49 protein-coding genes and 1 other annotated feature (1 of these 50 running past the window's edge) are annotated in these 57,671 nt (G+C 53.8%); of the genes, 17 read left to right on the forward strand and 32 right to left on the reverse strand.

Annotation, left to right across the window (positions count from 1 at the left end):
- Positions 1-154 precede the first annotated feature (154 nt).
- On the forward strand, positions 155-1,189 hold the full coding sequence (locus tag WGC32_RS10665; protein ID WP_342681868.1) for an SPOR domain-containing protein: 1,035 nt from the start codon (positions 155-157) through the stop codon (positions 1,187-1,189).
- Between the two features lie 12 nt (positions 1,190-1,201).
- Positions 1,202-1,465: a hypothetical protein gene (locus tag WGC32_RS10670; protein WP_342681870.1), complete on the forward strand. Its 264-nt coding sequence runs from the start codon at positions 1,202-1,204 to the stop codon at positions 1,463-1,465.
- Positions 1,466-2,237: 772 nt separating this feature from the next.
- On the opposite strand, the gene WGC32_RS10675 is transcribed toward WGC32_RS10670, so the two are convergent.
- The 7 genes from WGC32_RS10675 to WGC32_RS10705 form a co-directional block, all read right to left on the reverse strand.
- Positions 2,238-3,182 carry a M14 family metallopeptidase gene (locus tag WGC32_RS10675; RefSeq protein ID WP_342681872.1) on the reverse strand — a complete coding sequence of 315 codons (945 nt, stop codon included), beginning with the start codon at positions 3,180-3,182 and terminating at the stop codon, positions 2,238-2,240.
- A gap of 91 nt (positions 3,183-3,273) precedes the next feature.
- Positions 3,274-4,275: an oligopeptide/dipeptide ABC transporter ATP-binding protein gene (locus WGC32_RS10680; RefSeq protein WP_191510551.1), complete on the reverse strand. Its 1,002-nt coding sequence runs from the start codon at positions 4,273-4,275 to the stop codon at positions 3,274-3,276.
- A gap of 6 nt (positions 4,276-4,281) precedes the next feature.
- Positions 4,282-5,277 (reverse strand): oligopeptide/dipeptide ABC transporter ATP-binding protein, encoded by a 996-nt coding sequence (locus WGC32_RS10685; protein ID WP_191481417.1) that lies wholly within the window; start codon positions 5,275-5,277, stop codon positions 4,282-4,284.
- 19 nt (positions 5,278-5,296) lie between these two features.
- The gene (locus WGC32_RS10690) at positions 5,297-6,196 is read right to left on the reverse strand and encodes an ABC transporter permease (RefSeq protein ID WP_342681875.1); all 900 of its coding nucleotides are present in this window, start codon (positions 6,194-6,196) and stop codon (positions 5,297-5,299) included.
- A gap of 79 nt (positions 6,197-6,275) precedes the next feature.
- Positions 6,276-7,217, reverse strand: a complete 942-nt coding sequence (locus tag WGC32_RS10695) for an ABC transporter permease (protein ID WP_342681877.1) — start codon at positions 7,215-7,217, stop codon at positions 6,276-6,278.
- A 135-nt stretch (positions 7,218-7,352) separates the two neighbouring features.
- Positions 7,353-8,915: an ABC transporter substrate-binding protein gene (locus tag WGC32_RS10700; protein ID WP_342681879.1), complete on the reverse strand. Its 1,563-nt coding sequence runs from the start codon at positions 8,913-8,915 to the stop codon at positions 7,353-7,355.
- Between the two features lie 516 nt (positions 8,916-9,431).
- Positions 9,432-14,378 (reverse strand): cadherin-like beta sandwich domain-containing protein, encoded by a 4,947-nt coding sequence (locus WGC32_RS10705; RefSeq protein WP_342681881.1) that lies wholly within the window; start codon positions 14,376-14,378, stop codon positions 9,432-9,434.
- Between the two features lie 334 nt (positions 14,379-14,712).
- Between WGC32_RS10705 and WGC32_RS10710 the strand changes: the two genes are divergently transcribed.
- The 4 genes from WGC32_RS10710 to gatB all read left to right on the forward strand — a co-directional run bounded on the left by WGC32_RS10710 (position 14,713) and on the right by gatB (position 21,560).
- A complete protein-coding gene (locus tag WGC32_RS10710) occupies positions 14,713-16,131 on the forward strand; it encodes an MATE family efflux transporter (RefSeq protein ID WP_342681883.1) in 1,419 nt (472 codons plus the stop codon).
- Between the two features lie 67 nt (positions 16,132-16,198).
- Positions 16,199-16,452, forward strand: a binding site (T-box leader).
- A 135-nt stretch (positions 16,453-16,587) separates the two neighbouring features.
- Positions 16,588-18,681, forward strand: a complete 2,094-nt coding sequence (gene aspS, locus WGC32_RS10715; protein WP_342681885.1) for an aspartate--tRNA ligase — start codon at positions 16,588-16,590, stop codon at positions 18,679-18,681.
- Positions 18,682-18,693: 12 nt separating this feature from the next.
- Positions 18,694-20,142: an Asp-tRNA(Asn)/Glu-tRNA(Gln) amidotransferase subunit GatA gene (gatA, locus tag WGC32_RS10720; protein ID WP_342681887.1), complete on the forward strand. Its 1,449-nt coding sequence runs from the start codon at positions 18,694-18,696 to the stop codon at positions 20,140-20,142.
- A complete protein-coding gene (gene gatB / locus WGC32_RS10725; protein WP_342681889.1) occupies positions 20,139-21,560 on the forward strand; it encodes an Asp-tRNA(Asn)/Glu-tRNA(Gln) amidotransferase subunit GatB in 1,422 nt (473 codons plus the stop codon). Before gatA ends, gatB begins: the two co-directional genes overlap by 4 nt.
- A 98-nt stretch (positions 21,561-21,658) precedes the next feature.
- On the opposite strand, the gene tig is transcribed toward gatB, so the two are convergent.
- Together tig and abc-f are read right to left on the reverse strand one after the other, a co-directional pair.
- Positions 21,659-22,702: a trigger factor gene (tig, locus tag WGC32_RS10730; RefSeq protein ID WP_342681891.1), complete on the reverse strand. Its 1,044-nt coding sequence runs from the start codon at positions 22,700-22,702 to the stop codon at positions 21,659-21,661.
- 196 nt (positions 22,703-22,898) lie between these two features.
- Positions 22,899-24,365, reverse strand: coding sequence for a ribosomal protection-like ABC-F family protein (abc-f, locus tag WGC32_RS10735; protein WP_342681892.1), 1,467 nt, complete (start codon positions 24,363-24,365; stop codon positions 22,899-22,901).
- A gap of 93 nt (positions 24,366-24,458) precedes the next feature.
- Here abc-f and WGC32_RS10740 point away from each other — a divergent pair, with 93 nt between their 5' ends.
- On the forward strand, positions 24,459-24,707 hold the full coding sequence (locus WGC32_RS10740) for a hypothetical protein (protein ID WP_342681894.1): 249 nt from the start codon (positions 24,459-24,461) through the stop codon (positions 24,705-24,707).
- A gap of 71 nt (positions 24,708-24,778) precedes the next feature.
- On the forward strand, positions 24,779-25,036 hold the full coding sequence (locus WGC32_RS10745) for a DUF6514 family protein (RefSeq protein ID WP_191510053.1): 258 nt from the start codon (positions 24,779-24,781) through the stop codon (positions 25,034-25,036).
- 101 nt (positions 25,037-25,137) lie between these two features.
- Here the strand turns inward: WGC32_RS10745 and WGC32_RS10750 are convergent, their stop codons facing one another.
- Positions 25,138-27,669: an AMP-binding protein gene (locus WGC32_RS10750; RefSeq protein WP_342681897.1), complete on the reverse strand. Its 2,532-nt coding sequence runs from the start codon at positions 27,667-27,669 to the stop codon at positions 25,138-25,140.
- Positions 27,670-27,940: 271 nt separating this feature from the next.
- Between WGC32_RS10750 and WGC32_RS10755 the strand changes: the two genes are divergently transcribed.
- From WGC32_RS10755 to WGC32_RS10770, 4 genes are all read left to right on the forward strand, one after another.
- Entirely contained in the window at positions 27,941-28,711 is a 771-nt protein-coding gene (locus WGC32_RS10755) for a DeoR family transcriptional regulator (protein ID WP_191510051.1), read from the forward strand.
- Between the two features lie 225 nt (positions 28,712-28,936).
- Entirely contained in the window at positions 28,937-29,224 is a 288-nt protein-coding gene (locus WGC32_RS10760) for a DUF1905 domain-containing protein (RefSeq protein WP_342681899.1), read from the forward strand.
- The gene (locus tag WGC32_RS10765) at positions 29,157-29,543 is read left to right on the forward strand and encodes a DUF5655 domain-containing protein (RefSeq protein WP_342681901.1); all 387 of its coding nucleotides are present in this window, start codon (positions 29,157-29,159) and stop codon (positions 29,541-29,543) included. The genes WGC32_RS10760 and WGC32_RS10765 overlap by 68 nt, the downstream gene beginning before the upstream one ends.
- 222 nt (positions 29,544-29,765) lie before the next feature.
- Positions 29,766-30,182, forward strand: coding sequence for a helix-turn-helix domain-containing protein (locus tag WGC32_RS10770; protein ID WP_191481432.1), 417 nt, complete (start codon positions 29,766-29,768; stop codon positions 30,180-30,182).
- Between the two features lie 62 nt (positions 30,183-30,244).
- On the opposite strand, the gene WGC32_RS10775 is transcribed toward WGC32_RS10770, so the two are convergent.
- The 8 genes from WGC32_RS10775 to speD form a co-directional block, all read right to left on the reverse strand.
- Positions 30,245-30,964 (reverse strand): ABC transporter permease, encoded by a 720-nt coding sequence (locus WGC32_RS10775; protein WP_191481433.1) that lies wholly within the window; start codon positions 30,962-30,964, stop codon positions 30,245-30,247.
- Positions 30,961-31,806, reverse strand: coding sequence for an ABC transporter ATP-binding protein (locus WGC32_RS10780; RefSeq protein ID WP_342681904.1), 846 nt, complete (start codon positions 31,804-31,806; stop codon positions 30,961-30,963). Before WGC32_RS10780 ends, WGC32_RS10775 begins: the two co-directional genes overlap by 4 nt.
- 141 nt (positions 31,807-31,947) lie before the next feature.
- On the reverse strand, positions 31,948-33,075 hold the full coding sequence (nspC, locus tag WGC32_RS10785) for a carboxynorspermidine decarboxylase (protein WP_342681906.1): 1,128 nt from the start codon (positions 33,073-33,075) through the stop codon (positions 31,948-31,950).
- Positions 33,075-34,274 carry a saccharopine dehydrogenase C-terminal domain-containing protein gene (locus tag WGC32_RS10790; RefSeq protein ID WP_191481436.1) on the reverse strand — a complete coding sequence of 400 codons (1,200 nt, stop codon included), beginning with the start codon at positions 34,272-34,274 and terminating at the stop codon, positions 33,075-33,077. The genes nspC and WGC32_RS10790 overlap by 1 nt, the downstream gene beginning before the upstream one ends.
- Before the next feature lie 86 nt (positions 34,275-34,360).
- Positions 34,361-35,209, reverse strand: coding sequence for an agmatinase (speB, locus tag WGC32_RS10795; RefSeq protein WP_342681908.1), 849 nt, complete (start codon positions 35,207-35,209; stop codon positions 34,361-34,363).
- Entirely contained in the window at positions 35,199-36,050 is an 852-nt protein-coding gene (speE, locus tag WGC32_RS10800; protein WP_342681910.1) for a polyamine aminopropyltransferase, read from the reverse strand. Before speE ends, speB begins: the two co-directional genes overlap by 11 nt.
- A 4-nt stretch (positions 36,051-36,054) precedes the next feature.
- The gene (locus tag WGC32_RS10805) at positions 36,055-37,509 is read right to left on the reverse strand and encodes an aminotransferase class I/II-fold pyridoxal phosphate-dependent enzyme (RefSeq protein ID WP_191510356.1); all 1,455 of its coding nucleotides are present in this window, start codon (positions 37,507-37,509) and stop codon (positions 36,055-36,057) included.
- Between the two features lie 92 nt (positions 37,510-37,601).
- Entirely contained in the window at positions 37,602-38,363 is a 762-nt protein-coding gene (speD, locus tag WGC32_RS10810) for an adenosylmethionine decarboxylase (RefSeq protein ID WP_191481440.1), read from the reverse strand.
- A gap of 534 nt (positions 38,364-38,897) precedes the next feature.
- Here speD and WGC32_RS10815 point away from each other — a divergent pair.
- Positions 38,898-39,452 (forward strand): SIS domain-containing protein, encoded by a 555-nt coding sequence (locus WGC32_RS10815; protein WP_342681914.1) that lies wholly within the window; start codon positions 38,898-38,900, stop codon positions 39,450-39,452.
- A 60-nt stretch (positions 39,453-39,512) separates the two neighbouring features.
- On the opposite strand, the gene deoC is transcribed toward WGC32_RS10815, so the two are convergent.
- Positions 39,513-40,226, reverse strand: a complete 714-nt coding sequence (deoC, locus tag WGC32_RS10820) for a deoxyribose-phosphate aldolase (protein WP_191510358.1) — start codon at positions 40,224-40,226, stop codon at positions 39,513-39,515.
- A 140-nt stretch (positions 40,227-40,366) separates the two neighbouring features.
- Here deoC and WGC32_RS10825 point away from each other — a divergent pair, with 140 nt between their 5' ends.
- Positions 40,367-41,536, forward strand: coding sequence for an MFS transporter (locus tag WGC32_RS10825; protein ID WP_342681916.1), 1,170 nt, complete (start codon positions 40,367-40,369; stop codon positions 41,534-41,536).
- 37 nt (positions 41,537-41,573) lie between these two features.
- Here WGC32_RS10825 and WGC32_RS10830 read toward each other — a convergent pair whose 3' ends face one another.
- Positions 41,574-42,392, reverse strand: a complete 819-nt coding sequence (locus WGC32_RS10830) for a UTRA domain-containing protein (RefSeq protein WP_191481444.1) — start codon at positions 42,390-42,392, stop codon at positions 41,574-41,576.
- Positions 42,393-42,639: 247 nt separating this feature from the next.
- On the opposite strand from WGC32_RS10830, the gene cysK reads away from it, so the two are divergent.
- Positions 42,640-43,569, forward strand: coding sequence for a cysteine synthase A (cysK, locus tag WGC32_RS10835; protein WP_191481445.1), 930 nt, complete (start codon positions 42,640-42,642; stop codon positions 43,567-43,569).
- Positions 43,570-43,677: 108 nt separating this feature from the next.
- Here cysK and WGC32_RS10840 read toward each other — a convergent pair whose 3' ends face one another.
- From WGC32_RS10840 to WGC32_RS10865, 6 genes are all read right to left on the reverse strand, one after another.
- Positions 43,678-45,483 carry a carbohydrate-binding domain-containing protein gene (locus WGC32_RS10840; RefSeq protein ID WP_342681919.1) on the reverse strand — a complete coding sequence of 602 codons (1,806 nt, stop codon included), beginning with the start codon at positions 45,481-45,483 and terminating at the stop codon, positions 43,678-43,680.
- Positions 45,480-45,719 carry a hypothetical protein gene (locus tag WGC32_RS10845; protein WP_342681921.1) on the reverse strand — a complete coding sequence of 80 codons (240 nt, stop codon included), beginning with the start codon at positions 45,717-45,719 and terminating at the stop codon, positions 45,480-45,482. The genes WGC32_RS10840 and WGC32_RS10845 overlap by 4 nt, the downstream gene beginning before the upstream one ends.
- Positions 45,716-46,663: a phosphodiester glycosidase family protein gene (locus tag WGC32_RS10850; protein ID WP_342681923.1), complete on the reverse strand. Its 948-nt coding sequence runs from the start codon at positions 46,661-46,663 to the stop codon at positions 45,716-45,718. The genes WGC32_RS10845 and WGC32_RS10850 overlap by 4 nt, the downstream gene beginning before the upstream one ends.
- 10 nt (positions 46,664-46,673) lie before the next feature.
- Positions 46,674-47,735: a bifunctional glycosyltransferase family 2/GtrA family protein gene (locus WGC32_RS10855; RefSeq protein ID WP_342681925.1), complete on the reverse strand. Its 1,062-nt coding sequence runs from the start codon at positions 47,733-47,735 to the stop codon at positions 46,674-46,676.
- A 355-nt stretch (positions 47,736-48,090) separates the two neighbouring features.
- Complete coding sequence (locus WGC32_RS10860; RefSeq protein ID WP_342681926.1) at positions 48,091-49,059, reverse strand: transketolase family protein; 969 nt, start codon at positions 49,057-49,059, stop codon at positions 48,091-48,093.
- Positions 49,060-49,929, reverse strand: coding sequence for a transketolase (locus WGC32_RS10865; RefSeq protein ID WP_342681928.1), 870 nt, complete (start codon positions 49,927-49,929; stop codon positions 49,060-49,062). It abuts the gene before it with no gap.
- Between the two features lie 133 nt (positions 49,930-50,062).
- Here WGC32_RS10865 and WGC32_RS10870 point away from each other — a divergent pair, with 133 nt between their 5' ends.
- A complete protein-coding gene (locus tag WGC32_RS10870; protein WP_342681929.1) occupies positions 50,063-50,992 on the forward strand; it encodes an AraC family transcriptional regulator in 930 nt (309 codons plus the stop codon).
- Between the two features lie 41 nt (positions 50,993-51,033).
- Here the strand turns inward: WGC32_RS10870 and WGC32_RS10875 are convergent, their stop codons facing one another.
- The 5 genes from WGC32_RS10875 to WGC32_RS10895 form a co-directional block, all read right to left on the reverse strand.
- Complete coding sequence (locus WGC32_RS10875) at positions 51,034-52,566, reverse strand: galactose-1-epimerase (protein WP_342681931.1); 1,533 nt, start codon at positions 52,564-52,566, stop codon at positions 51,034-51,036.
- A gap of 21 nt (positions 52,567-52,587) precedes the next feature.
- Entirely contained in the window at positions 52,588-53,595 is a 1,008-nt protein-coding gene (gene galE, locus WGC32_RS10880) for a UDP-glucose 4-epimerase GalE (RefSeq protein ID WP_191481461.1), read from the reverse strand.
- 149 nt (positions 53,596-53,744) lie between these two features.
- Positions 53,745-54,596 (reverse strand): aldo/keto reductase, encoded by an 852-nt coding sequence (locus WGC32_RS10885; RefSeq protein WP_342682002.1) that lies wholly within the window; start codon positions 54,594-54,596, stop codon positions 53,745-53,747.
- Positions 54,597-54,779: 183 nt separating this feature from the next.
- Positions 54,780-55,631 (reverse strand): aldo/keto reductase, encoded by an 852-nt coding sequence (locus WGC32_RS10890; RefSeq protein ID WP_342681933.1) that lies wholly within the window; start codon positions 55,629-55,631, stop codon positions 54,780-54,782.
- Between the two features lie 25 nt (positions 55,632-55,656).
- On the reverse strand, positions 55,657-56,511 hold the full coding sequence (locus tag WGC32_RS10895; protein WP_342681934.1) for an aldo/keto reductase: 855 nt from the start codon (positions 56,509-56,511) through the stop codon (positions 55,657-55,659).
- Positions 56,512-56,758: 247 nt separating this feature from the next.
- On the opposite strand from WGC32_RS10895, the gene WGC32_RS10900 reads away from it, so the two are divergent.
- Positions 56,759-57,574 (forward strand): amidohydrolase family protein, encoded by an 816-nt coding sequence (locus WGC32_RS10900; RefSeq protein ID WP_342681935.1) that lies wholly within the window; start codon positions 56,759-56,761, stop codon positions 57,572-57,574.
- Positions 57,575-57,623: 49 nt separating this feature from the next.
- Here the strand turns inward: WGC32_RS10900 and WGC32_RS10905 are convergent, their stop codons facing one another.
- Positions 57,624-57,671 carry the end of an amidase domain-containing protein gene (locus WGC32_RS10905; RefSeq protein WP_342681936.1) on the reverse strand. Its footprint extends 462 nt past the window's final position, so 48 of the gene's 510 nt are visible here — the last part of the coding sequence; the start codon falls outside the window, past its right edge; it ends in the stop codon at positions 57,624-57,626.

Here is a 57,671-nt window from a genome sequence, read left to right on the forward strand (position 1 = left end):
AGGAAAAGAAAGCTTATGTCATTGACTGGCTGAGAAATCACGGTATTACCGTTGATGAGGAAAAGCTGGACGCCCTCATCGAAGCCGCTGTATATGAGCTGAATCAAGGGGTGATCCCCGTTGAAGGGATCGCCATAAAAGAGGAGGAAGCCAAATGAATCTGCGCACCCTTTATTTAACCAAGAATAACTGCTATAAGTCAGGAAAACGCCATACAGTCAAGGGCATCATGGTCCATTCCACCGGTGCCAATAATCCCAACCTCAAGCGTTACGTAGGCCCAGACGACGGCCTCCTAGGGGAAAACCCGTATGGCAACCACTGGAATCAGCCTACACCAGAAGGCGGAAAGCAAATCTGTTGCCATGCCTTCATCGGAAAACTGAAGGACGGCTCCATCGCTACCTACCAGACCCTGCCTTGGGATATGGTGGGTTGGCACTGTGGCAACGGTAAAAACGGCAGCGCCAATTATATGGGATATGTGGGCTTCGAAATCTGCGAGGATGGACTGACCGACGCCGGATATTTTAACAAGGTGTATCAAGAGGCAGCGGAGCTGTGCGCCTATCTGTGCAAAAAGTATGGACTGACTGAGAAAAATATCATCTGCCACAGTGAAGGGGCGGCGAAAGGGATTGCCTCCAACCACGGCGACGTGATGCACTGGTTTCCGAAGCACGGTAAGAACATGGACACTTTCCGAGCTCAGGTCAAGGCACTGCTGGCAAAGGATGACACGCAGGAAGATACAAAACCGGATGACACCCTCTACCGAGTTCAAACAGGTGCTTTCAGCAAGAAAGCCAATGCCCAGGCTATGGCGAAGCAGCTGGAGGCCAAGGGATACAGCACCTATCTGGTGCAGGTAGACGGTCTCTACAAGGTGCAGACAGGAGCCTTTTCGGTAAAAGCCAATGCGGATAAGCTCTGCTTACAATTGAAGTCCCAAGGCTTCTCCGCCTTTGTCACCACCCAGGGTGGACAAGCTGTGTCTGGTGACTCCATCCAGGTAGGAGACCGGGTGAAGGTGAAATCCGGAGCCAAGACCTACGACGGAAAGAGCCTGGCCAGCTTTGTCTATCAGAATACATACGATGTGCAGCAGCTGTCGGGAAACCGGGCGGTCATCGGTCAGAAGGGCGTAGTAACCGCTGCTGTAAACGTGAAAGACCTGATACCGGTGTAGGAGGTGGGGAAGATGGACGAACAGGACATGATCCAGGAGGCGAGAGAAAAGATCATGGAGATTGAGGCCCGTGCCAGGAGCAACACCCACCGCTTGGACGGCTTAGAAGAGTGGAAAAGCGAGGCGGAGAGGAAGCATGACGAATACGGGCAGAGGATCACCAAGACAGAGACAAATGTAGATAATCTGACCAAGTCCATGTCGGCGCTGACCAAAGCCCTATGGGGTATCGCCAGTGCCATCCTGGTAGCCTGCGTCACTTTCTTTATACGGTAATGAAAAGAGCCCTGTTCCTTCCCTCTATTGCAGAGGTGGAAACAGGGCCTTTTTTACCGCATGTTATACCGCACTTTATTATTTGAAGTATAAAATTGAATTTACAATATAGAAATAAAGATAAAAATAAAGTAAATTTATAACAATAAATAGACTTAAATTTACTTAAGTTTAGGACTAAAAAATCGGCTTAATGGGTTCAAGTCCCACCGCCCGCACCAGCTCGTCGCAAGCGACATATCGCTTGCGACGAGCTTTTTCATTTCATTGCAAAGCTCATCGCGCGCTCATTCTGCTGCTCCTCGCTTCCAAACCGCAACCGCTTTGCGCTGGGCTGCGGTTTGGGCCCGCCTCTGCGTGGCGGCAATTTTTTACACTGAGAAAATATCAATTTTAACCGTTCCGCCTACGTGGGAACGGATTGCGCTCCATCCAAAAGCCCGGTCATAGACCGGGCTTTTCTCATACCACTCCGTCATTCCTCCTTCTCCGCAAAAGGGCTCGCTCGGCTCGCCTGCTCGGCCAAAAGCGCCCTCGCGACGGCTCGCTGTCGCTACCAACCTTTTGCGGGGCCTAGGATCGTGAGCTTCCCGATCTAAGGTGACCGAGCATGTCACCAGGCAAGGGCCTGGAGCCATTTCGCCCTCCGGGCCTTTTGCTTTGTAGGGGATTGTCGCCTGCCTCCGGGAAATCGAAGCTAGCCGAATAAGCTGACAAAAGGGCTGGGAATCATATGATTCCCAGCCCTTTTATCGTAGGAACGTTTTAAATTTTAGCCCAAAGCGATAATGGGATCGCCGGCGTTAATAGCCAGAGAGCTGATAACATAAAGCATCACGCCGTCCTGAGGAGCAAAATACTCACCCAGTACATTGGCAAAGCAGTCCCGGATTTCGCCGACCTTCTGGCCTTTGGTTACCTTATCGCCAATTTTGACACAGGGATACCAGCAGCCAGTCTGTTCAGCATCTAGGCCAGCCATCCGATGCAGATATACTACGTCGCAGAGCTTTTCGGCGCCGCCTTCCAGGACGCCCAGATGCTTGAGGACATTGTAAACGCCTTTCACATAGGTCTGAACCTCTTCCTCGCTCCACAGACCGCACTGGCCAATCTCTGCCAGGAAGCCGGGAACACCCATGGTTGCGGCGCAGCCAAAGGTACCGTTGTCAGAAACAGAACCTACTACGTATTTGACGCCCAGCATAGAAGCGGCTTCTTTGGCGATATTGTTTTGCTCTTCCGAACCCAGCTCCGAATAGATAACAAAAGGAGTCAGGGATTCATGGATATCGCCGCCGTGAAGATCCATATAGAAATCTGCCTGGGCGAACAATTGGCTGGAGATGGTATAGGCGATCCGCTGGGTTACAGTCCCGGTAGCTTTACCCGGATACTCACGGTTGAGGTTTTTGCCATCGTAGGGGCCTACATATTGCATTTTCGCAAAGAAAGCGGGGGTATTGACTGGATGAACGATAGCCACACGGCCAGCTACCTGATCCGGGGTAAGGGAAGCGGCAACCCGGATGGAAGTCTCAACGCCAGGATACTCACCGCCATGGGTACCGCCAGTGATAACAACGGTTTTTCCTGGTTTAGTGCCGCAAATCAGAGTGATAGGCATTTTTACAGGAGTACCAGGAACTTCCAGGTATCCCTGTACCTTCTCGCCAGCTTTGGCGGAAAGGGTTCCAACTTTCAGTTCTTCAGACATGACGCAAAATCTCCTTTAACAGTAGTATTATGACAAAAGGTGCCGGGCGGGCGGCAGCCACACCCGGACGCGCATTTTTGTAGCAGATGTTTTATACCGGCTGGATGGGATGATGGCAAGCCACCCAATGACCGGGACAAACCTCGGCGAAATCAGGCTGTATCTTTTTGCATTCCTCTGTAGCTCTTGGACAACGAGGATGGAACCGGCAGCCGGTAGGCAGCTGGATAGGGCTGGGAGGCTCTCCTTCGATACTGTACTCCCGGGAACGGTGGGTAGGATCCAACACAGGAGCGGCTTTGAGCAAAACCTCTGTGTATGGGTGATAAGGACGTTCATAGAGCTCTTCTGTGGGAGCCAACTCAATAATTTTGCCAAGATACATAACCGCCACACGATGGGTAATCAACCGGACAACCCTCAGGTCATGGGAAATAAAGAGCATCGTCAACTCCAGATCCTTTTGCAGATCCATGAGCAGGTTGATAATCTGTGCCTGGATAGAGACGTCCAGAGCCGAAACCGGTTCGTCGGCAATGATAAAAGCGGGATCCAACGCCAAAGCCCTGGCAATGCCAATTCGCTGCCGCTGTCCACCAGAAAATTCACCGGGATACCGGTCCGCTGTATCTGCGTTCATTCCTACCATTTCCAGCAATTTGAGGACCCTCTGTTCCCTTTGTTCCGGAGGGCAGACTTTATGAACCTTCAGAGCTTCGCCCAGCGTATCCCGGACAGTCATCCGAGGGTTGAGGGAGGAGTAAGGATCTTGGAAGACCATTTGGAAACTGCGGCGCTTTTCGCGAAGCTCTTTTCCTTTGAGGGAACTGATTTCAATCCCATTGAGGACAACCTTACCAGCGTCAGGATCATACAGGCGCATAATAGTCCGAGCCAGGGTAGACTTGCCGCAGCCCGATTCCCCTACCAATCCCAGAGTTTCACCTTTAGCGATGGAAAAACTAACGTCATCTACCGCTTTGAGGGTCTGGATAGGCTTTCGAGCAATAGCGTCTAAAATCGGCCGTTTGAGCCGGAAGTACTTCTTTAAATTGGTGACCGTTAATAACGGCTGTGCTGTACTATTTTCCATGGACGGTCATCTGCCTCCTTCCACAAAGGATTTGACTTCAGAAAGCTTTTCAGGGAAGTGACACCGTGTTAAATGATCCGGTGAGATCTCGCTGAGAGCAGGCAGCTCTTCCCGGCAGCGGTCCTCAGCAAAACGGCACCGGGGCGCGAAGGGACAGCCTTGAGGCGGGTTGGCCAAGTCGGGAGGAGAACCGGGAATGGGAATCAGCCGCTCCTTCTCGTGCCCGGTGGGTAGGGAGGAGAGCAGCCCATAGGTATATGGGTGCCGCGGAGAAGAAAAGAGGGTGAGGGTATCGGCAATTTCTACCACGTGGCCGGCATACATGACGGCAACCCGGTCGCACATTTGGGCAACGACTCCCAGGTCATGGGTGATAAGCAGGATACTCATCCCTAATTTGGCCTTTAAATCATTGAGAAGATTGATGATCTGGTCTTGAATCGTCACGTCCAGAGCGGTGGTAGGCTCGTCAGCCAACAAAAGCTGGGGCTTTGCGGCCAGGGCAATAGCAATCATCGCCCTCTGGCGCATGCCGCCGCTAAATTGATGGGGATATTCCTTAATGCGGGTTTCCGGACGTGGAATTCCCACCATATGAAGTAGTTCAATGGCCCGTTCTGTCTTTTCTTTTTTTGACATCTTCTGGTCACCGAAAGCCTCGAATATCTGCTCACCAATGGTGAGCACGGGATTCAAAGCGGTCATCGGCTCCTGAAAGATCATAGCGATTTCCTTGCCGCGGATCTGGCGCATTTCCTTCTGGGAGAGGGCGGTTAGCTCCTTTCCTTTGTAGAGGATATGCCCGTCCACAATCTTGCCCGGCTTATGGATCAGCCGGAGGATAGAACGGCAGGTGGCGCTTTTCCCGCAGCCTGACTCCCCAACTAGGGCGAAGGTTTCCCCTTGGCGGATGGTAAAGCTGACATTATCCACCGCTTTGACAGTCATTTCTTTGGTAATAAAATATGTTTTTAAATTTTTAACCTCCAGGATATCGGCCATGGTCCGAGCTCCCCCTTTCTTAACGGTTTTTGGTGCGCAGCAAGTCGGCTAAGCCGTCGCCAAACAGGCTGAAGCCGGTGCCGGCAAAGATGAGTGCGAAACCGGGGCAGGCGCAGATCCACCATGCCTGGGAGATAAACGGACGTCCATCTGCGATGAGAGCGCCCCATTCCGGTGTCGGGGGCTGCACGCCTAATCCAAGGAAGGACAGGGAAGCACCGGTGAGCATACACATAACAACGTCAGAAGACGCAAAAGCGATAGCGGAGGAGAACACGTTAGGCAAAATATGCCGGATCAGAATACGCAGATCGGAATATCCAAGAAGACGGGCAGCTTGGACGTATTCACTATGTTTGACCACCATGACCTCGCTTCGGACCAGCCTGGCGTAGTCGCGCCAGCCCACCAGCCAGATGGCGATGTAAAGGTTGTTCATACTCGGCCCCATAATGCTGACGATGGCAATGACCAAGATGATGAAGGGGAAAGCCATAACCACGTCCAGAATGCGCATCAGGACACTGTCCAGCCATCCGCCATAGTAGCCGGCGATGAGGCCGATGATACTGCCGGTGATAAAGGGGACGATCATGGCCAGAACGCCGATGGTTAGGTCAATGCGGGTGCCCCATACCACACGGGCGAACACATCACGCCCGTAGTTGTCAGTGCCGAAGAGATGCTCTGCCGAAGGGGGCTGGAGCATAGCGGTGGTATCGGAAGCGTTAGGGTCATAGGAAGTTAAAAACTGGGGAAAAAGGGCAAAGATCACCACCACCAGGATGATCAGCAGGCCGATGTTGAGCGTCATGCTCCGGCGCCACCAGGGAGCCTTTTTGCGGGCGATCAGGGCACCGCCCTCCTGGGCGGCGTTGACCACCTTCCGCTGTTCGTCCATTCCCTCAAGCTTTGCCATGCCCATCCCCTCCTTTCTTAAAGCGATGTAAAGTGAGCCTTTGAGGGGCCAGGTTATATTGCGTCATCCTTGCGCCCTCCTATTCTAGTTCTACCCGCGGATCCAAGAGCGAGTAGGAAATATCGGTGATCAAGTTTACAATGAGCACCAGCGCGGCGAAGATCACCACCACCGATTGAACCACAGCGTAGTCCCGGCGGAAGATGGCCTCTACCAGCAGCGCGCCGACACCGGGCAGGCCGAAGGCCGTCTCGATAACCACAGTATAGCCCAACAGGTTGACGATCCGCAGGGCCAGCAGGGTCACCGTAGAGATCAAGGCGTTTTTGACAATGTGGCGGGAGCGGACCCGGCCTTCAGAGATACCCTTGCTGCGGGCAAAGTCTACGAAGTCCATTCCCATTACATTGGCCACATTCCCACGGAGATTTTTAATCATCAGGGTGCAGACCCCCAGCGCGCCGGTGATGGACGGCAGGATGAGACAGCGCACATGGTCTAAGAAGGTGACGCCCCATCCGGAGATAGGCACCCAGCCCAGCTGCAGCCCAAAGAGGAGCAGCAGCAATATGCCGATCCAGAACTGGGGCATAGAGAGGGCCACCAGGGAAAGGACGCGGATGATATTGTCCCCTATGCCGTTTTTATGCCGTCCGCAGTAGTAGCCCAGCGGGAAGCTGATGAGGACGACAAACAGGGCGGTCATCAGCGCCAAGGAAACGGTCACGATCATCCGGCTTCCCAGCAGGTCGCTGACGGGGATGGAATACTGGATAGATTCCCCCAGGTTACCGGTGACCAGATCCCGCAAAAAGATGCCGTATTGCACGATGTAAGGCTTGTCCAGCCCCATTTCCACTTCCTTGGCGGCGACCATCTCGGGGGTAGCCTTTTCACCCAGCATAATCTGCGCAGGATTGCCGGGGATCAGGCGCATCATTACAAATACCAAGATGGTGACGCACAGCAGAACGGGGATCATCTGCAACAGGCGCTTTATTGCATAATTGAGTTGCTGCATAGCATTCACCTGTCCTCAATGAAAATAGCGGTAGGGGCTTCCCGCCCTTTTGGTGGGAAAGCCCCTTTGCCGCTGAAAAACGGAGGGAAAGGGGAAAGTCCCCTCCCCCTCCGATTCAAATTGCGTTGTTTGGGTTTATTTGGTGGTCTCCTGGAAGCGGTAAGCGCCCAGAGGAGTCTGGATAAAGTTCTCTACATTGCTGCGGTAGGCAACAGGGTAGGGAATATAGAACATGCTGAAGAAGGGCAGCTCGTCGGCCATCATCTGCTGGATCTCATAATAGAGCTCCTGGCGTTTTTCGGGGTCAAGCTCGGTTTTGGCCTCGTTGACCACAGCCTCCACCTCTTCGTTCTGCCAGCCGCTCATCAGGCACATGGCGTTGTCATAGATGCAGCTGTAATCCGCCTGCTGGGAAGGATCGGCCATATCGTTGGTCCAGGGCCGGATCTGCAGATCCAGGGTCAGGTTGTTCATCCGCTCGTTGATGGTGCCCTTTTCCAGGGTTTCCAGGTTCAGGGTGATGCCAACCTCAGCCCACTGCTCCTTGAGCAGGGTACCCATGGTGGCGTGGATGGTGTTGCCGGAATCCAGGGCCAGGGTGATTTCAAAGCCGTCGCCATAGCCAGCCTCGGTCAGAAGCTCTTTGGCGCCTTCGGGATCATACTCAGGATAGTCCACGTTTTCATTCCAATACATGCCGTTGATGGACATGAAGGAGGTAGCAAGCTCGCCGTAGCCGTAGAGGGCCACATCCATCAGCTCCTGCCGGTCGGTGGCCATGGCCAGGGCGCGGCGGACGCGGGCGTCGTTAAGGGGTTCGATGGTGTTGTTAAAGATCATGTTGCGGACCTCGGTGGAAGGCAGGCCGACAGCGACGATGTCGGGGTCAGCATCCAATTCTTCCATCCGGTTCCAGGGGACGAAGGTAATGGCGTCCACCTGGCCAGCCTGCAGCTGCATGACGCGGGAGTTATCGTCAGGGACGACGGTGAATTTTACACTGTCCAGTTTGGGTTCGTCGGGATTCCAGTAGTTGGTGTTTTTCTCTAAGAGGACATATTCGCCCTTCTGCCACTCGGCGAAATAGAAGGGGCCGGTTCCCATCGGAGCCTGGGTGTAAGCTTCCTCGCCCACCTCTTCATAATAGGCTTTGGACTGGACGGAAGCGTTGAACATGGCAAGGTCAGCCAGGATGGGAGCCCAGGGCTCGGTCAGGGTGATCACCAGGGTGTTCTCATCGGGAGCTTCCACCGACTCGATGGCTTCCATGGCAAAAGCCCAAGCAGAGGACTCGGTGTCCCGGGCCCGCTCAATGGACCAGATCCAGTCCTCGGTGGTGACTTCAGTGCCGTTGGCGAATTTAACGCCGGGTTTCAGATGGAAGGTGTACTGGGTGCCTTCAGGGTTGATGTCCCAGCTTTCCGCCAGCCAGGGCTCAATGCTCTTGCCGTCGTCGCTGGCCCGGACAAGGCCTTCCATGGTCAGGCCGAACAGCCAGATATTGACGTTGCCGTCCTGGGTGACAGGATCCAGGTTGTCAGAATCCTCGGGACGGGCAATGACCAGCTGGTTGGGATCGGTGGTAGCAGCCTGGCTGCCGCCGCTTGTGTCGCCGCCGCTGCTGGAGCATCCGGTGACTGAGAATACCATTGCAACTGCCATCAGAAGGACAATTGCCCTTTTCAGAAATTTTTTCATACTCTCTACTTCATTCCTTTCCTCGCGGTTAAATGAAATATCCCCCGCCGAAATTGGCGCAGTGACAGCCGGGTATCTTCCGACTACACCAAAAAATGGTGCTACAAAGCCAATCAATGCAGCACCATTGCTGTGCATTATTATAGCATTCTGCATGGGACAAGTTACAAAATTTTTAATCTGCTAACTGTTTAAAGAAGTGTGGCAAATTCCTAAGATTTAGGAAAAACATCTAAGGAAAGCGGGAAAATGTATTTCTTATAAGGGTGTTTTCAGAAAAATTGTACTGCCAGAGAAAACAGAAATGAATTTTCTTACCCAAAAAATTTCATTTTTATTTTGAAGAAATTTTTATTATTTAAAGCAGCCGAGAGTATATTTCCCTATGAAAGAAGAGCTTTTATCCTCTTTAGGGGAAGAAAATCCCCAGGTGAATACTTATCCGATAAAAACTTTTAAGATAGAAAAGGCGGACGACTACATGTCATCCGCCTTGAAGCAAAGGATATACGGGTTTTATTTTCTCTTGCGGGAGAGAACTACCGCAGCGCCTGCGCTCAGGGCCAGGACTGCCAGCGCTCCAGCTACCATGCTGCTGTCTCCGGAAGCGGGGTTCTCTTTCTCTCCGGAACCAGTGCCGCCGGTGGAATCATTTCCACTGCCTTCCGGCCATTCCCAGTCATTGCCGCCTACTTGATCTTCGTCAGAGCCAGGAATGCTGGGCTTGTCGGTGCCAGGTGTGGGTTCTGGCTCGGTCACCGCTTCCTCTTCCCGTGTCACTATAATCACATATTCGCTCTCTTCACCCTCTAGGCTCAGGGTGACTACAATCTCGTTTTCTCCTACCTGCAGCGGAATCTCTTCAGAGTAGAAGCCGCTCTCCAGCGCCTCTTCTCCCAGCATGGCTGTAATGCCATCGGCAAAGAAGGCTTTCACCTGTACACCCTCTACCTCGTTTCCTACGGCAGCGGTGTAAGAGAAGGTGTCTTTGTCAAAGGCGGGAGTAAGAGTTCCTTCAGACAGCTCCAGGCCATCCAGGAGAGGTTTCTCGCCTACAGGAGGCTGTTCTTCCTCTTCTCTTGTGACAGTGATGGTGTAGGTCTTATCCCCTGCTACCACGGTGATGGTATTAGGTCCAACCTCCAGGGCAATATCCTCGGAGTAGGAGCCAGATGCGACGTCCTTGCCGTTGACGGTGACAGCGGTGTCGCCGGTGTAGGTGGGCATGACCTTGACAGAGGAGACGGAGTTTGCCACGGTGGCGGTGTAGGAGAGGGTGTCCTTGTCAAAGGCAGGGGTCAAGGCGCCGGTGGAGAGTTCCAGGCCGCTCAGCTCGGTGGGAATGGGCTCCGGAGCTTCTCTCGTGACGGTGATGGTGTAGGTTTTCTCTCCCGCTACCACGGTGATGGTATTGGTGCCAACCTCCAGGGCGATGTCCTCGGAGTAGGAGCCGGAAGCGACGTCCTTGCCGTTGACGGTAACAGCGGTATCACCGGTGTAGGTGGGCATGACCTTGACAGAGGAGACGGAGTTTGCCACGGTGGCGGTGTAGGAGAGAGTATCCTTGTCAAAGGCAGGATCCAAGGTGCCGTTGGAGAGCTCCAGATTGTTCAGCTCGGTGGGAACGGGCGCTGGTTCCTTCCAGGCAGAGTTCATGGAATAGATGTTGAGGCTATCCACAGTGACATTGCCGCCATTTGTGAAGAATTCCATGCCGTTGCTGGAGGCATCGGGGAAGAACAGGGTACTAACCGCCGCCTGTCCATCGTTGCCGAAGGCTTCGATCACAGAAGTGTCTACCAAAATCCGCAGTTTCACCTTCCCATTTTCCATAGGAGCCATGGCGATGGGGCAGATACCGCCGGTGGCCGGTCCTCCCTGGCTCTTATCCACCACCATCTGGCCGTTTTCCACATCATATTTGACGACCGTCTGCTGGCCGTTGCCTTTGCGCAGGACAAAGCCAAACTCGGTGACGTTGTCATCCAAGGTGAACTCGCCTTCGATATCATAATAGATGCCGGTAACTCCCTCTAGTATATTAGGGGAATCTGGGGCGACAGAATTGTTTTCTGTCTCATAGAGGATGCCGGAACGGAGGGTATCCACCTCCTCCACGGGATAGGTGATCAGGCGCATCTGGCCGTCCACCGTTTTGAGCTGGGTTTCCAGAGGCAGGGACTGGGCGCCATTCCAGCACTTTTCTGTGCCCAGGGAGGCCGCGCTGCTGTCAATGAGCCAGCTGACCGAGATCCGGCGGCCCTTGGCGTCGTTAAAGTAGGTGGTGGTAGCATAGTTCTGATCGGTAGAGGTGGCGCTGGAACCTCTGGAATCACCATTGTAGATGAGCTCATCGGTCTCCGCTCTAAAGTGGAGCTTGCCGTCGCTGTCCTTGGTCATATTGCCGACCACATAGAAAACGCCGCCGGCATTGATTACCCATTTCACATTGCCTTGATCGCCGTCTAAAGGCAGCGGGTAGATGTCGGGACATTCGGTCTCCATGGTGTTGCCGTCCTTGTCCAGGGCGGAGCTATTGTAGGTCCAGTGGAGCAGGTCATTGGAGGTGTAGAGTTTGCAGTCGGTGCCTTGGCCACCGGTAATGGCCAGCCATACGCCGCCATTTTCCATGGCCGCGTCTTCATACCAAACCACCTTGGGGTCAAAGGAGCCGGGTACGTCGGGGGTGTCTACCTTGTTGAGGGTATATCCGCCGTCGGTGGAATAGGCCACCCGCAGCCCGTTGTAGAAAAAGACCATCCGGGCTTCCGGCGGGACAGATTCGTCAAAGAGGCCGGAAGAGTTGTTGTAGTCGATGACGCCGCCGCCGGAGGCAATGCTGCCGGAAAGGACAATGCCGTAATCGGTCCAGTGGATCAGGTCTTTAGAAACGGCGTGACCCCAATGAGGAGTACCCCAATCCAGAGATTCGGGATTGTACTGATAGTACATGTGGTATTCCCCGGTGGCCGCGTTATAGGTCAGCCCATTGGGGTCGTTCATCCACATGGTCTGGGGGGTGAAGTGGAATTGAGGACGATAATCTCCCTCATAGATGGTCTCCTCATCCACCTCACGGTAGATGGTAATATCGATGGGCAGGCTCAATTTGGTCTCATCATCAGAAACCACCAGCTTGATGACGTTTTTACCTACCCGCAGGGGGATGTCGGCAGACTCGACACCGCTTTGGATCACGGAGTTATTGAGCTTCAGCTCAAAGCGGTCCTTTGCCTCCGCCTTGACCTTGATGGAGGAGACGGTATTCTCCACCGTTGCGGTGTAAGCGGTGGTGGCAGGATCAAAGGGCTGGTCCAGGGTAGCGCCGATGACCTCCAGGGAGGTCAGTTGGGGGATATCCTCCGCCAGATAATAGTACAGGTTGTCAAAGGTAGTGTCGGAACCAAAGGTCATAACGCCGATGGTGCCGCCGTTAAAATCGGGATCATTCCAGGTGCCGATGAGGACGCCGTCCAGATAATAGCTGAAAGCGTTGTTGATGCACTCAATGCGCAGATGATAGTCCTGCGCGGCGATCTGGTCAGCGGTGAGAGTGCCGCTGATGCCCCAGACATCGGTGCCGTTGTTTTTAAACAGACGGGTGCTGGAGCCGTAATACTTGTCAATATTGGCGCAGATCCAGGTTTCGTAGGGATTGGCTGGATTCTGGGCAATGACCAGGCCAGCACCACCCTTGGGGTTGTCAATGTGCAGATCTCCTTCCAGGATGAAGGAAGCTCCTTCAGGGATAACCACGTCGGAGAAGGAGAATACATTGCCGCCGTTGTCGTCGTTGTCTCCACGGTAGCCTTTGTTGGTGATGGACCAGGTCCCCTCTTCTTTGAAGCCGGTCAAGTTGGTGTTGAAGTTAGGCTCCTGGCTTTCCTGGAAGGTAACATTTTCGAAGGTAGCGGCGCCATTGTAGGAGCAAAGCCCTAAATAACCGCCGGCATAGTTTTCGTAGGTGGTTTCCACCACCGGGGTGGCAGCGTCATTGACATAGACCCGGATGATATTGCCCGGGCTTACCGTCAGTTTCAGATGGATGGGATTGTCCCGGGTGCCCGGCTCCAGGATGCCGTCCGAATCCAGAAGGTCCAGATTGGGCACATTGAAGACTCTGGCCTTGCCGTTTTCGTGGTAGTTATTGATCTGCAGGGCGCACCAGTCAGCGCCGGGATTGCCCCGGTTGGGGACGCCAAAGAGGAAGCCGGCCGCCTCGCAGCCCTCTTCCAGGGTTACGTCCGCCTCCATGGTGAAGTATTTGCCCTGGGTGGTGGACATGACAAAGTTGTTGCCGCCGGTGTTATTCAGCTTGATCGGATCGGTTCCCTCGCCGCCTTCAAAGCTGCCGCCGGTCCAGCCGGTAAGAGCGTTGCCGGTATCCTCCCGGTCGCTGTAGGTAATGTTGACGTTCTGGAAGGTGGTGTCGGAATTGAAGGTCATCAGGGACACGGTACCGCCGGTAAAGGTATCGTTGGGATAAGAGTCTACCAGGGTATCGTTGAGATAATAGCGAAAGACGCCGTCGGTGTACTCAATGCGAAGGGTATAGTCTTTGGCCGCTGTTTCTTCCGCAGTCAGGTTTCTGCCGATGCTCCAAAAATCGCCGCCGGGGTACCGGTTTTTAAAGAAACGGGTGGTATTGCCATACATCTTGTCAATATTGGCGCAGTACCAGGTTTCATTGGGATTGGCGGTGTTGGGGACAATGGCGATGCCGGCGCCGCCGCCCCCTTCGGGCACCTCAATGTGCAGTTTGCCTTCCAGCACAAAGTTTTTGCCGGTGGGGATGACCTCGTCGGAATAGGCGTAGGTGTTGCCCATGGCGGGGTTATTGGCACGGTAGCCGCTGTCGGTGACGGTCCAGTCACCGCCGGCCGCGTACCAGCCGGAAATGTTAGTGGAAAAACCGATCTGGGCCTCTTCTGTGTAGGTGATGTTTTCAAATACAGCGTCACCCCTCCAGGAGCAAAGCCCCAGATAACCGCCGGTATAGCCGTCATACTGGGCGGAGAGGGTGGGGGTATCGCTGTTGTTCAAAAAGACCCGCAGGTTGCCGGCGGCATCCATGGAAACCTTGATATGGACCTTCTGCTGCTGCACAGAAGGATCGATGGACACCGCGGTATCCAGCTTGTCCAGGTTGGGCACGTGGAAAGCGCGTACCCGGCTGGCCTCCACATGGAGGGCGCCCCAGGAAGAGCCGGGGTTTTCTTTGTCCTCCACGGCGAACATGAGTCCTGCCGCGTCGCCGGAGACCATGGTCATATCCGCCTCCATGGTGAACGCGGTGACACGGGTATCAGAGACGACAAAGTTGTTGTCCCCGGTACTTGTCAGGGTTACCTTGCCGTTTTCCTCCTGAAAGTTGTTATGGGGGCTGGTCCATCCGCCTAATGGCAGGGACTCTGCCGCCAAGACAGGAATCTGGGTCAGCAGGGTGGATAGGATCATGGCCATAGCCAAAGCCAGCGAAAGCAGGCGGCTGGGCCATCGTTATAATAAATGTAGCGATATTTATCAATAATTAAAGATAATTTAGAATAAATTTTATGCGGAACTTACTGATTTTCAATGTTTTTTTCAGAGATAGAAAAAATCAACATCAAGGATAAAAATGCAGAAAATGAAACTGCAAGATTCAAGCAATCTGTCTAAATAGAGAGATTGTTTCTGTGAAAGCTTACAAAGTAAAATGCACTGAAACACGGGAATTTTAGAGCTTTTTGAGAACTTTCAAAAGGGTATTGCGGCCGGAAATCTTTGTGATATAATGGGCGAGGATTTGCAGGAAATGTACTTTAGAAATTCACGGAAGAAGGCGGCCTTTATGATTGCCTATCAGGATTCAACCAAACAGGTATTTAAGATGTCGGTGCCCATCTTTGTGGAGCTGCTTTTGCAGCTTCTTGTGGGCAATGTGGACCAATTTATGGTCAGCCACTATTCACAAAACTCGGTGGCCGCCATCGGAAACGCCAACCAGGTGATGAATATTGTCATCATTGTCCTCAATGTGATGAGCGTTGCTACCACCATTTTGCTCTCCCAATATTTAGGTGCGGACAATCGCCGCAAAATCGGCGAGGTCTGCAATATATCGGTGCTGATTATCGCGGTGGCAAGCCTTGTTACCACAGCTGCCATCGTCATACTGCACCGCCAGATTTTTGTTTGGATGCAGATTCCGGAAGAGATCATCGGAGAAGCCAGCAGCTATCTGCTCATTGTGGGCAGCTGTATCCTCATCCAGGGCCTTTATATGACATTTGCAGCCATTTTGCGCTCCTTTGCCATGCTGGGACATGTGATGATGGTATCACTCATCATGAACCTGCTCAATATTGTGGGCAACGCCATCCTCATCAACGGACTTTTGGGCGCCCCCCGTCTTGGCATTGTAGGGGCGGCCATTTCCACCGATATCAGCAAGTTCATTGGTCTGGTCATCGTCTTTTTCCTTTTCCTGAAAAAAACGGGAATTGGGATTTCTCCCGTTTATTTTCGTCCTTTTCCCAAGGATACGGCTAAAAAGCTGCTCTTTATTGGACTGCCCTCCTGCGGGGAGGAGCTTTCTTATAACCTGTCTCAGATTGTAATCCTGGGGTTGATCAACATTTTTGGTACGACGGTCATCGCCACCAAGGTTTATTGCAGTATGCTGGCCAATGTGGCCTATGTTTACACCACGGCCATTGCCCAGGCCACCCAAATCGCTTTGGGCTACCTCATCGGAGCAGGACAGCTGGATCGGGTGAGCTATCGGGTGAAACGAACCCTGGGGATATCTATTTTGGTATCCCTCTCTCTGATCCTGGTCATCTTCCTTGGAAGTGATTGGATCTTTTCCCTCTTTACCGATGACCCGGCAGTCCATGCCCTAGGCAGGGAAATCATTCTGGTAGAATTTCTCTTAGAGCTTGGCCGGGCGGTCAACATCGTCATGAGCCGGTGTCTGGTAGCCGCTGGAGATGTGAAGGTGCCGGTGGCGGTAGGCGTCATCTTTATGTGGAGTGTAGCTGTCGCCCTAGGCTATCTCTTCGGCATTGTTTTAGGATACGGTTTGGTGGGCATCTGGATTGCCATGGCCCTGGATGAATGTGTCAGAGCGGTGGTATTCCTGGTCCGGTTCCGTACCGGAAAATGGAGGGAAAAGCTGATGGTCAATGCCCCCGCTGACCAGCCAAAACCGGCGGGAGAACCGGTCCTTTGATGCAAAAATTCTGTAAAAATTCTTGACATTCCGGATTTTCGGGATATAATAAAGAAAAATTACCACATCAAAAGCGATGATGGGAAGAGTATTTTGGAATGGTAGCCACAGAGAGCCGGGGAGGGTGGAAGCCCGGCGCGGATTTCCAGAAGAAGAACATCCCGGAGCTGCTGGCCGAAAGCAAAAGCGAGTAGATCCAGCCGCAGGCGGAGCGTTACAGCCGCTGGGCATAGGAGCAAGGACCTGTGCCGAAAGGGAACTGCAAAGGCGCAGTTCAAACTGGGTGGCACCACGGGAAGTCAAAGGCTTTTCGTCCCTTTTTCGGGGACGAAAAGCCTTTTTTATTTGAAGCAAGCTTATGGCTGTCCCATTGATTTTGCGATCACTGTGGAGGCTCAGCCAAAACAGAGACACACCGGCCCTGGGATGGGCCAATGGATAAAGGGGGTCAATCGGATGAAAAGAACAGGTTATTGCGGCGCATTCCGGGAGGAAAGCGTAGGCCAGACGGTGACAGCCATGGGCTGGGTTCAGTCCAAACGGGATATGGGCGGTGTCATCTTCATCGATCTCAGGGATAGGGAAGGCACCCTCCAGGTGGTTTTTAACGCCGCCAATCTTTCGCCGGAGGAATTTGCCCTGGCGGAGGGACTCAAAAATGAATCGGTTATCGCCGTCCAGGGGCCGCTGTGTATCAGGGATGAGGAAACCTACAACCCCCGCATCCCCACCGGCACCATTGAATTGCGGGCCCGGAAGCTGGAGCTTCTCTCCAGCGCAAGGCCCCTGCCCTTCCCCATAGAGGAAGGGGGCAGTGTCCGGGAAGAGGTGCGGCTCAGATACCGGTATCTGGACATCCGGCGGCCGAATATGCTTCGCAACCTGCGGTTTCGCCATAAGCTTCAGGGGATCACAGAGCGCTATCTGGACGATATGGGCTTTATCGCGGTGGAAACCCCCATCCTCACCAAGTCCACGCCGGAGGGAGCCCGGGACTACCTGGTGCCCAGCCGGGTCCATCCGGGGGAGTTTTACGCTCTGCCCCAGTCCCCCCAGATTTTTAAGCAGCTTTTGATGGTGGGCGGTGTGGACCGATACTACCAGGTGGCCCGGTGCTTCCGGGATGAGGACCTGCGGGCCGACCGGCAGCCGGAATTTACCCAGGTGGACATGGAGATGTCCTTTGTGGATCAGGAGGACATCCTGGAGCATCTGGAAAGGCTTTTTAAACATATTTTCCGCCAGATGATGGGGCGGGAAATTGAGGGGCCATTCCCGCGGATGACCTGGCAGGAAGCCATGGACCGCTATGGTTCCGACAAGCCGGACCTGCGGTTTGATCTGCCCATTGTGGATCTGACCGACATTGCCAGGTCCTGCGGGTTTTCGGTGTTTCGAAAGGTGGCCGACGCTGGCGGCGTGGTGCGGGCGATTAATGTCAAGGGCTGCGCCGATTTTACCCGCACCCAGATTGAGGATCTCACCCGCAAGGCCCAGAGCTATGGCGCCGGCGGCATGGCTTGGATTGCCCAAAAGCCCGATGGTTCCCTCTATTCCATTCTGACAAAATACTTTACCAAAGAGGAGATGGATGCCATCCTGGCAAGGGTGGACGCTAAGCCCGGCGACTTTATCCTCTTTGGAGCCGGGACCCTTGCCAAGGTGCGGGACACCCTGGGACGGCTTCGGCTGGATTTGGGGGAGATGCTGGGTCTGCGGCGGAAGGATGACTTCCGGTTTCTCATGGTCACCGACTTCCCTCAGTTTGAGTATTCGGAGGAAGAAGGCCGGTTTGTGGCCACCCATCACCCCTTCACCATGCCCTATCCTGAGGATGTGCCCTATCTGCTGACCGATCCAGGCCGGGTTCGGGCCCAGGCTTATGACGTGGTGTTAAACGGTGTGGAGCTGGGTTCCGGCAGCATCCGTATCCATGACGACCAGATTCAGCAGAAGATGTTTGAGGCATTGGGCTTTACCGACGAAGAAATTGAAAACCGGTTTGGCTTTATGGTCCACGCCTTCCAGTACGGTACTCCGCCCCACGGCGGCTTCGCCTTTGGATTAGACCGGCTGGCCATGCTGCTGTTGGGGGAGGACTCCCTGCGGCAGGTCATCGCTTTCCCCAAGGTCAAGGACGCCTCCTGTCCCTTGACAGGGGCGCCGGGAATGGTGGACGATGAGCAGCTGGAGGTCCTTCACCTGGGCGTTGGGGAGGCCCAGCGACGCAGGGCGGACAAAGGCGCCGGAGGCTCCCGGAGGAAAACCGTGGACATTGATGTGGACAATGTGGCCGATTTATCCAAGCTCACCTTGAGCCCGGAGGAGAAAAAGGCCATGAAGCAGGAGCTTTCGGCCATCATCGCCTTTGCCGATCAGCTTTCCGCCCTGGATACCGAGGGGGTGGAGCCCACCGCCCATGTGCTTCCTATGAAAAATGTGTTCCGGGAGGATGTGGTGGTTCCCAGCTTTGACCGGGATTCGCTGCTGCAAAATACACCAACCGCGCAGGATGGCTATATTTATGTGCCCAAAGTGGTGGAAGAGTAAGGGGGGAGAAAGATGAAACTGACAGATATGACAGGATATGAGCTGTCCCAGGCGTTGGAGAAAATGGAAATCTCCTCGGTGGAGGCTACCCAGGCCTATCTGGAGGCCATTGAGAAAAAGGACGGGGAAACCGCCGCCTATCTCACCGTCACCGGGGAGATAGCGCTTGCCGCCGCCGAGAAGGTGGATGAGCGCCGGGCGGCAGGAGAAAGCCTGCATCCCTTGGCCGGGGTTCCGGGGGCCATCAAAGACAACATCTGCACCAAAGGGGTGAAAACCACCTGTGCCTCCAAGATGCTGGGCAACTTCATCCCTCCCTATGATGCGGCGGTGATGGAGCGGCTTCAGGAGCGGCAGATGGTGATGCTGGGCAAGACCAACATGGATGAATTTGCCATGGGTTCCACCACCGAAAACAGCTTTTACAAGGTGACCCGCAACCCCCGTGATCCCTCCCGGGTGCCAGGAGGCAGTTCAGGAGGCAGTGCCGCCGCGGTGGGAGCCAACGAGGCGGCCTATGCCCTGGGCTCTGACACCGGCGGCTCCATCCGCCAGCCCGCGGCCTTCTGCGGCGTAGTGGGGATGAAGCCTACCTATGGCTTGGTTTCCCGCTACGGCCTCATCGCCTTTGCCTCCTCCCTGGATCAGATCGGCCCGCTGACCCGGGACGTGCGAGATAATGCGATGGTCCTCACCGCCATCGCGGGGCACGATAAGCGGGATGCCACCAGCGTTGACCGGACCTACGGCGACTTTGCCGAAGGGATAGAGAGGGGCGTCAAGGGGATGAAGATTGCCCTTCCCCAGGAATATTTTGGGGAGGGGCTGTCTCCGGAAATCCGGGACGCCATCCTGGCAGTGGCCAAAGCGTACCGCAGCCTGGGCGCTGAGATCGAAGAGGTCTCCATGAAGAGCCTGGGCCATGCGCTGCCTGCCTACTATATCCTTTCCAGTGCGGAAGCCTCCTCCAACCTGGCCCGATTTGACGGGGTCAAGTACGGGTTCAGGGCGGAAAACTACGAAAGTATAGACGACCTATATAAAAACACCCGGAGCGAGGGCTTTGGCCCTGAGGTCAAACGGAGGATTATGCTGGGTTCCTTCGCGCTGAGCTCCGGATACTACGACGCTTACTATAAAAAGGCGCTGCAGGCCCGCACCCTCATTGTGGAGGATATGAACCGGGTATTCCGTTCCTGCGACATGATCCTTTCCCCCGTGGCGCCTACCACCGCCTATCGTATCGGGGAGAAGGTCAGCGATCCCCTTTCCATGTACCTGGGGGATGTCTATACCGTGCCGGTGAATATGGCCGGGGTACCCGCCCTGTCCCTGCCCTGCGGGGAGGATAAGGAAGGGCTGCCCATCGGCATGCAGCTGATCGGCCCCGCCTTTTCAGAGCGCAAGCTCTACCAGGCGGGCTACGCCTTGGAAATGTGGAGAAAGGGGGAGAAAAAATGAGCACAGCTTACGAAATGGTCATCGGCCTGGAGGTCCATGTGGAGCTGAAAACCAAGACCAAGATTTTCTGCGGCTGCTCCACCGCCTTTGGCGCCGCGCCCAACACCCAGTGCTGCCCGGTCTGTATGGGAATGCCGGGAACCCTGCCGGTGCTCAATGAACAGGTGGTGGAGTATGCGGTGAAAGCGGGCCTTGCCACCCACTGCACCATCGCCCGCTACTCCAAGGAGGATCGGAAAAACTACTTTTACCCCGACCTGCCCAAGGCCTATCAAATCTCCCAGTACGACCTGCCTTTGTGTGAGCACGGCTGGCTGGACATCCAGACCAAGGCGGGGGAAAAGCGGATTGGCATCACCCGCATCCATATTGAGGAGGACGCGGGAAAACTGATCCACACCGCTTCAGGCGGCACCCTCTGTGACTATAACCGGTGCGGCGTCCCCCTGATTGAGATTGTCTCCGAGCCGGATATTCGCTCGGCGGAGGAGGCGGTGGCCTATGTCCAGAAGCTGAGGGCCATTATGCTCTATACCGGGGTTTCCGACTGCAAGATGCAGGAGGGTTCCCTGCGCTGTGACGTGAACCTTTCGGTGAGGAAGCGGGGAGAGAAAGCCTTTGGCACCCGCACCGAGATGAAAAACCTCAACTCCTTCCAGTTTATCCAGAAGGCCATCACCTACGAATACAAGCGCCAGGTGGAGGCCCTGGAGGCAGGGGAAAAGATTGTTCAGGAAACCCGCCGTTTCGACGAAAAAACCGGCAAGACCTTCTCCATGCGGCGGAAGGAGAACGCCAACGACTACCGGTATTTCCCCGATCCGGATCTTGTGCCCATTGTCCTGTCTGACACCACCATTGCCCGGCTGGAAGGGGAAATCCCCATCCTCCCCGACGAGAGGAAGGCTGCCTATCTGGAACGCTTTGGCCTGACTGCCGCCGACGCGGAGGCGCTGGTATCCCAGCGGGAGATCGCCGACTACTTTGAAGCGGCGGCTGCTCACTCCAAAGGGGTTAAAACCCTAGCCCATCTGATTACCTCCGAGGTGTTCCGTCTGCTGCCGGTGGGCGAAACTAGAATTCCCATTGCCCCTGCCCACCTAGGGCGGATTGCGGATCTGCTGGAGGAAGGGAGAATCAACTCCGGCACCGGAAAACGCCTCATCCAGGCACTGTGGGAGGAGGATCAGGATCCAGAGGCGCTGGCAGAGCGGGAAGGACTGTGGCAGCAAAGCGACGAGGGCGTGCTGCGGCCCTTGGTAGAGCAGGCGCTGATAGAAAACGAGAAGTCCGTTTCTGACTACAAAAATGGAAAGCGCCAGGCCATCCAGCCCCTTATAGGACAGGTGCTGAAAAAGACGGCGGGGAAGGGAAACCCTGTGGTCATCCGGCGGCTTTTGGAAGAACTGCTGCAATAGAAAAATGGGCCCGGGAGTGAGGCTTTCTCCCGAACCCATTTTGATAACAAATCTAGCACATAAAAAATCCCCGGTTTCCCGGGGATTTTTTATTGGGTTTAAGCGGTCACTTCCACCGCATTGTCAGCGACAAATTCCAGGACTTTATCCGCCAGCATGTTGGCTCTGACCTCTTCTTCACCGCCATAGTATTCCACAAATTCTTCCTCGGTCTCAAAGCCGAAGTCAGAAGTATATTGTGTGCAGAGCTCTGCATACTCCTCGTCGCTGATGGAAATGCCCTCCGCCTCAGCGATGGCCTGATAGATCAACTCCAAGCCTACGTTTTGCTCCGCCATGGTCTGGGCCTCTTCGTTGAACTCGTCCTCTGTCATGCCATAGTTTTGCTGCATAAACTCATCCAAGGTCATGCTGTAGGCGGCGGCGTACTCGTTATAGTAGTCGGTCATCTCCGCCACATAGTCATCCACAGCCCCTTCTGGATACTGGAGGATTTCGCAGTTTTCCAGCAGCATATCCTGAAGGTCCGATATAGTCTGGGAGTCAATGCTCTGCTGTTTTTGTTCCAGTAAGGAATTTTTCAACGCGGTAGTGTAGTCTTCCACCGTCTGATACTCATCGCCTAAGGTCTGAACAAACTCATCGGTCAATTCCGGCGTGACCGTTTCCTGGATGCTGTTGACGGTGACATTGAAAACCACTGGGACCCCTGCCAAATCGGGGTTGTTGTCATAAGGATCGGGGAAGGTGAGGTTCAGGCTGACCTGGTCACCGATTTCAGCTCCGATGAGCCCCTCCTCAAAGCCGTCGATAAAACGGCCGGAGCCGATGGTCAGGTCATAGCCCTCAGCGGAACCGCCGTCAAAAGCCTCGCCGTCGACTAGGCCTTCATAGTCAATGTTGACCACATCGCCGTCTGCCACCGGCCGGCCGGTGACCTCTTCGGTGGTGGACTTATCGCTCAAAAGGCGCTCGATTTGGGCATTGACTTCCTCATCGGTGACGACGGGCGTTTCTACCTGTACTTCTAAGCCCTTGTATTCGCCTAATTTTACATATTCGTTTCCGCTGTCATTGCTTGCACATCCGCCCAGCATAACTGCGACGCAGAGAGCGGCAGCACAAAGAATTCTTTTTTTCACTGTGATAACCCTTTCTTCTTCAGATCATTTTTGCGGTATCTCTATTTATAGCACAGATCAAGGGGAAAATAAAGATTTCTGACAAAAATTCATGGAATCAACACATTCCTCGGATATCCAGTATAGAATTCCACCGCCATTTTTAGATAATATGAATAATTTCTCTTTGAAATTTGAAGGATAGCTTCCGGCCGCATCACAGAGGGATAATTTTGGTCGCTACCTTGGACTGAAAGGCGGCGTCATGCTCCACAAACACCATGGTGGGCCGGCAGTTGAGGATCAGTTCCTCAATCTGGATGCGAGAGAGAATATCGATGTAGTTGAGGGGCTCGTCCCAGAGATAGAGATGGGCCTCCTGGCATAGACTTTGGGCGAGGAGCACCTTTTTCTTTTGTCCAGCGCTGAGCTGCTCCATCCCCTTGGAGAACTGTTCCCGAGAAAAGTCCATCTTCCTCAGAATGGCCTTAAAAAGGCTTTCGTCCAGCCCTTGGCTTTCGATATATTCCCGGAGATCCCCCTGGAGATAGGAGGTATCCTGGGGGATACAGGAGATCACCAGCCCCTGGGCCGCAGCTACATGACCGGTGTGGGGGATATCCTGCCCCAGCAGAAGCTTTAAGACACTGGATTTTCCCGCCCCATTCTTTCCCACCAGGGCAATGCGGTCTCCCCGCTCTACTGTAAAGCTCAGATGTTCGGTTACAGGACGGCCGTCATAGGAGATGGATAGATCCTGGATCTGGGCCAGCACCTTTTTGTGAAAGTCCAGATTTTTCAGGGAAAGGGATTCAGATGTGTCCAGGTTTTTTAACAGAGAAGACTTTTGCTCCACAGCCTCCTGCTGCCGCCGGGCAATGACCTTGGCCCGTTTCATCATCTTGGCTGATTTATGGCCGATATAACCCTTGTCAAAAGCGTCTTCCCCGTATTTGCTGGCCTCCACCCGGTCTGACCAACCGGAGGTCCGCCGGGCCGCGGCAGAAAGCCGGCGGATATCCTTTTGCAGCCGCTCATTTTCCTGCATCTCAAATTGATCCTGACGGTGCTTGTTCTCCTGCCAGCTGGAAAAATTCCCCCGCTGCACCTCAATGTTGCAGCGGTTAATCGAGAGGATGTGATCGATACAGCCGTCGAGGAAGGCACGGTCATGGGAAACTAGGATAAAGCTCCGCTTGCCCTTGAGATACTCCGCAACCACCTGCCGGGCATGTTGATCCAAATGGTTGGTAGGCTCATCGATGAGGAGGAAGTTGTTCTCCCGCAGGAAAAGGGCTGCCAGCAGGACTTTGGTCCGTTCCCCCTGGCTCAGGGTGGAAAAAGGGCGGTAGAGGACCTCGCTGTCCACCTCCAGCAGGGAAAGCTCCCGGAATAGCCGCCAAGACTCGGCGCCGTCAAGGATTTCCTCCGCTATGTCCAAGGTCATCCGCTCCGGCTGTGAAACTTCGAAGGGGAAATAGTCAAAGCGGACGCTGTGGGAAATGGTTCCCTTGTATTCATACTGCCCCATGAGCAGCTTTAAAAAAGTGGTTTTTCCCCGCCCATTGCGGCCGGTGAGCCCAAGCTTCCAGTCGGTGTCGATCTGAAAGGATACATCCTCAAAGATATTGTCAAAGCTACCCTCATAGCAGAAGGTGAGATGGGATACGCTGATCAAAGACATGAAAACCGCCTCCAAAAATAAAATAAGCCGCAAGAAAGCAAACTTCTTGCAGCTTACACAGCCATATCCCCTCCGCGCTGATAAAAAACGCAGATGAACTTCTTAATCAGATGGGGAGAAGCAGATTACTTTCTTGCATTGGGGCAAAAGAAATCAGACAGCTTGCGACTGTCAGCATTTGCCTTTTCTTTGTTAGCAAGAAAAAATAATCACACGCTTACCCCTTTCAATTTTTGTGTTATTATACAAAATTTTTTTGTGAATGTCAATCCTCATGAAATATTAAAGAAAAAACAGGAAAATTATGAAATTTTTTCAAATTATTCTTTTACCAAAGATTGACAATTATTAACAGATATAGTAAAATATAGATAAAGATGAGAAAGAAATTTCAATAAAAAGGAAGTTGAGCTATGAGTAGTTACGAGGTAGTTGAAGAGCAACGGGAAGAAGAGGGACAAAGTCCCTACACTATGCTGAACGTGGTAGCCAAACAAGAGGGAGAGACCTACATTTTTCATGATGTCAATCTTTCCCGCCACAAGCTGGAAGCGCTGATTGCAATATGCAATCGTGACCAGGTATCCCCAATCCATTTTGATGAGGTTTTGCTGGATTATATCAAGATGGATATGGAAAATCTTAAACCAGAAATTATTATAACAAAGTAACCTCCAATTCTCTGTCGAAAAATTGCAGGCAATTTTATTCATAGAAAAAAGGAGCCCCCCATTTTTGATTGGAGGGTTCCTTTTATTTCTAAATAAAAAGTTTATGCGGTTTCAATGGCATTGGCGGCCTGCAGGCCCAGTTTCTCCACAGCATTTTCCCGCATTTTATATTTGAGGATTTTGCCGGCAGCATTCATGGGGAAGCTATCCACAAAGTCCACATAGGCGGGGGTCTTGTGCTTGGCCATGTGGGAAGACACATATTCTTTGAGTTCATCCTCGGTCATGGTCTCGCCCTTTTTCAGGATGACACAGGCCATAATCGCCTCTCCATAATCCTTATCCGGGACACCGATGACCTGAACATCGCTGACCTTGGGATGGGTGTAGATGAAGTCTTCAATCTCCTTGGGATAGATGTTTTCACCGCCGCGGATAATCATATCCTTAATGCGGCCGGTGATCTTATAGTATCCATTTTCATCCCGGCGGGCCAGGTCGCCGGTGTGGAGCCAGCCATCCGCGTCGATGGCGGCGGCAGTTGCCTCCGGCATCTTATAATAGCCCTTCATGATATTGTAGCCCCGGGCCACAAATTCGCCGTCCACATTGTCGGGCAGGTCCTCTCCCGTTTCCGGATCTACAATCTTGCATTCTACGCCGTACATAGCGCCGCCGACAGTGTTGACCCGGGCCTCAATGGAATCGGTGGTCTTACTCATGGTGCAGCCGGGAGAAGCCTCGGTCTGTCCATAGGTGATGCAGATTTCCTTCATGTTCATCTTTTCGATGACATCCTCCATCACCTTGATGGGGCAGGGGCTGCCGGCCATAATACCGGTGCGCATATAGCTGAAATCAGTCTTATCAAAATCCTTATGTCCCAACATGGCAATAAACATGGTGGGAACTCCGTGGAAAGCGGTAATCTTTTCCTGGTTGATGCAGGCCAGTCCCTTGCTGGGGGAGAAGGCGGGGATGGGGGACATGGTGGTGCCATGGGTCATGGCGGCCGTCATGGCCAGTACCATGCCGAAGCAGTGGAACATGGGTACCTGGATCATCAGCCGGTCTGCCGTGGAAAGATCCATGCAGTCGCCAATGGCCTTGCCGTTGTTGACCACGTTGTAGTGGGTCAGCATAACGCCTTTGGGGAAACCGGTAGTACCGGAGGTGTACTGCATGTTGCAGACGTCATCCTTGTGGATGGCTGCAGCACGGCGATACACCGCCTCCATGGGAACATGATCGGCCAACTCCAGGGCCTCTTCCCAGGTATAGCAGCCCGGCTGTTTGGAATCCACCGTGATGACATTGCGCAGGAAGGGCAGCTTTCTGCTGTGAAGGGGACGGCCCTTGGGCAGAGTAGCCAGCTCCGGACACAGTTCTTTGATGATCCCCACATAGTCGGAATCCTTGAAACCATCGATCATAACCAGGGTATGGGTATCCGATTGACGGAGCAGATATTCCGCCTCATGGATCTTATAGGCGGTGTTGACGGTGACCAGCACAGCGCCGATTTTGGTGGTGGCCCAGAAGGTGATGAACCATTGGGGCACATTGGTGGCCCAGATGGCCACATGGTCGCCGGTTTTAACGCCCATGGCGATGAGGGCGCGGGCAAATTGATCTACGTCGTCCCTAAACTGGGAATAGGTCCGGGTGTAGTCTAGGGTGGTATAACGGAAGGCATACTGGTCGGGGAACTCGTCCACCATCCGGTCTAAAACCTGGGGGAAGGTCAGGTCGATTAGGTGTTCCTTGGGCCAGACATATTTTCCGGTTTTAGCGTTGTTGTCATACAGCCGCCGGGATTCGGCGGGAGAACTCATATAGTGGCTCATGAAATTGGCAAAGTGGGGGAAGACAATACCGGGATCGCTGAGATCCGGGGCATAGCGCTTGAGCCATTCCAGGGAGATATAGCCTTCATAGTTGATGGAGCGCAGCGCCAGCATGATGTCGTCAATGGGAAGGTCGCCTTCTCCCATCATCTTATAGCAGACCTTGCCATCCACAATGACAGAATCTTTGATATGGGTATATTTGATGTAAGCCCCCAGATTCTGTACCGTCTGTCCCGGAGCCTCTCCGGCAAAACGGTAGGGATGATGGATATCCCACAAGGCGCCGATGTTGTCGCTGTCAATTTGATCCAGCAGATCCCGCAGCCGGGCGGTATCGGTGTAGACGCCGTTGGTTTCCACCAGCAGGGTGACATTCTTTTCTTCCGCATAGGGGATCAGCCGGCGCAGGGCGGCCAGGATGACCTGATCGTCTACCTCCCCTTCTGGGGCAGCGTTGCGGTCGGCCAGGATGCGGATATAGGGGGTGCCCAGCTTGGAGGCCAGATCGATGTAGGTAAGAAGTTCTTTGTAAGTTTCCTCAGCTTTATCAGCGTATTTTAGGCTGCATCCGGAGGATAGGCAGGCGATCTCCAGCCGCATTTTTTGTAGCTGGGCCACGGTCTTGGGAAGGTTATCCTCGCGAAAAGGCTTGGCGTTCACCGAGAAAATGTTGTCGCCTAGGCCGCGCATTTCGATACCGTCGAAGCCAAAATCTTTGGCCATGGAATAGATGTCCGACCAGTCAAAGTCTGGACAGCCCAAAGTTGAAAAAGCTAATTTCACTTTCGTTTCCTCCTTGTTTGATGCCTGCCCTTCCCCAGGCAGGTTTTCGCTGATATTTTCAAAAAGATAGAATAAGCGTAGCAGAATTTATTTTATCTGTCAAGAAAGCGCATTGTTGATAGGTGAATCTGTACAAATCCGAAAGGGGAAACTTCGGGACAGGCGGGCGATTTGTGGAAAGGGGAGAGGAAATTCCCTCTTCCGGCTTGATTGACAGGGAAAAATCCCAATGTTACAATAATCGTAACCCCAAAATGCCATGGGAAAGGTTGTGAAAAAGGTGTCCAACGGGCTCACAGCAGAAAGAAGAAACAAGCTTGCGCAAATGTTGGTGTTTGAAGGCAGCGTAAAGGTCGGAGAGTTGGCGGAAATGTTCCATGTGTCAACGGAAACGATTCGAAAGGACTTAATCTACCTTGAGAGCCAGGGCGTAGCAAGAAAGAGCCATGGCGGGGCGATCGCCGCCAGCGAGCTGTTGGAACGGCCTTTGTCGGAGAAATTTATGGAGCACATGGATCTCAAGTCCAAGGTAGCCAAGGCGGCGCTGGACTATATCGAGGACAACAGCGTCATCCTTCTTGACTCCGGCAGTACCACCTTCCAATTGGCAAAACTGTTGGCCTTGAAAAAGGGGATCACCGTCATCACCAACTCCGCCAACCTGCCGCCCCTGCTTTCAGGCACCGAAAATACAGTGCTTTCCCTGGGCGGAGAGATGCGGGGCAGCAGCATGGCCCTGGTAGGGCTATGGACCATGAACGCCATCAACACAGTGCGGGTAGATGTGGCTATTTTAGGATCCGACGGCTTTAGCTGGAGAAAAGGGCCCTGCACCCCTTCTTATGCGGAAGCCGAGGTAAAGAAAGCCATGATGGAGCACAGTAAAAAGACGGTTGTCCTCAGCGACAGCAGCAAATTCCAAAAGAGCGCCATTATGGAATTTTGCGAGTGGAAGGACGTCGACCTGCTCATTACCGACGACGGAGCGCCGGAAGACCAGGTGCGGGAAATCCGCAAGTCCACCGAGGTGAAAGTGGTTTAAACTAATAAATTACATAGATCCGAAGCCGGCCGGACAGCTCCGGCCGGCTTTTTCTATATTCCCATAGCGATCAACCCTTTTCCGGCCATAGCCGCGGAAATTCAATGGGCAAAGGAGAATGCAGATGGATGCGAAGGGAATAGATCAGATGAGTTTTGGAAAGATATATCCACCGCTGGTCAACAAAGCGGTGAGAAAGGGAAGGGCGGCAGAGGCCGTGTAAAGGTGCTGGCGGCCTTTGACGGGGTCCCCTATAGCGGAAGCATTGTCAACATGGGGCTCAAAAATGAGGATGGGTCCGTCTGCGACATCCTCGGAATCCGAAAGGATATCCGGCAGAAAGTCCGCAAGCTGCCGGGAGACAGGGTTTTGTCACCGTTAGGCAAGCAAATCCCGGCCCAATGGAGAAAGAAACCACATTATAAAGCTGAAATGGGGAAAGGATATGGAAAAGCTGAGCATAGACGAAATGATGTTTTTCGAAGGACATCCCAATGCGCTTGGGGTGTATGAAGCTTTTGTCAAAAAGCTCTTTCAAATCTATCCGGATACGACATTGCGGGTGCAGAAGACGCAGATCACCTTTTCAAATCGCCGCGTATATGCCTGTGTGTCTTTTGCCAGGGTGAAGAAAAAAGCGCAATTGCCGGAAAATTACATCGTGGTAACCCTGGGGCTGCCTATGCCCCTGGAATCCCATAGAATCGCGGTGAAAACGGAACCGTATCCGGGGAGATGGACCCATCATTTGGTCATCGCTTCGGAGAAAGAGCTGGATGGGGAGTTTTTCTCCTGGGTCGATCTGGCTTATCAGTTTGCAAAGGAAAAATAAATTCTTCTGCGCCTTGCTCATAACTTCCCATTGGCTGTCGTAGCAGAGGATGCGCTGCAAAATTGTCCACGCTGCCAGGATCTGAGTGGTGTTGGCCCATAAGAAGGTGAAAAAGCCCCACCTTTTATAGGCGGGGCTTTTGAAAGGGCGGAAATGTGCGTCTGCGTTGCTTGCTGTTGCGGCCAGGTTATCCTATGATGAGGGGGAAAGGAGGTCAAACTCATGTTCAGTGAAAATCTCAAGGCCCTTCGCAAACAGAAAGGGATGACCCAGGAGGAATTGGCGTCCCGGCTCCATGTGGTCCGGCAGACGGTGTCCAAGTGGGAACAGGGCCGGTCGGTGCCCGACGCGGATCTTCTGGTGCGCTTGGCGGAAGTTCTGGAAACTACCGTGGCTGTGTTGTTGGGCAGTCCGGTGGAGGAGCCGGAGGACAAAGATGCGCTGGCCCAGGCTCTGGAACGGCTCAACGAAACCATGGCGGAGAGAAACAGGAGAAGCCGCAGAATCTGGAAGGCGGTTGCCATTGTTTTGGGAATCATGGCCCTGCTTATTTTATTCCAATTTGTCTTGGGGATGGTTTCTTACCAAAGCTTTTCCACCAGCCAGGATGTGACGGTGGAAAACCAGCCTCTGCTATAGTGAAAGCGGCGCCGGGTATCTCCCGGCGCCGCTTTGCTTTTATAAAAGAGAGCTGATCTACCCTAATTGTCCAGGCTTCTCTTGCGGAAGATTAGGCCGAATGCTACAGCGGAGGCCGCCGTCCACAGGAGGATAACCAATACTTGAAACCAAATGGTAGCATACCATGCTCCGCCTTCGGTACCGAAATACAGGTTCATCATAGCGGTAGTGGGAACCCACCGGGCGATGGCGGCAAAAATGGGGTTGACGGCCTCAAACATGGGCGGAATGAGAAAGATGAGCATAAAGGGGACGGTGACCAGGCTGGTGGACATCTGATCCTTGGAGACAAGGCCTGCCACGGCGCCGATAAAGATCATACAGAAGCTGGAAATGGTGGTAATCCCCAGGAAGGGAAGCAGGGTGGACATATCCTGGCCGATGATGAAGAAGATGAGCAGATTGACCACCTGCATATAGAGAAAGGTCACCAGGGATTTGCTGAGCAGAAAGTCCCCGGCGGAGACGTTGGAGAGCATAAGGGTGCGCAGGGTGTTCTTCTCCTTCTCCTCAGCGATAATCATAGAGAGGAAGGAGACGGGCACCAGGCACAGGTTCATGAGCACCGAGATAAACAGGATAAATTCCTTGGGCATGCCCTCTCCGCCAAGGTCGATAAACTGATACAGGAAGGTGAAGAGCAGGGGGAGAACCAGCAAAATCATCACATTCACATTTTTGCTGGTGTCCTTCATGTCCTTTTTGAATAGTGCGATTACTTTGCGCAGCTGAATTTTCATGACAACTCCCTCCCTGTCAGATGCAAAAAGATCTCCTCCAGGTTGGGCTCGGAGGAATGCAGGGTCAAAAGCTTCTCCTGTCCCAGCTGGGTGAGAAGGTCAGAAAGCCCTGCGGAGGATTTTTCCACAGTGATGGTGCGGCCTTCAGCGGTACGGGCCACAATCTGCTCCTTGGCGTATTTGAGCTTGAGCTCTTGGGGCGGACCGCCTTCCACAATATGCCCGTGGTGAAGAAAGGCGACCCAGTGACAGAGCTTATCAGCCTCCTCCATGTTGTGGGTGGTCAGGAAGATGGTGGTTCCCTCCCGGTTGAGGTCCCGCAGCAGCCGGTGGATTTCCTGGGTGGTAGCAGGGTCCAGGGCGGCGGTAGGCTCGTCTAAAAAGAGAAGCTCCGGCTTGTGGAGTACAGCACGGGCCAGGATAAGCCGCTGCTTCATCCCCTTGGAAAGGGTTTTGCAGGACTTTTTGCTGTCATCCTTAAGCCCCACCCGCTCCAGCACCTCATAGATGGCGGAAGAAGGGATGCCTTTGAGATCCGCAAATACCTTCAGGTTCTCAAAGACACTGAGCCTTTCATACAGGCCGCTGTTGTCGGTGAGGACGCCGATGCGGTCAAAGGCGGACTGGCTCAAAGCGCCGATATCTTCTCCAAAGACCTGAATAAAACCGGCGTCTGCCCGCAGCTGGCGGGTGAGCAGCTTGATGGTGGTGGTTTTTCCAGCACCGCTGGGTCCGAGAAAGCCAAAAACTTCTCCCCGCTTGACCTGAAAGGACAGGTCCGCAAGGGCTGGCTTTTTGTCGAAGGAGAGGCTAACCCCCTCCATCTCCAATAGTTTTTCCATGGTGTTGCTCCTTTCGGCACCGTCTAGATTGACGCTCCTATCATACAGCAAGCAGGGGAGAAAAACAAGCAGGAACTGGTAAATCGTAAGAAATACTTTCTATAAAGAAAAATCCCCCTTCCCGAAGGAAGGGGGATTGTATCAGCCTAAACGGCATTTAAAGTCTTCATATCCAAAGGTACGCAGAATTTGATCGGACCCGTCCTCATGGCGCAGGATGATGGCGGGCAGGTTCATGCCGTTAAAGGTGTTATTCTTTACCATGGTATAGATGGCCATATCACCAAAGATCAGCCGGTCCCCGGGAGCGAGGGGAGCATCAAAGCTGTAGTCCCCGATAACGTCTCCAGCTAGGCAGGTAGGTCCTGTGAGCCGGTAGGTATAGGGACGCTCTCCAGCCTTCCCAGAGTCCAGGAGAGGAGGCCGGTAGGGCATCTCCAGCACGTCGGGCATATGGCAGGCGGCGGAGGTATCTAAAATGGCGATATCCATGCCATTGTGAACGGTATCCAAAACGGTGGTGATCAGAAATCCCGCGTTTAAGGCCACTGCCTCCCCAGGTTCCAGATAGACCTGGACGCCGTATTTTTCCTGGATGCGGCTGATGAGGGAGCAGAGCAGGTCAATGTCATAATCCGCCCTTGTGATGTGATGGCCGCCGCCGAAGTTGAGCCATTTCATCTGGGGAAGATATTCCCCAAAGCGGGTCTCCACCGCCTCCAGCGTTTGGGCCAGGGCGTCGGCATCCTGTTCACAGAGGGTGTGGAAGTGAAGCCCCGACACCCCTTGCAGAAGCTCTGGCCGGAAGTTTTCCGCCGTGACCCCCAGCCTGGAGCCGGGGGAGCAGGGGTCATAGATGGCGTGATCCTGGGTAGAGCATTCCGGATTGATGCGAAGCCCGATTTCCCGGCCGGCCGCTAGAGCCTGAGAACCGAATTTTTCCAGCTGGGCAAAGGAATTGAAGATGATGTGATCGCAAAGCCCCGTGATCTCATCAAATTCATCCTCCCGATAGGCTGGGGAAAAGATATGGTTTTCCTTGCCCATCTCTTCCCGGCCCAGCCTGGCCTCGAAAAGGCCGCTGGCTGTAGCCCCGTCCAGATACTTCCCGATGAGGGGATAGAGAGCATACATAGAAAATGCTTTCTGGGCTAAGAGGATTTTGCAGCCAGTTCGCTCCTTTACAGACGACAAAATCTCCAGATTGCGGCGGATGAGCCCCTCATCTACCAGATAGCAGGGGGTGGGGAGGCGGTCCATACGCTCCATCAGTCCACCAGCTCCGGATCAAAGGATTCTTTCCAGGGCAGGCCCCATTTGTTGAGGGCCTCCATGAAGGGATCGGGATCGAACTCCTCAATGTTGTGGACACCGGGCTTGTTCCAGGTGCCGTTTAAGAGCATCATAGCGCCGATCATGGCCGGTACGCCGGTGGTATAGGAAATTGCCTGGGAACCTACTTCCTTGTAGCACTCCTGGTGGTCGCAAACGTTATAGACATAGTATCTTACCGGCTTGCCATCCTTCTTGCCCTGGAAGATGCAGCCGATGTTGGTTTTTCCTTTGGTTCTGGGGCCCAGGGAAGCGGGATCAGGGAGAACCGCTTTGAGGAACTGAAGGGGGATGATCTTATGTCCCTCATAATCAATGGGCTCGATGGAGGTCATCCCTACATCCTCCAGGCAGCGCAGATGGTTGAGATAGCTTTCCCCGAAGGTCATGAAGAAGCGGATTCTTTTAATCCCCTTGATGTTGAGGGCCAGGGACTCGATCTCCTCGTGATGGAGCAGATACATATCCTTGGGGCCGATCTCCGGGAAGTTGTAGACCCGTTTGATCTCCATGGGTTTGGTCTCCACCCAGTGGCCATCCTCCCAGTAGCTGCCGTTGGCGGAAACTTCACGGATGTTGATTTCCGGGTTAAAGTTGGTGGCAAAGGGATAGCCGTGATCCCCAGCGTTGCAGTCGAGGATGTCAATGTACTCGATCTCATCGAAGTAGTGTTTCTGGGCATAGGCGGAAAACACCCCTGTCACGCCCGGGTCGAAGCCGCTGCCCAGCAGGGCGGTGATACCGGCTTTCTCAAATTTTTCCCGGTAGGCCCACTGCCAGCTGTACTCAAATTTAGCGGTATCCTCCGGCTCATAGTTGGCGGTGTCCACATAGTTGACCTTGGTGGCAAGGCAGGCGTCCATGATGGTCAGGTCCTGATAGGGCAGGGCCAGATTGAGTACCACATCCGGCTTGACCTGTTCGATGAGGGCGATGAGGGCGTCCACGTCATTGGCGTCAACCTGGGCGGTGGTGATTTTGGTCTTGCCGCCGGAAAGTTTCTCCGCCAGCGCGTCGCATTTGGATTTAGTCCGGCTGGCGATGCAGATTTCTTCAAAGACGTCGCTGTTTTGACAGCATTTGTGGATGGCTACACTGGCTACGCCGCCGCAGCCGATGATGAGTGCTTTTCCCATAATACATTCTCCTTTCCTTGCCCTGTCGTTGTTTCAAGGCTGCCGGACAGGGCAGGACGGCCAGCCGTTTTTACTATTTGTATAATTTAATGCAAATACAACAAAAGCTCCCGCAAGACTTTGCAGGCCATGGCGGTGGAAATACCGCTGGGATCCAGTGGCGGGCAGAGTTCGTTGACGTCGCAGGCCACAATGGAAAGCCGGGAGAGCTGCGCCATGGCTTCCATCAACTCCGGAAAGGTGACGCCTCCCGCCTCTGGAGTACCGGTGCCGGGGAAAACCGACGGATCCAGCACATCTAGGTCCAGGGTGAAGTAGACAGGCTTTCCTTCAAGACACTTTACCGTCTCCTCAATGCCCCGCAGGTCAAACTTGTGGGTAAAGACGTGATCCCGTCCCCAGTAAAATTCCTCCCGGTCCCCGGAACGGATGCCGTATTGGAAGATACGGTGATCTCCCACAAGGTCCCATACCCGCCGCAGGACAGTGGCGTGGGAAAGACGCTGACCCAGATAGTCCTCCCGCAGGTCGGCGTGGGCGTCAAAATGAAGGAAGTATAAATCGGGGTAACGTTTCACCGTAGCCCTGGCGGCTCCCAGGGTGCAAAGGTGCTCCCCGCCGATCATGAGAGGCCGCTTGCCCGCGTCGAGAATCTTGCCGGTGGCCTCCTCGATCATCCGCAGGGCGGGGATGGGATCGCCAAAGGGCAGTTCCAGATCTCCTCCGTCAAAGATGGCGTAGTCGGTCAGGTCCTTATCCTGATAAGGGCTGTAGGTCTCGATGCCGTAGGATTCCCCCCGCATGGTGTGGCTGGCAAAACGGGTGCCGGGACGGTAGGAGGTGGTGCAGTCATAGGGCGCGCCAAAGAGGACGGTATCTGCCTCCTCAAAGGTGGCGTCGCAGCCCAGAAAGGTTTCGATATTTTTATTCCACATTCCGCAGCATCTCCTCTACATAGCTTGGCAGGGCAAAAGCGCCCACATGAAGCCGGGTGTTATAATACCGGGTGCCCAAGCCCAGCAGGTTCCATGCCGCGGCCCGCAGGTCGTGGACAGGATGATATTTCTTAGAGGCAAAACCGAAAAGCCAGTGCCCTGACGGATAGGTGGGGATATGGGCCTGATAGACCCGGCTGACAGGGAAGCTTTCCACAATCCGCTTGTGGGCCCGCTCCATAGCGGCCGCGTCGTTTTCATAGAAGGGGCTTTCGTGCTGATTGACCATGATGCCGTCTTCGTGGAGGGCCTTAAAGCAGTTGCCGTAAAATTCTTTGGTAAAAAGCCCCTCTCCTGGGCCGAAGGGATCGGTGGAGTCCACGATAATAAGGTCGTATAGGTCCTCGCACCGGCGGATGTACCGGAGCCCATCCTCATAATAGATGTGCAGCCGGGGATCGTCCAGCCGGCAGGCGGTCTGGGGGAGATATTTCTTGCACACCTCCACCACCAGCTCATCAATTTCCACCAGGTCAATCTGTTCGATGGTGGGATAACAGGTCAGCTCCCGGATGACGCCGCCGTCCCCCGCCCCGATGACCAGCACCCGTTTCACATCGGGGTGGACGGCCATAGGCACATGGGTCATCATTTCGTGGTAGATAAACTCGTCCTTTTCGGTGAGCATCATATAGCCGTCCAGGGTGAGAAAACGGCCAAATTCCTGGGAATCGAATACGTCGATCCTTTGAAATTCACTCTGGGCGCTGTAAAGCTGCCGATCCACCCGGATGGAAAATTTCACATGAGGGGTATGCCGCTCTGTAAACCATAACTGCATGGGGTTATACTCCTTTCTCCACATTGAGCCGCTGGATGTTGAGATCCTCCGGCCCGGTCAGGGAACATCCCTTTTCTATGGCGTAGCGGATGTAGTCGAGAATCTGGGGGGTGACTTCCTCCCCCGGGGCCAGAATGGGGATGCCGGGAGGATAGCACATGACAAATTCGGTGCAAACCCGTCCCACCGTCTCCTCCAAAGGAAGGGACTCCTTCTCCGCATAGAAGGCGTTTTGGGGGGTATCCACCACCAGAGGCGGAATATATTCCTGGGTCAGCATGCCGGCCTTCCCCTTTTTGTACCGCCGCCGGATTTCCGCCAGGGCGCTGACCAGCCGTTCAATGTCCTGGCGCCGGTCTCCCACCGAAATGTAGGCCAGCAGATTTCCCAGGTCTCCAAACTCAGTCTGGATGTCGTATTCATCCCTGAGAATGTCATAAACCTCGATGCCCGCCAGCCCCACATCCAGGGTGTGGATGGAAAGCTTGGTGGTGTCAAAGTCAAAGACACTGTCCCCGTTGATCAGTTCCCGGCAAAAGGCATAATAGTCTCCAATGGCGTTGATTTCCGCCCGGGCATACCGGGCCAGCTCCCGGACCTTCTGGAAGATTTCCTCCCCGTGGATGGCAAGGTTCCGCCGGCTGATATCCAGGCTGGACATGAGCAGATAGGAGCCGCTGGTGGTCTGGGTCAGATTAATGACCTGGCGGACGTAATCGGCGTTGACCCGGGGCCCGGTGAGAAGGAAGGAACTCTGGGTTAAGCTGCCGCCGGATTTGTGCATAGAGACACTGGCCATATCCGCCCCTGCCGCCATAGCGGAAAGGGGCATGTCATCGTAAAAATAAAAATGGGTGCCATGGGCTTCATCCACCAGGGCCATCATGCCGTGGGCGTGGGCCAGATCCACAATGGCCTGCAGGTTGGAACAGATGCCGTAATAGGTGGGGTTGTTGACAAAGACCGCCTTGGCGTCAGGATGCTGACGGATGGTATCCTCCAGCACCGCCATGGACATCCCTAAGGAGATGCCCAGCCGCTGGTCGGTTTCAGGGTTGACGTAGACAGGATGTGCCCCGCAGAGGATCAGGGCGTTGATGGCGGAGCGATGGACATTGCGGGGGAGGATAATCTTATCCCCCCGCTTGCAGCAGGATAAAATCATGCTCTGCACCGCCGAGGTAGTGCCTCCCACCATAAAAAAGGCGTGATGTGCTCCAAAGGCGTCGGCGGCCAGCTCCTCCGCGTCCCGGATGACCGAGACAGGGTGGCAGAGGTTGTCCAGCGGCTTCATGGAGTTGACATCCACGCTCATGGCTTTTTGCCCAAGGAAAGCCGTTAGATCCGGATTGCCCTTGCCCCGCTTGTGGCCGGGGACGTCAAAGGGGACTACCCGTTCCCGCTGAAAACGGGACAGGGCCTCATAGATGGGGGCCCGGGTCTGATCAAGTTTTGCCATGGTACATCCTCCTTTCATTTGGCGCCAATGCCGCAGCGTTTGCGCGCATATTATCATGATAGCTGAACAGGGCTTTTCGCGTCTGCCAGCGGTTAAAAGACATTGCGTCCGGAAAAAATCTCAATCATTTCCCGCCGAAGGCTGTCGGTAATGTCAAGACGGGTTTTTGGGGGGAGCTCGTAGACATCGGTGTTAAAGAGATAGTTTTGCAGGTCTACCTCTTTAATGAGCATCTTGGTGTGGAAAAGATTGGCCTCATAGACGTTGATATCCACCGCGTCATACTTGAGCAGGGTTTTCTTGTCGATATAGTCCTGGATGGAGGTGATTTTATGATCCATAAACAGCTTTTTGCCGGCCACATCCCGGGTAAAACCCCGGACCCGGTAATCCATGGTAATGATGTCGCTGTCAAAGCTGCCGATGAGATAGTCCAGGGTGGAGAGGGGGGTGATTTCCCCGCAGGTAGCTACATCGATATCCACCCGGAAGGTGGCCAGGCTGGTTTCCGGATGGTACTCAGGATAGGTGTGGACGGTCACATGGCTTTTATCCAGGTGCCCCACGACAGCATCACCGCCGATGGGAATCATAGAGCCTTCAGCGATGAGAAAGGTGACGCTGGCCCCCTGGGGGTCATAGTCCTGTTTGGAGATATTCAGCACATTGGCGCCGATCATCTCGGTGACATGACTGAGGATGCCGGTGAGCCGTTCGGAATTGTACTGTTCGTCGATATAGGCGATATAATCCACCTGCTCCCGCTTGGTTTTGGCGTAACAGACATCGTAGATGTTAAAGCTGAGCGATTTTGTCAGGTTGTTAAAACCATAGAGCTTTAATTTGTTTTCCATACTCCCCACCCCATCCATGTTTATAAAAAGAAAACGCAAGGAATTCGGCTTTTGGCCGCATCACTTGCGTTACAATATCTACAAATTCAGTTGAGCCCCGGCAACCTTTTCCCTGCAAGAAAATCACCTGAGGCGGCTATGCAAATGTAGAATCAGAGTCTATATAGCAAACATTTACTTTTACTACTCTTATTGATTGTTTCACAAGTGTGATGTGCCCCAAAAGACACACGGTTTTAAGTAACCAACTTATAAAATTTGAGCGTTCGCTCAATCAATAAGGCAACGAAAGTTGCCGCGTTCGGCATTTGACCCGGCTGTCCGTATGGCCTTAAGTCCGCCAGTGGCAGGACTGGTCAAAAAATATTGCGATGGAAGGCTCTGTGATAAAACTACATTCACTTTCCAAGCTGCATTATAGCTGATTTATGACGAAAAAGCAAGTAAAATTTTCCCCAAAGAAAAGGCGTCCGCGTTGACAGGGCCCACGGGTTGTCCTACAATGAAGTTAAAAAGGGAAGAGGAGGAACCATCATGTTCGACCAGCTCAAGCGGCTGACCTTATCAGAACTTACACAGGTTTTCGATCGGATGACAGAGGAGGATATCCGCCCTCTGCTGGAGGCCATAAAGAAGGCAAAACGGGTGTTTACAGTAGGCGCCGGCCGGGAAGGGCTTTCCACCAAATCCTTTGCCATGCGGCTGACCCATCTGGGAAAGACCAGCTACTGGATTTGGGACGACACCACCCCAGGCATTGGAGTGGGCGACCTGCTCATCTGCGCCAACGGCCGGGCGGATATCGACATTGTCAACATCGTGGTGGAGAAAGCCAAGGCGGCCGGCGCCACCATCGCCATGGTGACGGCAGCCCAGGAGGGCTACCTCTACGATTACGCCGATGTAATCACCCTGGTGCCGGCGGAGGCGTTTCTGGCCAAAGGGGATTTTGTCAAATCCAAACAGCTGATGGGCAATCTCTTCGAGCAGAGCCTGTTTCTTCTCTATGACATGCTGGCCATGCAGCTGCAACAGGAGATGGGGGTAACCCCGGAAGAGATGGAGTCCCGCCACCGCAACGTGGAATAAAAACGGCAAGAAAGAGGGAAAAGCCGCCGCTTTTCCCTCTTTTCATCTTTCGCCAGAAGTTTACTTTTGATCCAGCCCCAACACCACAGGGGTGGAACGATAGCCGATGCCCATCCGGTCAATGCCCATGTCGATGAGCTCCAGAAAATGCTCCCGGGTCCGGATGCAGCCGGAGCCCTTGACCTTGCACCGGCCTTTGGCAGCCTCTATCATGGTGCGGACGACCTCTACTGTGGCGCCCTTCTGCTCTCCGCCGGTATAAAAACCGGTGGAGCTTTTTACAAAGTCGGCGCCAGCCTCACAGGCCACTTCGGTGGCACGGGCCACCTCGGCCAGGGTGAGGGCGTCGGTTTCAAAGATCACCTTCACCTCCACCTGATACTGGTGGCAGATGTCGCAGACAGCTTTGATATCCTCCCCGACCTTGTCCCAGAGGCCGCTGCGGATCCAGCCGAAGTTGGCTACGATGTCCAATTCATCTACATCTCCCCGTTTGCAGTAGCTTTCCGCCTGCATCACCTTGGACTGGGTGGTGGAGAGGCCGAAGGGAAAGTCGCAGACCACACAGATGCCGGTGTCGGTGCCCCGGGTCAGCTGGGCGGCAATATCCAGGGAAGCGGGGTTGACACAGACGGTTTTGCAACCATAGTCAACACCTTCCTGGATGTAACGGCGGATATCCTCCTGGGTAAATTCCGGTTTGAGCACAGATTGGTCAATGTAAGCAGCCAGTTCCCGCGGGGTCATCTGGCTGGCCGGTTTGGTGGGTTTCATCAAAACGCCTCCTTGTGGGGAAATCCCCTTCATTTAAGACCATCATAGGACCTTTCTATACCTCTGTCAAGGGATAGATCCTTTGCATCAGAGCAAAATCAGGTATATAATGGAAATAAAAATAACAGGGGGAATGACAAATGCAGACAGAAAGAAGAAATCGCGGCATACTTTTGGCGATTGTAGTATTGTTTTGGTTCGCCCAATATGTATATGTGCCTTTCCAGACGCCTTACCTGACCTCCCTTCAGGTGTCGGCCGCCTTTATCGGGGTTATTGTAGGCGCCTATGGGGTGACACAGATGACCCTGCGGCTGCCGGTGGGAGTGCTGGCCGATTTTCGGGGCAGACATAAAGGTTTCATCTTTCTCGGTGCCCTTCTTGCGGGAGCGGCGTCAGCCCTCCGGCTTCTCTTCCCCGGAGGTGTGGGATTTTTGATCGCCAACCTGCTTTCAGGATGCGCCTCCTCCATGTGGATTTCGTTTATGGTTCTTTACACCAGCTTCTTTGGCGGCGGTCAGCAGCAGTCGGCCACCAGTCGGATCATTATGTTCAACAATGTGGGGGTTCTTCTGGGCTTTCTGGCGGGAACCCTCTGTTATGGACGGTTTGGCATGAGCCTGCTCACCACCATGAGCGCTATAGCCGGTTTTGCGGGCGCAGGACTGAGCTTGCTGCTTCGGGAGGAAAAGCCGCCGGTGAAAAATGTTTCGGTGGGAGGGCTGTTGAAAATCTGCCTCAACGGCCGGCTGATCATTTTCGCCCTCTTTGCCTTGATCCAGCAGGGGATTCAGATGGCGACCACCATGTCCTTTACCACCCAGATCCTGGAGGACCTGGGCGCAAGTTCTGCCCTGATCGGTTATGCTTCTATTTTATATATGCTTTCCGCCGTATTCTTCGCCTGGCTTGCCTCCACCCGAGTCTGCGCTACACATGGGCCAAAGGTGTGGATTCCCAGCGTGTTCGTAGTTGTGGCCCTTTACTGCCTGCTGGTGGGAAATGTGGCCAGCATTCCCGTCATCTTCCTGCTCCAGATTCTCCCTGGTATGTCCACCGGAGTGCTGCTCTCCTACATTATTTCGGAGGCCATGACCGAGGTGCCACCAGCCCAGAAGTCCACAGCCATGGGATTTTTCCAGGCGGTTTACGCCATCGGCATGACCACCTTCCCCATGCTGACCGGCGCTTTGGCCGAGCATATTTCGGTGGCGTCCGCCTATGACGTGCTGGCGGTGACAGCCCTGATCGGAGCGGTTGCCTCAGCGGCATTTTATCTGGGAAAACGGAAAGGGAAAAAGAGAAACTGAATTGATAAAAAGGCAGCCGAAAGGCTGCCTTTTTTGCTTAAATCTTGACCTGCCGGGTGAAATAAAAGTTGGCATGTCCGGTATGGGGAGACTTGGAAAGTTCCAGCTGAAATGAGCACTGATCCGCCCGGGCAAAAGAGGTGGTGAATTCTAAGGCATAGCCAGAATCCAGGTAGGAGAGATGCTCCAGCTTATAGCCGGGAACCGGCTTGTCTGAGTCGTAGCGGAGCAGGGCGGCTGTTTCTTTTTCCACCAGGATGGCTTCGATCCGTTCAGACACATGATCTACCTGGATGGAAAACCGGTTGCTCAGCACATGATAGAGGGAAGCCGACTCAAAGTTGACCTGCTCAATGCCGCCGCAAAGGTAATAAGGGATGTAGGCGTTTTCCAGAATGATGGGCTGGCCGTTGGCGCACCGCAGCCGGGAGAGAAAGAAGGCGTAATTCCGCCCTTGGGGCAGCGTCAACTTCTCCCGAAGGGAGGGATCATTTACCTCCACTACCTTCTGATCTAGAACGATGGAAGAGGGGATAAATCCATTTTCCAGAAGATTGTCGGTGTAACCATAGAGATATTCAATATTGCGGCGCAATTTTTTATCGGTGATAAAGGAACCTTTGCCCCGATAGCGGATGAGTAGTCCCTCCTCCACCAGCCGGTTCATACATTGGCGTACTGTGGTCCGGCTGATCCCGAGGATTTCACACAGGCTGTTCTCCGGAATCATCTTTTCGCCGGGCTTCAGGATCCCGGCTTGGATTTGAATCCGGATATAGGATGCCAACTGGGCATAGAGGGAGACGTTGCTTTCTGGAGAAAAATGAAATGTTTCTTTGAAGTAGGCTGGATCCACTGTTAGTCCTCCCCAATCAATATTTTGTATCTCATTGTATCATACATTCAATACATAGTAAATCGGATTGTAAAATTTTACATATCTTCATGAAAAAGGAGAATTTTAAATTGACAATGGCGGAGGAGAACCGGAAATGGGCATTGATTATAAAAAAATTCAGTCAAAACCTTTCACAAAGAAGGGTTTCGTACTATAATATAGCAATGTACGATTTATTTTTGGGATGAATGGGAGAGAAGAACCTGTGGTATATAATAATGTGTTAGAGGCGGTTGGACACACCCCCATGATCCGGCTGCAGCGGATGACAAAACCGGATTCCGCCGAGGTGCTGGTAAAATACGAAGGGCTTAATGTTGGCGGCTCCATCAAAACGCGGACGGCACTGAATATGATCGAGGCGGCGGAGCGTCAGGGGCTGATCCATGAGGACAGCATTATTGTAGAGCCTACCAGCGGCAACCAGGGCATTGGGCTTGCCCTCATCGGCGCGGTCAAGGGCTATAAGACCGTCATCATCATGCCTGACTCGGTCAGTGAGGAACGCCGGAAACTGGTGCGCCACTATGGCGCTAGCGTTGTGCTGATCCACGATGACGGGGATATTGGCGCCTGTATTGAGGAGTGTTTGCAAACAGCCATGCGCATGGCAAAAGAAGACCCCAAGGTCTACGTGCCCCAGCAGTTTAGCAACCCCGCCAATCCCAGAGTCCACCGGCACCGCACTGCCCTGGAAATCCTGGAGCAGGTGGCGGGCCCCATCGATGGATTCTGCTCCGGCGTAGGAACCGGCGGCACCATCAGCGGAATTGGTGAGGTGCTCAAGGCCCAGAATCCCCAGATCACCATCTGGGCGGTGGAGCCGGAAAACGCGGCGATCCTGGCGGGAGGCAATATTGGCACCCATCTGCAGATGGGGATCGGCGACGGGCTTATTCCGGAAAACCTAAACCAGCAGATCTATGACGATATCTATATTGTCACCGATGACGAGGCCATTGAAACTGCCCGGAATTTGGCTAGGTTAGAGGGGCTGATGTGCGGCATCTCCAGCGGAACCAATGTGGCGGCAGCGCTGAAACTGGCAGAAAAGCTAGGCAAGGGTAAAACGGTGGTCACCATCCTGCCCGACACGGCAGAGCGGTATTTCAGTACCCCCCTGTTTGACGAATAATTCCGATCAAAAGGCCCCGGCTTCTTTGAAAGCCGGGGCCTTTTAGCAAGCAGGAGGACCGGACTTATCTGTACCAGTCCTTTTTAAGACGAAACTTTAACCCAAAGGCTAAGAGCCTGGCTGGGTTTCTTCACCATTTCCACTAGAGGAACTGATCCCGGTCAGCTCCAAGGAAGTGGACTGCTCCCCGGCCTGGAAGGTGATGGTTTGGCCGCCCTGAAGGTCAGGAGAGGTATAGACCACCGATTGATAGGTTCTGGGCGGCGCCAAGGTAAATAGGATACTGCCGTCCGGCCCCTCCACCGTGCAGCCTACCTGGGGGCTGACAGTGTCGGGCAGGGTGATTAAACAGGAATACTGGGTGGAAAGGTGTCCAAACCCCTGGGCCCAGGGGCCGCTGCCCACGCCGACCAGGGTGCCGCCGGTGACAATGGCTACCCCATCGTAATCCAAGGCGGTATCCTCAATATAGCTGGCGCTGAAAATGGTGACGGCGCCTCCCTCCAAATACAGATCTCCGTTGGTGTCAATGCCGTCTCCCTCGGCGTCCAAGGAGACAGTGCCGCCGGAGATCCGGACCAAGATGGGGTTGTCGGGATCATTGAGGGAGGTCTTGGGGGTGTTTTCAATCTCTCCAGCGCTCTTTCCCGGTGCGGCGTTAATACAGTCGTCGCTGGCCGTGACAGATATCTCCCCGCCGGAGATGGTGACAGAAGTTCCCTCAATGCCTTCATAGCAGGCGAGGATGGAGACGGTGCCGCCGGAAATAATCACATCACCGTCGGCATGGATGCCGTCATCACCGGTGGAGATGGAAAAATCCCCGCCGTCAATTCGAACATTGCCGTTGGCGTGGATGGCGTCGTCAAAGGTATCCAGAGAGAATACCCCGCCGCGGATGAGAATTTCCCCCCGGGCCTTGAGCCCTTTGGAGTTAAAATCCACCGCCTCTTCCTCCTCGTCCGATCCAGAGGCGTCGGTAAAAGACCACTGGGTATGGGGACTGCCCCGAAGGGAGGCGGGGACATTTTCGCTGCCGCCGTTGGTGAGAATATCGATCCTCCCGCCGTCAATGCGCAGCACGGTTTCCGCCTGGATGGCGTCGGTTTGGGAGCGGATGGTAAACTCGCCGCCGGCAATGTAGATAAATCCTTTATCCCCACTGTTTTGGTTATCCGATTGGATGGCATCGGTCTGGGTATCCAGTTGGAAAGAGCCCTCCTGGATTTTGACACAATCCTTTCCCGAAATTCCCTGTCCCTGGGCGGTGATGGATAGCTTGGGGCCGGAGATGACAAGACTGTCCTTGCAGACAATGCCATGGTGCATGCTTTGGACGGTGAGGCTTCCACCGCCGTTAATGGAGAGATCCGCACGGCTGAAAACGGCTCCGTCGGCGGTTTGATCCCCGTGGCTATACAGGTAGTCAGCGCCGTCGGAGAGCATGTTCTGGGAGCCGTCGGCCAGGGTGAGGATGACCTTCCGGGCCTGGCGGATATAGAGAGGGGCATCATCCTCACAGTGGATGGATACCCCATCAAAGATCAGATGGATTCTTTCTTGCTTGGGGGCGGAAATCTGAATCCTGCCGTCGGTAAGCTCACCGGAGATGACATAGACCCCGCCTAAACCAATGGTCAGGATGCCGTCTTTGGCTTCGGCGCCTGCGCCGTCTACCAGGATATGGTCTCCTTCCAGATGGATGTGGGTGGCATAACGTTCGTTATAATCGGTGAGACGATCCCATTCGTTAAAGGAGAAATCCATCTGCTGGATATCATAAGAAGCCGAGCCGGTATCCTCCCGGGACTGGACCGCAGCCAGATGCAGCCCTGCGATGAGCAGAGCGCCACAGAGAAGCAGGCAGGCCAGCAGCAGGGAGAGCAGGGGAAGAAAGCGGCGCAGGGGGATCACCTCCCTTGGTGTTGATCTTGGGCCTTCTGTTCCTCACGGGCCCGTTGCCGGTTATCCCTGGCCAATAGGATGCCGGCGATGATGGAGAGCAGGCAGAACAGGGCCAGCAGGATGGAGGAAATAGGGTTGCCCACAAATTCCATGGTTGGATTATATTGGTCGAGAATAAGAAATACCAGAAAGATCCCGGCCAGAATGATGACCAAATGGGGCAGAATGCCACGCAGCTTTTTCATCCTTGGGACACCTCCTTGATGAGGACGCAGTCGCTGATATCCCGGCCCTGTCCGCTGGGCTGGTTGACCACTGCGTTCTGAAAGGTCATAACAGAGGACTGGCCTCCATCCAGATTATAGGCGCTTTGGCAGCCTAGGGTAAAAAACAGCTGGGACATTTCCTCTAAGGTCATCCCCTGGGCGTCGTCCTCATACCGGCCATCGGCCACCAGCAGACAGTAATGCCCCGGCTCATAGTAGCCGATGGCGGTTCGGGGATTGAGCCCCAGCACATTGAGACTGGTTTGAAACTCTGTTTTCGGGTTTCCCTGGCTGTCCAGCAGGGCGGGGCCAAAGCTCCAGGCCTGCCAGGCGCCGTTTTCCACAGCCTCTTCCAGGCTGAACTCCCCGGCGGCATAGGTTTTCATGACGCCGTCGGAATACAGGACGCAGACGTCGGAGGCATCGGTGGTGTTCCGGTAGACTTCACCGTTGCGGATGACCACCCCTTGGCTGCCGTTGCCGTAGTAGTCGCCGTTGACAGCCAGCACCGCGCCCAGGGCCTTATCCATCTCCAGGACCGATTGGGTATAGCCTACCCCAAAGGTGTTCTGGGCAAAACCGGTTTGCAGGCACTGGATGTTGGAAATATAAATATCCGCCAGATAGTAGACGTTTTTATTTTTTCCCGCTTCGATGGTCACCTTTTGCAGGGAGATGGAAATATCCTCGCTTTGATATCGATCCTCTTCCGACACCGCCGTGGAGGAGAAATGATCCGCAAATTTTGTAGACCAATTATTCTGGCCTGTTTGGACAGCAGGACTCTGGGAGATTTGAATCCCGCTGCTTTGAAGCTGGCGGGGAGAAAGATAGTAAATCAAATAAAAGGACAGGGCATATCCCCCGATGACCAGAATATCAATGAGGGCCACCAGCCACCAGGGGAGTTTTTTTCTGCGCATGGGCGTGGATTTATCTCCTTTCGGATGAATCTGTTTTTTTGCGGAAGATCAAAAGCTTTTGCACCAAAAAGCTGACGGCAAAGAGAAGCAGCTCGGTGATGATCTTGGCGACAGCCGCCGGAAGATGCAAAAAGACCGTCAAGGCATAGAGAATGGCGGTATTCAGCGCCAAGATACAGCAGGAAAGAACCGCGTATTGCAGAAGGGATTTCTTCCGGTTTTCTCTATGCCGGAAGACAAAGGTGCTGTTGAGGTAGTAATTGAGTCCCGCGCTGCAAACCCGGGCGGAAATATTCCCGGCCACCAGGGCGCTTCCCTCTGGGAGAAAGAGCCTAAAAAGGGCGGACAGGGGCAAAAACAGGCCGTAGTCTACCAGGAAGCAGAGGAAGGAGCTGCCAGCAAAGGCCAGCAGGTTTTTGTAGATTCTGGCCGAATCCCGCAGTGCGTGAAAGTGGGAACAGGAGTTTTCCTTATCGTGGTAGATGGTGGGAATGGGAAACTCCAGGATGGGAATCTCGTTTTTGGCGCAGTAGAGCAGCTGATTGGTTTCATACTCATACCGCTCCCCCTCTATAGAGAGAAACTGAGGGATCAGGGAGGCGGAAAAGGCCCGCAGCCCTGTCTGGGTGTCAGAAACCCATTTGCCGCTGCACAGCCGGAAAACATAGCGGGTGATGGTGTTGCCAAAGCGGGAGCGCAGGGGAACGGTTCCGGTAAATTTACGCGCTCCCAGGATCAGAGCGTCCTTGTTTTGGTGGGAAAGGGCCAAAAGCTCCATGGCATCCTCCGGCCGGTGCTGGCCGTCGGCGTCAATCACCACAACACTTTCCGCCTCGGGGACATTCTCCGCAATATAGCGCAGGGCAGTTTTGATGCCGGCCCCCTTGCCCTGGTTTTCCTCATGGTTAAGGACGACGGCTTGATCGCAAACTTTTCTAAAAAGGGGACGGAAGGGGGCCGAACTGCCATCGTTGACAACGATGATGCGCCCTATGGACAGGGCCTGTACCTTGTTGACCACCTGTATTAAACTTTCATCCGGTTCATAGGCCGGGATAATGACAATATCCATTTATGATCCTCCCAATGGGTTGGGTTTGATTTCCCGGGGAATGGTAGATCCATAGGAAATCAAACGCAGAGAAATTGGCGGATCCCCCTCCTCCAAAAACTCAGATCAAGATTTAGACTTATTATACCACACCTGACCGGGCCGGGAAACTATCATCTCTATGTGGTATCTGTCGAAAATTGCTGAGAAGTTGGAAACATCTTTGCGCGCTAGAGCAAGAAAAGTTTGATGACGGCATAGTTTGGCAAATTTGATGAAGATGGGGCGGGATGCTTCTAGGGACTTAAGAGCAAAACAGGCCCGGCGCTGTGGATTTTTCCACAGCGCCAGGCCGATTGTATGAAAAGTATCTATGTTATTTCAGCAGTTCTTTGACGGTGCGGGCAATCCCCTCCGGGTCCATGCCGTAGTACCGGTAGACCTCGTCGGTATCGCCGAGGACGGCGAACTCGTCAGGGAGGCCCACCCGTTTAAACTTGCCGGAGAATCCAGCCTCCAGCAGCACTTCCGCCACAGCGCCGCCTAGGCCGCCGTTGATGGAGTGCTCCTCCACCGTGACCACATTCCCCGTCTCCTTTGCGCAGCGCAGAAGGGTTTCGGTATCCATGGGCTTGATGGTGTGCATATCCAGGACCTGGGCGCTGATGCCGTAGGCTTCCCGCAGCTTTTTGGCGGCCATCATAGACCAGTAGACGCTGGAGCCTGCGGAAACCAGGGTGACATCCTTGCCGGGGAGGGTTTCGATGGCCTTGCCAAAGGCATAATCATAGTCCCCATTGGCGTAGACCTGGGGGGAACCACCCCGGTCGATGCGGATGACCATGGGCCCTTCATAGGTAAAGGAGGCCCGAATGGCTTTGGCGCATTGGGCGGCGTCGGCGGGCACCTCAATGAGCAGGTTGGGGATGGCCCGGTAAAGGGCCAGATCAGCGATACAGTTGTGGGTGGGCCCTCCGCCGGCGGTAAGGCCTGCGTGGGTGCCGATCAGCCGGACATTGACGTCGTTATAGGCGATATCGGTATGGATTTGGTCGGCGGTCCGCAGGGAGAGGAAGGGGCCGAAGACCTGGGAATAGACCACCTGCCCCGAGAGAGCCAGTCCCGCGGAAGCGCCTACCTGGTTGGGCTCGGCAATGCCGAAGTTGATGCAGCGGTCGGGATATTTTTGGATCAGCTTTCCCGCCGAGGAGGAGGGGGTGACATTGTCGGTATAAGTAAAGACAAAATCCAGCCCTTCATCCGCCATCCGCAGCAGCTCCTCTGCATAGGCTTCCCGGGCGCTGGAAAGCATCTGGTCAAAGTTATAGGTTGTTTTGACGGCCATTTATCTCACCCTCCTGTTCTTTTCCACGCTGAGAAGCGCCCGTTCCAGCTCATCTTTGGCGATGCCGCCGCCGTGCCAGTTGGGGTTGTTCTCCATAAAGTCCACGCCTTTGCCCTTGACGGTGTTGGAAATGATGAAAATGGGCTTTCTCCGGCTCAGGGGATCAGAGGGCGGCAGGGATTCCAGGGCGGCGCAGACAGCGTACATGTCGTTGCCGTCGATCTCCCTCACATCCCAGCCAAAGGCCCGCAGCTTTTCGTCCAGGGGATCCAGGTTGAGGATCTGGGAGGTGGGGCCGGTCATCTGCAGCTGGTTTTTGTCCACAATGGCCACCAGATTGCCCAGCTGAAAATGGCCAGCGGACATGATGGCCTCCCAGTTGGTGCCTTCATCCAGTTCGCCGTCGCCGACAATGACAAAGGTGCGCCAGTTTTTCTTCTGCTTCCGTGCCCCCAGGGCCAACCCCAGGGCGATGGAAAAGCCATGTCCCAGACTGCCGGCGGATACCTCGATGGCGGGGACATATTTTCGGTTGGGGTGCATGCCGAACTTGGCGGTGTCTAAAGTTTCAAAATGCTCCACCATATAATCCATGGTGTACATGCCCAGGTCTGCGAAGATGGTGTAGAGGGTTTCCCCACAGTGCCCTTTGCTCAGCACCAAGCGGTCCCTGTCCTCCCATTTGGGATTTTTCGGGTCGTAGTTCATGTAGTGGTAATAGAGGGCCACCGCCATCTCCACCAGGGAAAGCTCCCCGCCCAGATGGCCCATGCCGATACGGTAGATAAATTGAAGCAGGTCCCGGCGGATCTGATAGGCTTTTTCCTCCAGCTCCTTGACAAGCTCCATGTCCACAGGATAGGTAACCATATGATTGACTCCTTTCTTTCTTGTTTTCTCTTGTCTTTACTATAAAACGGAGGGAAGGAAATGACAATCTTTCAAAAGGACAGGAAAACGGCGGTTATGTCCGTTTGGAGGGAATTGTCCTGGGGAGGCTGGTGTGTTAGAATTAAACAGAAAGGCGGGAGATGATCCAGTGTACAGGCAGAAGCAAAGCCCCTATTATGATCCGTTTGTCACCAAGATCCCCACCGACTTCTTTGAGCTGGTGGTCAACTATATGGAGCGCCACGACGAAACCACGGCGGAATTCCCCCACACCCATACCTCCTGTGAGATCTACTATACGCTGGAGGGGGAGGTCCATCTTTCCGCCGGTGAAGAGATCCACACCATGAAGCCGGGAGAGTTTGCCTTCCTTCCCCCGGAGGTAACCCACCGGGTAATCTATGAGCCCAATCTGCCCAAAAAGTACTTTGTGGTCATCTTCGATATCCGGGAACATGGCGCCTCCCAGGAGGAGAACTCAGATGGAGCGGTACTCACCCGTCTGGTGGGCGCCGGAACCCACTTTGGAAAGGATGAAAACAAAGCCGACCAAATTTTTGAAGGCCTTTGCCGGGAGATTGTTTCCCATCCCTTTGGATGGCGGGCCATGCTCCCCTCACTCTATCTTCAGCTCATCCTCAGCATCCTGCGCAATATGGTGCCGGGGACACCCCAGAAAATGAGACAGGAGCCGCCGAATCTGGCGATTCAGATTACCAAGTACATTTATGCAAACTACGACCAGGATATCACCTTGCAGGACATTGCCGATGCGCTGCATATTTCTCCCCGGCATATCAGCCGCCTGTTTTATGAGTATTTCGGCACTGGGTTTGCAAAGACCCTAAGCATCTACCGGCTCAACTACGCCAAGAACTACCTGTGCGACACCGATCTGCCGGTGGAAGAGATCGCATCCCTGGTGGGCTTTTCCACCCCCAACGCCCTCTACCGGCTGTTTAAGGAGACGGAGGGCATGTCCATTGCCGAATACCGGAAAAAATACCGTTCCCATAGCAGGGAGGGCGAAAGTTTAAAATAAAAAGCAGAGCGCCGAAGCAAAAGCTTCGGCGCTCTGTTCTTTTATTCTGCGATGCCAAACTGGTAGAGGGTAAACTGGTGATAGGTTTCCCCCGGCCGGAGGATGGGATCAGGGAAAGCGGGCTGATTGATGGAGTCGGGATAGCGCTGGGGCTCAAAGCAGATGCCGCTGCGGGAGACAAGCTCCTTGCCATACCGGTCCACATCCGCTCCGGTGAGGAAGTTGCCGCTGTAGACCTGCATCCCCTCGCAGTCGGAGTAAACCTTCATGGTAATGCCGCTCAGAGGGCTGTAAAGCCACGCCTTTTCCTCCTCGGCGGCGTTTTCAAAGCTGTAACAGTGGTCGATACCTCCTACAATATCCAACAGCCGGTCCTTCTGGGAGAGGACGTCCCCCACACAGGTTTTCCTCCGCAGATCTAGGACCGTCCCCGCTACGTCGGCAAAGGTGCCGTCGGGCATGCCGGTGTCGTCGATCTGAAGATAGCGGCTGGCGTTAACCTGAACCTGATGGCCGCAGACATCCCCGCCCCGGCCTCCAGCCAGGTGGAAGAAGCTGTGGTTGGTCAGATTGACAATGGTAGGCCGGTCGGTTATGGCTTCATATTCGATACGCAGGGCATTGCCCTCCAGAGAATAGGAGACAATGGCGGAGAGCCGGCCGGGATATCCTTCCTCGCCGCCGGGGCTTATATAACGCAGCCGCAGGGTTTCCCCGTCGATCTGCCCCTGCCACACCTTGCGGTTAAAGCCTACCTTTCCGCCGTGGAGGTGATTACTTCCGTCGTTCTGGGTCAGCTGATAGGTGATGCCATCCAGGGTGAAACGGCCGTCCCGAACCCGGTTGCCATAACGGCCTACCACACAGCCCAGATAGGCGGTCTGCTTTTCATAATCCTCCACACTGCCCAGGGATAGGACTACATTGACTTCCTCTCCCTCCTTGTCCCTGACAAACAGGGACTGGACGGTGCAGCCATACTCCAAAATTTCCACCTGAATCTGCCCATTAGAGAGGGTAAAAGCCTTCACTTCCTGACCGTCTCTGGTCTGGCCGAACACACGGCTTGTAATCTTTGTCATCCTTTCTTCCTCCTTTGCTGTCTCGCCTTCGGCGGAGAGCTGTTTTTCCATCCGCCAATAGTCTAAAATTCCGCCCTGCGCCCCGATGACCTGCTCGTGGGAAACTTCACGGTAGCCATGCTTTTCATAGAGGGGTTTGCCGGGGATGGAAGCATCCAGATACACCTGCCTTTGTCCGGCCTTTATGGCAGCCGCTTCCAGTGCCAGCAGAAGCCTGGTGCCATGCCCCCGCCCTTGATAGGCCGGGTGGATGTAGATCTGCCGGATCTCTTCCCCCCGCAGGCATCCCACCCCTACAGGGTCCTCTCCCTCATAGGAGAGGAGGACTAAGTCCTTTTCCAACCCTTCCTGGATATTCTCTAAGCTGTGATGTTCTAGGAACATGTCCACCGCTTCTTCACAGTAGACACCCGAATAGCTGCCCCGGACAGATGCTTCTACAATTTGGCGCACCAAGCCGCTCTGGTCAGGTGTCGCTTTTCTGATACTCAACTGCCTTCCCCCACTGCTTACTCAAAGTCCCGCCGGGTTATTCTGGGTAAAGTTCCAACTGTCCCGGCACATGTCGTCTAAGCTTCTCTTGGCCTCCCAACCGAAAATCGCTTTGGCTTTGGAGGGATCGGCGTAATATTCCCCGATGTCCCCAGGCCTCCGGGGATCGACTACATAGGGGATGGGTTTGCCGCAGGCCCGCTCATAGGCAGCTACTACCTCTAACACACTGCATCCCCGGCCAGTGCCCAGGTTCACCGCGTCCACCCCGGTGTGGCCGGATACGTATTCCAGAGCCTTCAGGTGTCCTTCGGCCAGATCGCAGACATGAACATAATCCCGTACCCCAGTCCCATCGGCGGTGTCATAGTCGTTCCCAAAGACATGGAGTTTTTCCAGCTTGCCCACCGCCACCTGGCAGATGTAGGGGAGAAGGTTGTTGGGGATTCCGTTGGGGTCCTCCCCAATGAGGCCGCTTTCATGGGCGCCGATGGGGTTAAAATACCGCAGGAGGGAGATGCTCCACTCCGGGTCAGAACGGCCCAGATCGGTGAGAATCTGCTCTACCATCAGCTTGGTGAAGCCGTAGGGATTCACCGGCCCGGTGGGGAATTCCTCCCGGTAGGGGATGGGGTTTTGGGGGCCGTAGACGGTGGCAGAGGAGGAGAATACCATCTTTTTGCAACCAAACTGCCTCATGACTTCACAGAGGACCAGGGTGCCGGCTACATTGTTTTGGTAGTATTCCAGAGGCTTTCGCACCGATTCCCCCACCGCTTTCAGCCCCGCGAAGTGGATGACCGCGTCGATGTCGTAAGCGGAAAAAATCTGCTCCAGTCCCGCCCGGTCTCTGATGTCCACCTGGTAGAAGGGGAAAGCTTTTCCGGTGATCTGGGTGATGCGATGCACTGCCTCCAACTTTGCGTTGGAGAGATTGTCCGCCACCACAATGTCATAACCCGCCTGTAAAAGCGCCACACAGGTGTGGCTTCCGATAAAACCGGCGCCGCCGGTAATGAAAACCCTCATAGTCCTGTCCTTCCTTCCCGCAGGGGGAATTTGTTTTCCTTTTTATTATAGCCCCAATTGGGCAGTGGTACAATAGAAAGGCTTGCCACAAAAAGAAAAAGAGCGGAGGAAAATCCCCCGCTCTTTTTTAAAGAAAGTTGAGAAATGAATTAGTCTACGTTAAAGTTGTCCGGATGCTCGCTCAGGCGGCCGATCTTGCCCAGGGTGTCGATGTAAGCCATATCCTCATCGGAGATGTTGAAGTCAAACACATCGGCGTTGTTGCGGATTCTGTCCTCATGAACGGATTTGGGCAGAGGCAGAACACCCTTCTGCAGCTCCCAGCGGATGCAGATCTGAGCCACAGATTTGTTGTATTTGGCGGCCACTTCTTTGAGCAGGTCATTGGAGAAAGCTTTGCCCTGCATCAGCGGTCCCCAGGACTCGACCAGGATGTTGTGCTCATTGCAGTAGGGGACGGTCTCGTCCTGATGGAAAGCGGGATGGTACTCCAGCTGGTTGACCATGGGTTTGATCTCTGCGACCTTCATGAGAGGCTCCAGATGATGGGGCATGAAGTTGCTGACACCGATGGCTTTGATCCGGCCGGCTTTGTACAGCTCCTCAAATGCTTTCCAGGTACCGGCGTTGAGCTGCTGCCAATCATGTTTATGGTTGTGGGGGATGGGCCAGTGGATCAGATACAGATCCAGATACTCCAGGCCCAGGTCCTTCATGGTCTTCTCAAAAGCGGCCAGGGTGGTCTCATAGCCCTGCTCGGAATTCCACAGCTTGCTGGTGATGAACAGCTCCTCCCGGGGGACGCCGCACTCCTTGATGCCCTGTCCTACGCCGACCTCGTTGCCGTAAACAGCAGCGGTGTCGATGTGGCGGTAACCCACCTTGATGGCGGTTTTGACGGCCTCGCAGACCTCGTCGTTGGGGGTCAGGAAGGTGCCGAAGCCCACGCAGGGGATTTTAACCCCGTTATTGAGCACATAGCAGTCTGTCAAGCTTTTCATGTTCATTGGTTTTCGCTCCTTTTTCTATAAATCTGTATTGATTTGCAGGTAAAATGAGTAACTATCGTTAGTATACATCATTTTTCTGTTCAAAAAAAGCCCATTTGGTAAACTTTTGAGTAAAAAATGATGTTTTGATATTTTGACGAAAAACAGGCGTTTTCCCCGTGGGAGTTTATCTATTTAGTCCAGGTCGAAATGATCCGGATGTTTGCCCAAGCGGCCGATTTTTCCCAGGGTATTGATGGTGGCCATATCCTCGTCAGAGATTTCAAAGCTGAAAATATCGGCGTTGTTTTTCATCTTCTCTACCGTAGACGCCTTGGGAAGGGGGAGGATCCCCCGCTGCATTTCCCAGCGAAGGCAGATTTGGGCGATAGATTTGTTGTATTTCGCCGCCATCTCCTTGAGCAGTTCATTGGAGAAAGCCTTGCCCTGCATTAAGGGGCCCCAAGCTTCCACCAGGATATTGTGCTCTTTACAGTAGGCGACAGTCTCATCCTCATGGCAGGCGGGGTGGAATTCCACCTGATCCACCATGGGCTTTATATTCGCCACCTCCATGAGAGGCTCTAGGTGATGGGGAAGGAAGTTGCTGACGCCGATGGCGCGGATTCTTTTTGCGTTGTAGAGTTCTTCAAAGGCCTTCCAGGTGCCGGCGTTGAGCTGTTGCCAGTCATGGTCATGCCCTTTGGGAATGGGCCAGTGGATCAGATACAGATCCAGATAACCAATATCCAGCTCCTTCATGGTCTTCTCAAAATCAGCCATGGTGGCATCATAGCCCTGGTTGGAGTTCCATACCTTGCTGGTGACAAAAAGCTCCTCTCTGGGGACGCCGCACTCCCGGATCCCCCGGCCCACGCCTACCTGGTTTTGATAAAATGCGGCAGCGTCAATGTGACGGTAACCTACCTTTACGGCGTTTTTGACGGCCTCACAGGAATCCTCGTCGGAAAGACGCCAGGTTCCAAAGCCAAGGCAGGGGATTTTTACGCCGTTGGAGAGGGTATAACAATCTTTCAGGCTTTTCATCTAGGTTGTCCTTTCTTTATCCTGTTTAATCAGGATAGATGGTGTCCGGATGTGGTCCCAGGCGGCCGATGGTTTCCAGAGAGCTGATGGCCTTCATATCCTCATCGGTCAGGGAGAAATCAAACACATCGCCATTTTGGCGGATGCGGTCGGGGTTCACCGATTTGGGCAGGGGGAGGAAGCCGTTTTGCAGGCTCCAGCGGACGCAGACCTGGGCAGGCGTCTTGCCGTATTTATTGCCGATCTCGATAAGCAGGGGATGCTGCATCTGTTTGCCCTGCATCATGGGGCTCCAAGCCTCGATGACCATCCCTTTTTCTTTGCAGAATTTGACGATTTCATCCTGATGGTAGCCGGGATGCAGCTCCAACTGGTTGACCATGGGCATAATCTTGGCCCGCTCCAACAAGGGCTGGAGATGATAGGTCAAGAAGTTGCTGATACCGATAGCGCGAACCCGTCCCTCTTCATAGAGTTCCTCAAAGGCACGCCAGGTTTGATAGGAATGCTCCTGCCAATCTTGCTTGTGACCTCTGGCAATGGGCCAGTGGATCAGATACAGGTCCAGATATTCCAGCCCCAGCTCCTTCATGGTCACTTCAAAGGCAGCTTTGGTCTCCTTGTAGCCCTGATTGACATTGCGCAGCTTGCTGGTGACAAAAATCTGTTCCCGGGGAAGGCCACACTCCCGTACAGCCTTGCCTACGCTGGCCTCGTTGCCATAGGCCACAGCGGTATCAATGTGGCGATAGCCCGCTTCAATCGCGGCCTTGACAGCCCTGACGCAGGTCTCTCCGTCATCGGTTAGATATGTGCCGAGACCTACGCAGGGGATTTTTACGCCGTTGGGCAGCGTATAACAATTCTGTAAACTGTTCATTGTCTCACGCTCCTTTGGTTGTCATTACATATTGTGGTTTCATTATACTACTTTTTTGCTGTTATGCCTACTTATTTTCTTTAGAGAAATTCATTTTCTACCTTTCATACAAAAAAACAAGAAAGAAATCGAAGGTGGAACAAGTTCCTCGACAGTTTGAATATGGTTGTGGAGAGAATGGTTGATTTTTAGGGGAAAGAGAGTATATAATAGAATTTCAGAAAAACAGGGGAAAGGATGGAACAATATGTATAGAGTGGCGGATGCCCATACCCATATATATGCTCTTAAAATCGCGGAAGCGGCCACCAGCGGCATCTTTAACTTTTATGGGTTTCCCTATCATGAGGTGCCCCGCGCCGGCACACCGGAACACCTATATGAGGTTTCCAGAAGGGATCATATTTCCCGATGCCTTGTCAGCCAGGTGGCGATGAAGCCAGGCATTGTGGATGTAATCAACACATTTCTGATGGAACAGTACCATCTCCACCCAGACTTTTATGTCCCCTTTGCAGCGATCCATCCGGACAGTGAAAATCCGGACAAGCTGATCGAGAGCTTTAAAGAACAGGGCTTTTTTGGGGTCAAGCTTCATCCGGATTATCAAAAGTTCCAGATGGATGACCCTAAAATGGATCGGATTTATGACGCCTGCGCAGAGGTAGGACTGCCTATTCTGTTCCATTGCGGCGACAAGCGCTACGATTTTTCCAATCCGGACCGGTTGATTCGGGTGATGAAAAAGCATCCCAAGCTCAAGGTGCAGGGGGCGCATTTCGGAGGCTTCAGCGTCTGGGAGGATGCTCTGCGGCTCATTGATGCCAGCGAGAACATTGTTTTTGATATTTCCAGCTCTCTGCCTTATATGAATTTAGAGCTGGTACCCCGATTCTTTGAAAAATTCGGCGTCCACCGCTTTTTCTTCGGATCCGATTATCCGCTCATGACCAGCAGCCATGCAGTGGCGGACTTTTTGGCCTTGGGACTTTCTGAGGAGACCAACCAGGCGGTACTCTATGACAATTTTGCAGCTTATTATGGTTTGCAGGATGAAAGATGAATGACGCAGGAAAAAGCAGCCCATGGGGCTGCTTTTTTATCCGGGGGGGTTATTCCCATCTTCGAAAGCCCTCTATATGAAGAAAACGTACCTTCAG

This window comes from Zongyangia acetica, assembly GCF_038739695.1.
In the GTDB taxonomy this organism is placed as follows: Bacteria; Bacillota; Clostridia; order Oscillospirales; family Ruminococcaceae; genus Zongyangia; species Zongyangia gallinarum.

Coding starts and splice junctions, on each gene's coding strand:
- aspS (WP_342681885.1), top strand. CDS start 16,588: ATGAAAAGAACAGGTTATTGCGGCGCATTCCGGGAGGAAAGCGTAGGC.
- abc-f (WP_342681892.1), bottom strand. CDS start 24,365: ATGTCTTTGATCAGCGTATCCCATCTCACCTTCTGCTATGAGGGTAGC.
- gatA (WP_342681887.1), top strand. CDS start 18,694: ATGAAACTGACAGATATGACAGGATATGAGCTGTCCCAGGCGTTGGAG.
- WGC32_RS10885 (WP_342682002.1), bottom strand. CDS start 54,596: ATGAAAAGCTTGACAGACTGCTATGTGCTCAATAACGGGGTTAAAATC.
- WGC32_RS10690 (WP_342681875.1), bottom strand. CDS start 6,196: ATGGCAAAGCTTGAGGGAATGGACGAACAGCGGAAGGTGGTCAACGCC.
- WGC32_RS10845 (WP_342681921.1), bottom strand. CDS start 45,719: ATGAAAAAGCTGCGTGGCATTCTGCCCCATTTGGTCATCATTCTGGCC.
- WGC32_RS10700 (WP_342681879.1), bottom strand. CDS start 8,915: ATGAAAAAATTTCTGAAAAGGGCAATTGTCCTTCTGATGGCAGTTGCA.
- WGC32_RS10860 (WP_342681926.1), bottom strand. CDS start 49,059: ATGGCCGTCAAAACAACCTATAACTTTGACCAGATGCTTTCCAGCGCC.
- deoC (WP_191510358.1), bottom strand. CDS start 40,226: ATGAAACCCACCAAACCGGCCAGCCAGATGACCCCGCGGGAACTGGCT.
- WGC32_RS10855 (WP_342681925.1), bottom strand. CDS start 47,735: ATGGATATTGTCATTATCCCGGCCTATGAACCGGATGAAAGTTTAATA.
- WGC32_RS10825 (WP_342681916.1), top strand. CDS start 40,367: ATGCAGACAGAAAGAAGAAATCGCGGCATACTTTTGGCGATTGTAGTA.
- gatB (WP_342681889.1), top strand. CDS start 20,139: ATGAGCACAGCTTACGAAATGGTCATCGGCCTGGAGGTCCATGTGGAG.
- speE (WP_342681910.1), bottom strand. CDS start 36,050: ATGCAGTTATGGTTTACAGAGCGGCATACCCCTCATGTGAAATTTTCC.
- WGC32_RS10770 (WP_191481432.1), top strand. CDS start 29,766: ATGTTCAGTGAAAATCTCAAGGCCCTTCGCAAACAGAAAGGGATGACC.
- nspC (WP_342681906.1), bottom strand. CDS start 33,075: ATGGAGCGTATGGACCGCCTCCCCACCCCCTGCTATCTGGTAGATGAG.
- WGC32_RS10895 (WP_342681934.1), bottom strand. CDS start 56,511: ATGAACAGTTTACAGAATTGTTATACGCTGCCCAACGGCGTAAAAATC.
- WGC32_RS10745 (WP_191510053.1), top strand. CDS start 24,779: ATGAGTAGTTACGAGGTAGTTGAAGAGCAACGGGAAGAAGAGGGACAA.
- WGC32_RS10775 (WP_191481433.1), bottom strand. CDS start 30,964: ATGAAAATTCAGCTGCGCAAAGTAATCGCACTATTCAAAAAGGACATG.
- WGC32_RS10695 (WP_342681877.1), bottom strand. CDS start 7,217: ATGCAGCAACTCAATTATGCAATAAAGCGCCTGTTGCAGATGATCCCC.
- galE (WP_191481461.1), bottom strand. CDS start 53,595: ATGAGGGTTTTCATTACCGGCGGCGCCGGTTTTATCGGAAGCCACACC.
- WGC32_RS10705 (WP_342681881.1), bottom strand. CDS start 14,378: ATGGCCATGATCCTATCCACCCTGCTGACCCAGATTCCTGTCTTGGCG.
- WGC32_RS10815 (WP_342681914.1), top strand. CDS start 38,898: ATGTTCGACCAGCTCAAGCGGCTGACCTTATCAGAACTTACACAGGTT.
- WGC32_RS10710 (WP_342681883.1), top strand. CDS start 14,713: ATGTACTTTAGAAATTCACGGAAGAAGGCGGCCTTTATGATTGCCTAT.
- WGC32_RS10790 (WP_191481436.1), bottom strand. CDS start 34,274: ATGGGAAAAGCACTCATCATCGGCTGCGGCGGCGTAGCCAGTGTAGCC.
- WGC32_RS10890 (WP_342681933.1), bottom strand. CDS start 55,631: ATGAAAAGCCTGAAAGATTGTTATACCCTCTCCAACGGCGTAAAAATC.
- speB (WP_342681908.1), bottom strand. CDS start 35,209: ATGTGGAATAAAAATATCGAAACCTTTCTGGGCTGCGACGCCACCTTT.
- WGC32_RS10670 (WP_342681870.1), top strand. CDS start 1,202: ATGGACGAACAGGACATGATCCAGGAGGCGAGAGAAAAGATCATGGAG.
- WGC32_RS10685 (WP_191481417.1), bottom strand. CDS start 5,277: ATGGCCGATATCCTGGAGGTTAAAAATTTAAAAACATATTTTATTACC.
- speD (WP_191481440.1), bottom strand. CDS start 38,363: ATGGAAAACAAATTAAAGCTCTATGGTTTTAACAACCTGACAAAATCG.
- WGC32_RS10665 (WP_342681868.1), top strand. CDS start 155: ATGAATCTGCGCACCCTTTATTTAACCAAGAATAACTGCTATAAGTCA.
- WGC32_RS10900 (WP_342681935.1), top strand. CDS start 56,759: ATGTATAGAGTGGCGGATGCCCATACCCATATATATGCTCTTAAAATC.
- WGC32_RS10680 (WP_191510551.1), bottom strand. CDS start 4,275: ATGGAAAATAGTACAGCACAGCCGTTATTAACGGTCACCAATTTAAAG.
- WGC32_RS10740 (WP_342681894.1), top strand. CDS start 24,459: ATGAACTTCTTAATCAGATGGGGAGAAGCAGATTACTTTCTTGCATTG.
- WGC32_RS10805 (WP_191510356.1), bottom strand. CDS start 37,509: ATGGCAAAACTTGATCAGACCCGGGCCCCCATCTATGAGGCCCTGTCC.
- WGC32_RS10865 (WP_342681928.1), bottom strand. CDS start 49,929: ATGGTTACCTATCCTGTGGACATGGAGCTTGTCAAGGAGCTGGAGGAA.
- WGC32_RS10850 (WP_342681923.1), bottom strand. CDS start 46,663: ATGCGCAGAAAAAAACTCCCCTGGTGGCTGGTGGCCCTCATTGATATT.
- WGC32_RS10765 (WP_342681901.1), top strand. CDS start 29,157: ATGGAAAAGCTGAGCATAGACGAAATGATGTTTTTCGAAGGACATCCC.
- WGC32_RS10780 (WP_342681904.1), bottom strand. CDS start 31,806: ATGGAAAAACTATTGGAGATGGAGGGGGTTAGCCTCTCCTTCGACAAA.
- WGC32_RS10675 (WP_342681872.1), bottom strand. CDS start 3,182: ATGTCTGAAGAACTGAAAGTTGGAACCCTTTCCGCCAAAGCTGGCGAG.